Origin of the sequence: Companilactobacillus kimchiensis (assembly GCF_001438805.1) — a bacterium.
GTDB lineage: Bacteria > Bacillota > Bacilli > Lactobacillales > Lactobacillaceae > Companilactobacillus > Companilactobacillus kimchiensis.
Genome location: NZ_JQCF01000019.1, coordinates 1 through 43,459, shown reverse-complemented (window position 1 = coordinate 43,459; position 43,459 = coordinate 1). Strand labels below are relative to the sequence as shown.

Below are 43,459 nucleotides of genomic sequence, written 5' to 3'. Positions count from 1 at the left end.
CTTTGTTCAGTTTTCAAAGGTCTACTTGTTGCTAACAAACGTTAACAGCTTAATTAGTTTATCAAAGCAACAATATTTTGTCAAGGCTTTATTTAAAATAATTATTTCAACATTTCAACAATATTCTTGCTAATCCGTTGAAGCAGCTGATGTCTCGTTGACAACAGGTAATATCTTACCGTTAATAGTAAACCAATGCAAGTACTTTTTCATATTTTTTTGAAAACTACTAATTTTCTTTTATCTTTTCAATATCCAAGACCTTATCGATCCAGTCACTACTATAGAAATCTTCCTCATGAGTAACTAAAATCATTGATCCATCATAGTTTTTAAGCCCTTTGCGTAAGGCTGCCTTACTTTCGTCATCCAAATGGTTAGTTGGTTCATCCATAAATAGAAAGTTGGTGTTATCAAACATTAGATCAGCAATTTTAACTTTAGTCTGTTCCCCACCGGATAATGATTTCATTGGTGACATGATCTGCTGGTTAGTTAGTCCAGTTCTAGCTAGGACGCGTCTAACCTCCTTACCATCCTTATCGGAATGTTCATCACTAATGTACTGGAAGGGAGTTTCCATGTTATTCTTCCATACTAGATCCTGCTTAAAGTAACCAATCTTAACTGTCTCAGAAAAATCAAAATTACCTTCAATAGGCTCAATAATACCTAGTAATGTTTTGATCAATGTAGACTTACCGATACCATTGAATCCCTTAATAACCATCTTCTCACCACTAACGATTGAGAAGTTTAAGGCTTTATCAAAGAGAGCTTTTCCCTCATAACCAACCTTTAAATCATTAACTTCCAATAGCATACGTGAACTTGGTACTTCAACATATGGGAAGCCAAAACTAGCAGCTGTCTTGCTCCCTGGGGGTGTTAGGACTTCCATATGTGATAATTGTTTCTCTCTACTCTTGGCACTCTTAGATCTAGAACCAGCCTTAAACTTTCTAATATAGGCTTTAGTCTTAGAAATTTGGCCTTGTTGTTTAACATAAGCCTTCATATAGGTCTCTTGATTAGCAGCTTTTTGCTTCAGAGCTTGCTTTAAGGCACCCGTATATTTAGTAATCTTGCCAAATTCAAAATCGGCTACACAATTAATAATGCGGTCTAGGAAGGTGTAATCATGGGAAATAACAATGAAGGCACCTTCAAAGTTATTCAAATAATCGGCTAACCAATCAATATGATTAGTATCCAAGTAGTTAGTTGGTTCATCTAGGAGAATCATGTCAGGTTGTTCTAGCAAAATTTTAGCTAGGATAATCTTTGATCTTTGACCCCCACTAAGTTTGGAAACGTCGTGGTCATATCCAATTGCATCGAGCCCTAGCCCAGTTGCAACTTGTTGAATCTTAGTATCCAATTCATAGAAATCATTGGCATCCAAGATTTCTTGAAGCTTTCCAGCCTTTTCAAGGTCTTCATCTGAAGGATTATTCATGTAAATCTCGTTTAACTTATCACTTGTTTCATATAAGTTTGAAAATGCTGTTTTAAGATACTCATAAATTGTCAATCCGGGAGCTAATTTAGCCTGTTGATCCAAATATCCAACTGTTAAATGCTTCTTCCATGAGATTTTACCCTCATCCGGTTCAATTTGACCAGTTAGAATCTTAATAAAGGTTGATTTACCAACCCCATTTTGACCGATTATTCCTAAATGATCTTCCTTATTGACCTGTAGTTCTGCGTCATCATACAATTTTTTATCCAAAAATTGTTGTGTTAATCCGTGTACTTCTAAAACACTCATATTTATCTCCTTTTATACATAAGAAAAGACTGAAACAAGTTCGTCCCAGTCTTTATTATTCAAATTCTTATTCAGACGTTTGATTTCTGGTAAAGATTGTATAGATTTGATTGGAATCTCCCGATTTAAATGAGAAACCTCTATCTTCATTCAATGTATTCAATCTTGTTTCTTCATTATCCAATTCTTCTTCAGACAAGCCCAATTGTTTCCGAAGTTTGTTTGAGGCACGTTGCAACTCTTTAGTTGGAACTACTTCATAAGATGAACCATCGATCATCGAACCATATCCCTGGACATGATCAGAATCAATATTCTTGGCAGCACCACGGTAATTAAAGAAGACCGACTGCATATCGCCAAAACTCAGGTTAGTTGTCATCGAACTAGAGATACTATCCAAGACTTTTTGGTAATGAGTAAAGGTCTTAGCGCTAGCTGCACTCTTAATGATGGCTGTGATAACCTGTCTTTGACGCAATTGGCGACCATAATCACCCTTTGGATCTTCATAACGCATTCTTGAATAATCCAAAGCTTGTTGACCATTCAAGTGCATTTTACCTTTAGTGAATTTAGATGGTGTTGTTCCAGTATCCCCATAAGAGAAACTAAATGGCACATCAACGTTAACTCCACCAACAGCATTAACAATTTGTTTCAATGAATTAAAATCAACTTTTACATAATAATCAATTGGTATATTCAAGAATTTCTCCGTTGTTGCAACAGAACTCTCTTCATTACCGATATTATATGCTGAATTAATTTTTTGAATCTTTCTCGTGTTATTGGTACTGCTCTTCCAGATCTGAGTCATAGAATCACGCGGTACAGACACCATCGTCGTCTTATTAGTCTTGGGATTGACTGTTACAACAATCATTGTATCTGAATTACCCCGATAATCCTTCTCCATATCTCTGACACCATCATCAGTTGTATCAACACCTAATAAGAGAATTGAAATGGGTTTCTTATTGTTGATTCTGGTCGAAACCTTTTTACCATCCAAAGCCTTATAAGTTTTGCCTAACGAATTCTGTGCTTGAGCATACAATCTAAATCCATATGCACCAGTCACAAAGATCATCACCAAGAATACTAAACCAATGATTTTAAGAAATGGACGCTTGATCTTACCACCATTGTTAGAGGCCAAGGCACTGTTACGTGATCTTTGTCGGCGCTCTCTAGACATATTGTTTTTATTGTTGTTATCCATAAATAAACTCCAATTAATTTGCTATCTACGTTTTAAAACAAATCTCTCTATATTATATAGTAGATAGAATGCAATTATACAGCTTAATACTAACGATTTAAAATTTTCTTTTATAAACTACATTCTTAAATTATAAATTTTTGAGACAATCTGTCAATTTTATCAAAGAAAATTTACATAAATATAACATCGGATATATTAAAAAAACTATCTCATTATTTAGAAGTTTTAATTATATATTTCATGTATAATCACTTTCGTAGGAGGATTTGAATATGTCAGATGCAAACAATGCGAAGACATTCAGATGGTGGAATATTGCTTTATTAGGGTTTACTACTGTTTGGGGTCTAAACAACGTTATTAATAACTTTGCCAACCAAGGTTTAGCTGTTGTAACATCATGGATTTTAATTATGGTTCTATACTTTGTTCCTTACACTTTAATGGTAGGACAATTAGGATCAGCTTTTCAAGAGGCCGGTGGGGGTGTAAGTTCCTGGGTTAAGATGCTTTCCAATAACAAACTAGCCTATTTTGCGGCTTGGACTTATTGGGTAGTTCACGTTCCATATTTAGCTCAAAAACCACAGGTCATTATGATCAGTCTTAGTTGGTTATTTAAGGGGAACGGTTCTTTCATTAAAACTGCTTCACCACTTGTTGTTCAGGGTGCTAGTTTGGTAATCTTTTTAGCTTTCGTTTGGTTAGCTAGTAAAGGTACAAAACTTTTAAATAATTTAGGTAGTATTGCTGGTATCGCAATGTTTACTATGTCAATGCTGTTTATTATCTTAGGAGTTAGCGCTCCATTTATCACTCATGTGCAAATTGCTACACCAAACATGACCGATATTCACACATATATACCGAAATTTGATTTTCAATATTTCACAACAATTTCAATGTTAGTCTTTGCTGTTGGTGGTTCCGAAAAGATCTCACCCTATGTTAATAAGACTAAAAATGCTTCAAAGGAATTTCCACTAGGTATGATTATCTTAGCCGTAATGGTAGCTGTTTCAGCCATTTTAGGGTCATTCGCTATTGGTATGATTGTTAATTCTAACCATATACCAGCCGATTTGATGGCTAATGGTGCTTATCAAGCTTTCCAATTCCTTGGTAACAGTTTCCATGTTGGTAATTTCTTCGTTTGGGCTTTTGCAATTACTAATACAATCGCTTCGGCTGCTGCTCTTGCCATTTCAATTGATGCTCCATTACGTATGCTTTTGGGCGATGCTGATAAAAAGTACATCCCTAAGGCACTTTCAAAGAAGAACAAACGTGGTGTTGCCATCAATGGTTACAAAATGACTGCTGCATTGGTCTCAGTTTTGATTGTGGTACCTGCTCTTGGTATCAATGGAATGAATGACCTCTATAACTGGTTATTGAATCTTAATTCAATCGTTATGCCAATGCGTTACCTCTGGGTATTCTTCGCATATATGCTATTAACGAAACACTTAGATGAATTTAAATCAGATTATATGTTTGTTAAAAACCGTTATGTTGGTTTTGGTTTTGGACTCTGGACTTTCTTCTTAACAGCCTTCGCATGTATCATGGGAATGGTTCCTAAGATGGATATGGCCAAAGATCCTTCATCATGGTGGTTCCAATTAGCTCTTAACATTATCACACCATTAGCTCTACTTGCTCTTGGTTTGATCTTGCCAGCTATTGCCAAACGTACTAATGATCCTGAATTAGATTAATTTTAAACTTACCTACTGCACAGGCAAGAATCGAGCAAATATTAATATAAAATGCCCCCAATTTCGCATTGCGAATTGGGGGCATTTTGCTATTAAATAGAAAAAATCATATTTGTTTCCGTCTTTATTCTGTCAATTTAAGATTAAAACAGCTATATCAAAAGCTAATTTCTAAGTTTAATTATTATCGGTTGAACTTGATGAATTACTTCCATTGGATGAGTTCGATGAATTATCAGAGTTAGTATCAGAGCCGGAATTTGTTCCAGAACTAGAATTGGAACCTGAATTAGAAGAACTAGAATTTGAACTCGAACTTGTTCCAGAGCTTGAATTAGAGCTATTCGAACTAGCTGTGCTAGATCCAGAACTGGAATTGCTTCCACTCGAACCGGTACTGCTATTAGAACTAGAACCACTCCCAGTAGCAATCTTCACATCAGGTACATTTCCACCATAACTTCTAATTTCATTCATGATGTCGACCAACTTTTGTTTTTGATCGGCTTTATCAGAATCATTATTCTTATAGGCATCCTTAACCTTCTGTAACTGTGAATTGTATTGTGGCATCAATTTATCAACCATTGACTGACGTTTTTGTGCCCGTTGAGTTTCAATGGCCTCTTTTTCAGCCTCATACTTAGCTACTTTCTTATTATCCTTCGCAGCCTGGAACATCGCCTGACTCATATTGAGATCCTTTTGTAATTGTAAAATCTGACGGTTAAAACGTGCTTTGGCACTTTGACGCTTCACATTTGCATTCAAATAACGTATCTTCTGCAACTCACTAAGTTTTTTATCGTATTGCGATTCTTTAGTAATCGGTGATTCATTATACTTATCAATTGCCTTTTGAACCTTATCTTCTCGTCTAAACTCTTCTTTCTTAGTCAAATGATAGATAATTCGGTAATCAAGATTATAAAGTCGATTAGTGTTCTTATTTTCTTGAGTAGTATTGTACTTCGAGAAATCAGTATCGATAATATCTTGGATACTTGGTTTGTTATTGCTAGTATTAACAGACAAATTACTACCGCTAACAGTCACCGTACTTGGTTTTTTGAAGTCCTTTTCCTTTTGCTTCATTTGGCCGACCATATACTCACCTTCAGCTTTGAAAGCTTGCATTGATAAAGTCTGCTCATTAGCCGTCAAACTACCTTCTTTTTTATCATCACCGGTCCAATTGGCAATCGTAAAATCAGGTGTCATCCCAACAAAATAAGCATCATAGTTATCATCGGTCGATCCAGTTTTACCAGCAGTGTACTTATAGTTATCTAAAGCTGCGGCTTTTCCTAAACCATCACTAATAACTGATTGCATAGTATTGATCATCATATAACTGGCGTTTTTGGTATAAACGTCTTTTTTCATATGAGTATTCTGATAAATATAACGATCGTTATCATTATCATAAATACTTGTCAGATTGCTGGGATGAATAAATTTCCCTCCACGTGAAAACGAACTATACGCTGAAGCCATTTCCGTCGTTGTTGCTCCATAGGTAAAGGAACCAATCGCTAAACGAGGATCGTCTCTTTGTGTATAATCAAGGCGCGCAAATTCCATTTTAACCAAATCATCATAGTATGTATGTTTGGTATCCTGAGCGGCCAATTTATAAGCCACTGTATTAATTGAGTTTTCCAAAGCATGACGAACCGTTGTACTACCTGTATAGCCGCTGTACCAGTTATGAATGATGGGATTACCAACTGCCGAATCAATCACACTACTTTGTGGTAAATATCCACGTTCAAAAGCAGGTGCATAGGCAACAATTGGCTTAGCTGTTGAACCTGGTTGGTGATAACCATTGATGGTTCGGTTGACTTGATCGTCCTGAGTTGTCCGCCCACCAATTACCGCAATCACATCGCCAGTTTTATTATCAATAACCGTACTTGACACCTGAGGTGTTAACTTGCCATTTTCAGTTCGACTTGTATAAGACTTGTACGTATTATTAACTAATTCTTCGATCTTATTTTGGACATCCATATCAATAGTGGTATGGATTGTATAACCACCGTCCATCAACTCACCATGAGCACGTTCAAACTCCTGTTGATAATGGGTATTGTAACTTTGACGCTCAGCATCACTTGTAAAATCATATTTCATCGTAAAGCCAGATGACTTCATCAATTCCTCAGTTGCATTATAAATGGCATAACTGAGAGCATAGTTATTAGAAACATCGTTATCATATTTCTTTTCGTTGATTTTCAAACCAAGTGGTCGCTCCCGAGCAGCCAAATATGTCCGTTTGGAAATTAAACCACGTTGATGAAAGATATATAAAATCATATTTCTTCGTTTTACTGCTCGTGCTGGATTAGCTACAGGATCATAGTAGGTAGGGTTATTAGGCAGTCCCACTAGCATTGCTAATTTATCGATTGACAGATCCTTTTGATTTTGAGAAAAGAAATAGTCCGCCGCCGCACTGAAACCATAGGAACCATGACCCATATAAACATTGTTGATATAAAATTCAAGAATTTGATGTTTAGTAAATTTTTTCTCTAACTGTTGGGCAATCACCATTTCCTTGAGTTTCCGATTCATATTCTGTGATTGATCTTGCAGAATAACGTTCTTAACCAGTTGTTGAGTCAAAGTTGATCCACCTTCGGTACGTCGATGCATTAATTTGGAGCCAATAGAACGTAAAATTCCATACATATCGACACCGTGATGAATGTAAAAACGTTGATCTTCAACTGCCACTAATCCCTTACTTATTTGAGGATTGATATTATCAAAAGTTGTATAATCTGAACTCGATTGGGCCAACTTCTTAATTTCTTTGCCATTACGATCATAAACCACGGTTGAGTTTCGGGGATGAAAGTCTGATTTCTTCAAACCCTCACTGTATGAATAGCCATCAGCTACTGTATTTTTAATATCATAACCATACTTCCACCAAAAAGCTCCTACGCTAAGGACGATTAATAAGACTAGGGTCAACAAGACCCAGGGCCATTTTTTTCTTTTTTTAATTAACTTATGTTCCAATTTTTTCTTACGCATATTAGCCCCTAATTAACATAGAATGTTATTCCGGAAGAGATTTGTGACATCAAATTAGACAAGTCTGACGAACTAATTTGCATACCATTGTTATAACTAGTTCCGCCTGCATAGATAAAGCCAAGGCTTGAACCATCATTAAAGTAAATTGATCTAGTTAAAGCTGAATTATTTTTAAACCAGAAAACTGGCGTTGCTGAATTAAAATTAGCCGTTGAATTATCTGGGCTAGAAACATTTAAGGAACTGAGTTCACTAGTACTGGCGTTGGAAACATATTGTCCAAAGTTACTATTACTACTGTCAGTAATAATAGCATCTGAACTCCCTGCATTAACGATCTTCTTAATCGTGTACTTACCGGAACTTACTTGTGAACTGCTGACACTGATATAACCATCTTCGGCGACATAACTACCACCACTTCTAGTCATCAGAGCCAAATTGTTTTTACTAGAATCATAGTAAAGTACATATTTACCTGTAACACCTGCTTGACTGAGTACATCTGAGGTATCACCCGAGAAATTTAAACTTGAAACAATATCAACATTTGCGGGTGTATATTTTTGTGTTAATGGCGAATTGCGCAGAGTTGCTAATTCTTCTTTAACTGCAGCGACCCGCGAGCTTTCCCCTTTGTTATTGGCAAAATATTGGTCCATTTTAGAAACAGCTTCACTCCACCGTTTTTTAACCGTTTTATTTTTAATCAATTTATAATAGGTATTAACCATTGAAATCTTTTTAAAACTCAAACTAGCATTATCATCATTAAACCCGTTCCAAGTTTTATCCAAATATTTATCCGCATCTTGAGTCTGCTCATACCATATTTGAATCGTATCCAACTGATTACGTTGTTTCTGATACACATCCTGATTTTTTTCTTTCAGCAGTGTCTTATCAAGCTCATTGATCTTATCACTGGTAACGTCGTCTCGATAATTATTCTTGCCATCATAAAGTTCACTGACCCCTTTGGTCCGATTCTTCCGGGCCTGAATATAATCTTCCAATTGTCGATATTTTTTAACATTACTTGAAGTGATCACATAACCATCACTTACTTTGATAACACCACCAATAAAATCGAGTGATTTGTAGTTCAAATCTGTCTTAAGAACTTCCAATTCCTTATCTTGATACTGACTAGATATTTTCGAAGTTACGACTGCATTGACAACACCACGGGAAAGCATCAGAAAAAAGATGATGGCGGTGATTATTCCGACAACACCTGCACCTAATAACAAATAGTGCTCTGATTTCGTACTACTCTTTAAATCTTTCTTATCTTTCATTATTTTCCCCAAATATCTAGTTCATCTTGTTATTATATATAGTAAATTATCCTGCAAATAAAGGGTGGAAATTTTGAAAAAATTAAACAAAAAATATATTAAATGGATCGTCATTCTACTCTTATTAATAATGATTATTCTCGCCTATGCTTTTAATCTAGGAAAAATTAAAGATAAAACTATCAATGGGATTTCCCAAATCACGATTCCTTTTTCTTTAATTGTTAATCCCAAAAATATTGATGAAGATATTGCTCCTAAAGCCGTCGACATCAATGATGGCGATATGACTAAAGAAAAGCAGCAAGCTATCAATTTGGTTAGTACGATTAATGATGACTATGATAATACGAAGGAACTGTCCTTTTTGTCCAATGACCAAGAGAAATCTTTACTGAATAAGGTCAACAAAGAACCACATCGTTATATCGCCAAAATGACCCTACTTAATTTCGGAAAAGATATCCATGGCAAGTACATCACGGTTAGTTGTAATCGTTACGATGATACCAAAACTATCGTTAGTTATCGCTATCGTCTCTATTACAAGGGAGACTCAATCCGCTCAGCTAAATATCTCAATACCAAGTCGAATAAGTATCCACCTCGATTTGTCATTGATGGAATTGTCATGGGTAATGCAGGTAACGACCAAGCAAAGGCTTTTATGCAACGTTTAAAAACCGCTATTATCAATTCTAATTTGACCGCTACCAATGCCAATCTCCCCGGAAACTTTAACCAAATTTCAATTAACCTGGGGCTTAACCCTGACAAGAGTAATATCGGTCTTTACAATTTAGCTAAAAACTCAAATTCTCGAGTCAGTAATTCTAGTATCATCGGTTATCAGATATCGGACGTGCCACGTTATACCCGAGTTTATGTTAAACAATTGAGTAAAGATAATACCTATTACTACACTTTAACTTATAGTCGTAACAGTGGTCGATTTATTAACTTTCAAAAAGGTATCGTCGCTACAGATAATAAGAATTAACAGTATTTTTACTATAAAAAGAGTCCTGAAATTTAATTTTCAGGACTCTTTTCGTTGTTAAATTTAATTTTTGCTTTTATTATTTACCAAAATATCATCAATAATATTCTGCAATGACTCTTGGGCCATACTCTCTTCAGCATCAGCTTGGATTTTTTGATAAACCTTAGTCAATGTCTGTTGAATATTGCCACCAACAATACATTGAGGATTAGTTTTTTCATCAACATGTAATAAGTTTTGATTGTCTTCCATTGCTTGATAAACGTCCAATAGACTAATTTCACTTGCTGGACGGCTTAATCCTGGTGCGACAACTCCTGGTTGACTGACCAATAACCCAGCTTTCTTTAAACGTGACATCATTCGTCTGACTAAACTAGGATTTGATTCAATACTACTAGCAATGGCAGCGCTAGAAAGATCGCCGTCTTTACAAATATCAACATAGGCTAAGATATGCACGCCATCACTTAATTTATTGGAAAATTTCATAGTCTAACCTCCTCCTAATGAACATCATCTATTATAGCAAATGGTGGCAATTACTCGGCAATCTTTTGAATAGCCTGTGAAAGGTCTGTTAATTGGTGTCCTAAGACATCTGGTAGATCAGATGTTTCTTCACTAAGTTGACCTTGGCGAATCAAATCCTGAATACCTACTATAATACCAACAGTTGCTTCATCCATGCCGGCGGCCTCTAAGGCTTTACCATAATCAGCTTCACTTAATGATACTTCTTTAAAATCGTCCTTAATTGCCGTAGCTAAATCATGATAAGTTCTACTATTACCGGCAAATTCGTAAACATCTTTCGGATCAGTAGTTGCTAAAACTTTCGCAGCTGCTTCTGAATATTCACTTTCCAAAGCCCAGCCAGCTTTACCCTCACCTGCTGCATAAACAAAGTCTTGACCATTAACGGCGGCCCTTAAAGATGCTGCTTCATTTTCAAGATACCAATTATTTCGTAAGAATGAGTGCTTCAAATCGGATTCAATAATGAATTTCTCAGTTGCTTTGTGATCTGATGCCAATGGAGCTGTGGCAATATCAGCATGTGGAAAACTTGTATAAGCAATATATTCTATGCCAGCATTCTTAGCTGCTGTGACTAGATTCTCATGTTGTGTCAAGCGAGCTACTGGACCACCTGGTTGTGATGAAACGAATAATAACTTATCCACACCTTTTAGTGATTCTGTCAATTGTTCAACATTGGTATAATCTCCAGAACGGACTGTAACACCCGTTGGCACCATCTTTTCAGCCTTAGCAGTATTACGTGCCAATCCGGTCACATCAGTTGCCGGTACCAATTTAACTAATTCTTTAAGTGCATTACTACCAAAATGTCCTGTTATACCTGTTACCGCATATTTTGTCATTATAAATATCCCTCTTTCAATTAGATGTTACTTTATTATTAACTTGTTACAAATATAATAACACCATTTATTTTAAAAACAAGTATTTAGTTTAGAGACAAAAAAAGCCACTAAGGATTTTTCCCTAGTGGCTGTAAATTTCTTATTTAATTGTGTTCTAAGCTTTCCAAACATCATTAACTTCAATAGTTTGTTCTCTATCAGGACCAACTGAAACTGTAGCATATTCAACGCCAAGTTGTGCCTTGATAAAGTCCAAGTAATCTCTAGCTTGTTGTGGAAGGTCATTCAAGCTCTTAGCTTGAGTCATATCTTCATTCCAACCAGCAAAAGTTTTGTAAACTGGTTTACATTTAGCTAATACATTCAAGTTAGCTGGATATTCATCGATGATCTTACCGTTCAAATCATAGCCTGTGCAGACTTTGATTTCTTTAAGACCAGTTAGAACATCTAAACAGTTAAGTGACAAGTGAGTAACACCTGAGACGTTACATGAATGTTTTAGTACAACTAGATCTAACCAACCAACACGACGAGGACGGTGAGTAACTGTTCCATATTCATGACCAGCCTCACGTAAGAAGTCACCAATATCGTTTAATTGCTCAGTTGGGAATGGACCAGCACCAACACGGGATGTATAAGCTTTAACAACTCCGATAACGTGGTCGATCAATGGAGCACCAACACCGGCACCAGTTGTTACACCACCAGCAGGATTTGATGAAGTTACATAAGGATAAGTACCATGGTCAATATCGAGCATGATTCCTTGAGCACCTTCAAATAGAACATTTTTACCATTCTTTAATTCACGGTTCAAATATGCAGATGTATCAATAACACGGTTCTTTAAGTCTTGACCCAATTGATAGTATTTTTCAAAAATATCATCAAAGTTCATTGGTTCAACACCGTAGATCTTGGTAAATAATTCATTCTTTTGCTTAAGGTTTTCTGTCAAAAGTTCTTTGAACAAATCTTTATCAAGAATATCAGCCATTCTGATACCAACACGTGAAGCTTTGTCAGTATAAGCTGGTCCAATACCACGGTTAGTTGTACCAACTTTAGCATCACCTTTAGCGGCTTCTTGAAGTTTATCTAATTCGATATGGTATGGAAGAATCAACTGTGCACGGTTAGAAATCTTCAAGTTAGTTGTATCAACGCCTTGATCATGCAAACGTCCCAATTCTTCTTGAAGAGATTCGAGGTTTAAAACAACCCCATTACCAATAACACTAGTTTTATCTGAATACAAAATTCCTGATGGGACTGATCTCAATTTGTAAACGTGATTATCAATGTTTAGAGTGTGTCCAGCATTATCTCCACCTTGGTAACGTGCAATAATGTTAGCTTCACCACTGAAATAATCGGTAATCTTACCTTTACCTTCATCGCCCCATTGGGTACCTACTACAACAACTGTTGTCATATTTCTTCTACACCTACACTATTTAATTTTCTGGAATATTCGCTATCGATGAAAACTTATTATAAGATTTCACGAACAATAACTTGGCCGTCCCACGAGGACCTGAACGGTTTTTACTGATGATGACTTCTACCTCACCAACATCCTGATCTTCTGGCTCTCCTTGGTCGTTGTTATCGCCATCACCATCTTCATCACGATAATAATCATCACGATAAAGGAAAGCTACGATATCCGCATCCTGTTCAATTGAACCAGATTCACGGATATCTGACAACATTGGTCGTTTATCTTGACGTGCCTCAACACCACGGGAAAGCTGTGATAACGCGATTATCGGACAATGAAGTTCTTTCGCTAATTTTTTCAAATTACGAGAAATAACTGAAACTTCTTGTTGTCTATTTTCTTGACCAGTACCTTCGATCAATTGAAGATAATCGATGATAACTAGATCCAAATGTCCGCTCTCTTTTAATAGACGACGACATTTTGATCTGATTTCAGCCATTTTAATACCAGGGGTATCGTCGATATAGACGTTTGTTCTAGACAAGCTACCCATGGCAACGACTAAACTATTCCACTGATTCTCATCTAACTTACCAGTTCTAAGTGAATTGGCATCAATACTACCTTCTGAACAAAGCATCCGGTTAACCAATGATTCAGCACCCATTTCCAAAGAGAAAATGGCTACGGTCGCATTAGATTTAGTCGCAGCGTTCTGAGCTAAGTTCAAAGCAAAGGCAGTTTTACCAACACCAGGACGAGCAGCCAAAATAACTAATTCATCTTTGTGCAAACCAGTCGTCATATCATCAAGATCTTTGTAGCCAGTTGAAAGCCCAGTAACATCACTATCCTGATCATAAAGTTTATCGATTTCTTCAAAAGACGACTTAACAACATCAGATATCCGTCTGAATCCCTTATGATTTCGGTTTTCAGAGACATCCATAATCTCTTTCTCAGACATATCGATAATGCTATCAACATCATCATCTTCTTCAAAACTCCGTGTTACGATCCCAGTTGCAGCATTGATCAAACGTCTCAAAGTTGACTTATTCTTAACAATTTTAGCGTAATAAGTGGTATTAGCAGCCGTTGGAACAGCACTAGCCAATTCGGCTAAATAACTAACTCCACCAATATCTTCAATTTGATTAGCTCGATCAAGTTCATTTTGAACTGTCACGACATCAACTGGTTCTTCTTCATCGTTCAAATTCATCATTGCTTGGAAAACTAATTGATTGGCATGTTGATAAAAATCATCAGCATCAACGTATTCCATTGCTTCAATTAAAGCATCTTGACTAAGAAAAACCGCTCCTAATACGGCTTGCTCAGCATCCTTATCATTGGGCGGTATTCTTGAAGTTATATCGTTATTCATTTATATCCTACTTCTTTTCAGCAACGTGGACCCGAATGGTAGCCTCTACACCTTCGAATAACTTAACAGGAACGTTAATATATCCAAGTGCTTTAACACCATCAGAAAGCACCATTTTATGCTTATCGACTTTGATTTCATATTGCTTGTTAAGTTCTTCAGCAATCTTTTTAGTAGTAACTGAACCGAAAAGACGACCGTCAGTTCCAGCTTTAGCAGAAATTTCAACAACTGTTTTGTCATCTTCAATTTCTGTCTTTAAAACCTTAGCTTCTTCTTTTTCAGCTTCATAATCTTTAGCTTCACGATTTTGTTCAGCGTTAAGCTTAGCAATATTAGCTTTAGTTGCCTCAATAGCTTGCTTATTCTTAATTAAAAAGTTTTGAGCAAATCCGGCAGCAACGTTCTTAACCTCACCTTTTTTACCTTTACCTCTTACATCTTCTAGGAAAATAACTTTCATAATCTAATGATCCTCCTCTTAGCTCTTCTTATTAGAATCCGTCAAAACACCAACTAATTGATTTTTGACATCCTCAACCGTTGAATCAGAAATTTGAGTTGCAGCGTCAGACAAATGTCCACCACCACCAAGTTTCTCCATAATGACTTGAACATTAACATTCCCCAAACTACGTGCCGAAATTCCCACACGACCATCTGGACGTTTGCTAATAACAAATGATGCTTCAACATTATCTAATGATAACAATGTATCGGCTGCTTGAGCAACAATAACTGGATCGTATGTCTTATCTTCTTCACCAAAACAAACGGCCATGTCGCTGTGAACCATAGTAATCGTTTCAATCAAATGACTCTTTTGAATAAATGAATCAATATTTTCTTTCAAGACATTTTGGATAACCGCCTCGTCAGCACCTACTGAACGTAAATAACTAGCTGCATCAAAGGTTCTTGTACCAGTTCTAAGTGAGAATGACTTCGTATCGACTGTAATACCGGCTAATAAAGCCGTAGCTTCGATCTTCTCGATAGCCTTCTTGTTCTTAGGTTGATACTCTAACATTTCTGTGATCAATTCACTAGTAGACGATGCATATGGCTCAATATAAATCAGCATTGGATTTTCTGGGAATTCCTCGCCACGTCTATGGTGATCAATCACAACCACTTTATTATTATCACCCTTAAATAAATCAGGATTGATAGAAATACTTTGTTTTGAATGATCAACCATCACAATTAAAGTTCTCGGTGTCTTGATTGCTTCAGATACTTCGGGTGAAATAATATCCTTTTTAATATCTGGATCTTCATCGATCATACCCAACAAACGACTAACATCAGAATGTAAAGTACTAGGATTGATCACGATCTTACATGGAGTATTATTCATCATAGCAATACGTCTAATACCTAAAGATGATCCTAGAACATCCATATCAGGATGTGAATGGCCCATAACGATTACTTGATCACTATCTTTCAATAATTCCTGGAGAGCCTCACTGATCATTCTGGCACGAACCCGAGTCCGCTTCTCCATCGGATCAGTATTACCGCCGTAGAAACGAGCTTTTTCACCAATTTCTTTAACGACAACTTGATCACCACCACGACCTAACGCCAAGTTAAGGTTTTTCTGTGCTTCATCATTTAACTTATGCAAGTCATCAATTCCGTAAGAAAAGCCCATACTCAAAGTCAACGGAACATTTTGTTGGGAAGTATATTCACGAATGACATCCAAAATTTTAAAGCCATTCTTTTCCATATCAAAAATTCGTCCCGTATAAGCCATGATGAAGAAATGATCATCATCAGTTCGCTTCAAGAACATTTGTTGCTCTGAAGCCCAATTGGACAATTCATTGGTTATATAATTGTCCAAATTAGAAATATCTCGATCACTCATTGATTGAGTAATTTCGGCATAATTGTCCAAATATACTTGTCCAATGACCGAACGATTATCTTCATACCTTTTTTCAATTTTAGAATAATGTGTAATGTCCAATAGATAGATAACCTTTAATTCTGTTTGTACTTGAACTAAGTAATATTTATTATCTATTTGAATTGTTTGGTTACCAGCATGTTTTTCATCATCAATTAAACTAGAAAGTTCAGATGAGATGTCTCCGACATTCATACTATTAGATGGATTAAATCCCGTTTCTTCAACAAAATAAGGATTTACCCATTGGATATGTTTCTCAGTATCATACAAAAGTATTCCTAATGGATACTCAACGAAACTGTTGTCCGTTCCCCGATCAATTCGATATTGTAAATTATTAGTATATTTCCCGGCTTTCTCGCCCAATAGCAAGAATAGATATACAAATAAAATCAATGAAATTATTATTAGTATTGCTTGAATGTATCCGGCTACGGAGCCATGAATCAAGCCTACTATCAATATCGATAATAACATTACAATCAAAGAGACCGCCGTTAGTTGAGTTGAATGATCAACTCGTGAAAGGAAGAATTTCAGATTTGATTTTATCTTTTTCATATTAGTCCCCTCTTAGATATACCCCTTAATTTTATCACAGCCGACTTCTTCTTTCTTCATATATATAATATTGAAATTTTCAGAAAAAGGAACTTTTGACAGCGGTAACAAAAATATAACTCTAACGATTAAAAAACACCAATATTATTCACTTAGAATTGAATTAAAAATCAGAATCAAAAACCTAGAACAAAAATATACCCACATCAACTGTCCTAAAAGTAGTCTAACCAGTTGATGTGGATATTTAAATCTTTAGAATTAGATGGTTGGTACAAAAATTTTATTTTCAGTAATTTTTTAATCGATTAAACATCATTTTGTACTACCTTAATATTGCCTTTTTCATAAAAATACATTACTGGACAAAAAATTATCATAAAGATAAATGATCCAATCATCGTTTTTAAATCCATTATTTTTGAAAAGAAATTAGCCCCTTCTAAGGTAAATAGTGTTCCCAAAATCCAATATAGAATAAAGATAATTGGAGCAATTCTTAGCCATTTATGCTTTAATCGTTTTTCCACAATCCTTTTATCATCAGCTACTACTTCCTGCGTAGTTACTCCTCTTTTTTTCAAAACTATTGTTGTAAATCCACCCATTATTAGCAAAATCGCAATAAATTGAATCATCGTGACTAGATACAGAAGGGTTTCAAAATCAGTAATTGTAACTAGGGATGTGTACAAATATAAACTACCGTTAAATACCAGTTCAAAAATAAACGTTATAATCAATGCTTTAACTGATACTTCTCCTATTTCAGCTTTTACATGTTCATCAATCGTTCCAGGTACGCCAAAAAACCATTTTATGATTCGATCACTCATTTTCATCTTTTTTCCTCCAGAATAACGTATTTAAATCCGTTTCTAAACTCCAAGCAATCTTCAAACAAAGATCTAGGGATGGATTATACTTATTATTTTCAATTAAATTGATTGTCTGTCGTGCAACACCTACCTGATTAGCCAGTGCCATTTGTGATAATTTTTTTTTGCGACGATACTCACAGACTTGATTCATGATTGATCTATCATCCCTTTAATGTCATATATATATTACACATTAACTTTAATTCTATTCGTATTTAATGTCAAATATATATGACATTTTAAACGTTTTTAGAAAGCGGTACCATTCATAAGCATTTTTAATATTAAAACATATGGAAAAGCTGTTTCTTACTTTAACCTATCTAAATGGGCATACTAAAAATATCCGTTTCAACTGACCCATAATACTCAGTCAAAACAGATATTTAATATTTCCTAGTATCCGAATAATGCACTCTAAACGGCAAAGCCATTTAGAGTGCATAAAAAAAAGACCACCTGAATGTGATCTTTTTAAATTACAAAATTAGTCTTCTGCAACGAATGGTAATAGAGCCATGATTCTTGAACGCTTGATAGCAATAGTTAGCTTACGTTGGTTCTTAGCACTTGTACCTGTAACACGTCTAGGAAGGATCTTACCACGTTCTGAGATAAATCTCTTTAGTAGTTCTGTATCCTTGTAGTCGATGTATTCGATATGATTAGCAGCGATGAAGTCAACTTTACGTCTTCTACGTCCGCCTCTTCTTTGTTGGGCCATTATATTAATTGCTCCCTTCTATATTAAAATGGTAAATCATCATCAGATATGTCAATCGGTTTACTGTTATCAGCAAAAGGATCTGTCATATTGTTGTTAGAATTGTTAGATTGATTGTTGTTATTATTATTGTTGTTACTGTTAGAACTAGTACTTGAACTGTTATTACTGTTGTTGTAATTACTACTGTTACCACTACCAGCATTGCTGCTGTTATTGTAACTGTTGTTATTACTATTATTGTTTCCGTAAGAAGACGGACTTGATTGGTTTGAATTATTATAGCTAGGTGCTTGATTAGAGTTGTTACTACCTTCAGAACCTCTTCTTTCACTTTCAGCACGAGATTCAAGCAGTGAGAAATTCTCAACAACTACATCTGTTCTGTAGACTCTTTGACCTTGTTGGTTATCATATGAACTTGTCTGAATACGTCCATCGATTCCTACAAGAGAACCTTTTTTAGTGAAATTAGCAAAGTTCTCGGCAGCTTTTCTCCAAATAGTACAACCGATAAAATCGGCATCACGATCTCCTTGAGAATTAGTGAATTGTCTGTTTACAGCAACTGTAAAACTGGCAACCGCTGCTCCGTTAGAAGTATATCTCAATTCAGGATCACGTGTCAGGCGTCCAACTAGAACTACTCGATTAATCATTTATCTGCCTCCTTAAATTGTTTCACGTGAAACAAAACTAGTTTTCGCGTCTAATGATCATGTGACGAAGAATGTTATCGTCGATCTTTGAAAGACGGTCAAATTCGTTAATTGCATCATCGTTATCAGATTCAGCATTTACAATATGGTAAATACCTTCTTTGTAATTAGCGATTTCATATGCTAAACGTTTCTTTTCCCAGTCTTTTGAGTCGATTACTTTGGCGCCGTTGTCAGTAAGAATCTTATCGTAACGATCGATCAATACCTTCTTTGCGTCTTCTTCCATATCAGGTTTAATGATATATGTGATTTCGTAATGTGCTTCAGCCATGGACTGTACACCTCCTTATGGTCTAATGGTTCCAATTGAGGAACAAGGAGCATAAATTAACTACATTTTTATACTCACGGCTTATTAGTTTATCATAATTTCCTACCAATTACTAGAACTATCCAAAATAAAAATCGTTTCTGCCTGACACGCATCCCTTTTGGGGTACATATCAAAATACGCAGAAACGATTATTTTTTAATTATTATCTGTTTTATTTGCTTCAGAATCTGAATCTGGTGTTGATTCAGTTGAATTTTCATCAGTTGAATCTTCGGTTTCATCTTCAGCAATTTTAGTCATTGTCGAAACGATTGATTTATCATCAACCTTGATTAATCTAACACCCAGAGTAGCACGACCAGTTTGCGATACACTTTCGACATCGAAACGAATCATGACACCCTTATTGGTAATTAACATGATATCTTCTTTACCATCAACAACTGTTAATCCGGCAATAGGTCCGTTCTTTTCAGTAACGTTGGCAGTTTTGATACCTTTACCACCACGACCCTTAACTGGATATTCGCTGACTGAAGTTCTCTTACCATAACCATTTTCGGAAATAGTTAGAATTTCTTGATCAGCTTTGGCAATTGATGAACCAATAACGTAATCTTCCTCACGGAGTTTGATACCACGAACACCAGAAGCAGTTCTACCCATTGGACGAACATCACTTTCTTTAAATGTTACGGCATAACCTTTATGAGTACCGATTATAATAACTTTTTCACCGTCAGTTAAGAAGACATTATTAAGTTCGTCTTCATCCTTCAAAGTAATGGCACGCAAACCAGAATGTCTGATATTAGCAAAGTCATTTACCGGTGTACGCTTAACAGTTCCGTACTTAGTTACAAAGAATAAGAATGAATTGTCACGGTCAACATCACGATCGACATTGATGACTGTTTCAATCTTTTCACCCTTCTCAATGTTTAGAAGGTTGATAACAGGGATTCCTTTGGCTGTACGGCCATATTCAGGGACCTCGTACCCTTTGATACGATAAACCTTACCCGCGTTGGTAAAGAACAAGAGGCGGTCATGTGTCGATGTATAAATCATTTGTTCAATGAAATCATCATCATGAATCCCCATTCCTTGAACACCACGGCCACCACGATTTTGAACACGGAATTCATCAGCAGATAAACGTTTGATATAACCATTATGTGTCAAAACAATCAAGATATTCTCTTCTTCAATTAGATCTTCATCTTCGATGTTAGCAACTTCACTAGCACGAATTTCAGTTCTTCTTGGATCACCGAATTTTTCTTGAATTTCTAGCAATTCATCATAAATAATTTTGTCGACACGTTCAGGTTTAGCCAAGATATCTTCAAAGTCAGCAATTTTTACTAATAGATCTTGATATTCAGCTTCAACCTTATCACGTTCCAAACCAGTCAAACGAACCAAACGCATATCAAGGATAGCTTGTGATTGTTTGTCAGATAGTTTATAGCTATCCATCAAAGTTTGTTTAGCAATCGCTGAAGTTTGTGATCCACGGATGATCTTGATAATCTCATCAATATGATCCAAGGCAATTCTCAATCCTTCAAGGATATGTGCCCGAGCCTTAGCACGTTTTAATTCAAATTCAGTTCTTCGTCTGATAACAACTTCTTGATGCTTCAAGTATTCCACTAAGACGCCTTTAAGAGTAAAGACCTTTGGTGTTTTACCAACGATAGCAACCATGTTGATACCATATGAAATTTGTAATTGAGTTAATTTGTAAAGGTTATTTAAGAGAACAGAAGCACTCATATCACGACGAAGATCAATTACGATCCGCATACCTTCACGGTCAGATTCATCGTTCAAATCAGTAATACCTTCAAGCTTCTTTTCACGAGCCAATTCAGCAATTCTTTCAACAAGACGAGCTTTATTGACCATGTATGGAAGTTCCGTCACGATAATCTGTTCGGCTCCACTCTTCTTAGTAACAACATCTACTTTGGCACGAAGAATGATAGTTCCTTTACCAGTTTCATATGCCTTTCTGATACCAGAACGGCCCATGATAATTCCGCCAGTTGGGAAATCAGGTCCAGGAATAACCTTCATCAAATCAGCCACAGTTGCTTCCTTATTTCTCATCAAAATATGGAGTGCATCAATAACTTCTTTTAGATTATGTGATGGAATATTGGTTGTCATACCAACGGCAATACCAGTTGCTCCATTAACCAAAAGGTTAGGGAATCTAGCTGGCAAAACCATTGGTTCTTTTTCTTCACCATCGTAGTTAGGAACAAGGTCAACAGTATCTTTGTTGATATCTCGCAACATTTCAACTGCCATCTTACTCATTCTAGCTTCGGTATAACGCATCGCAGCAGGTGGATCACCATCGATTGAACCAAAGTTACCATGTCCATCAACTAACGGATAACGATAACTGAAGTCCTGCGCCATTCTAACCATTGATTCATAAATAGCCGAATCCCCATGGGGGTGATATTTACCCATGATATCCCCAACAAAACGGGCACTCTTCTTGTATGGCTTGTCAGGTGTAACACCCAACTCATTCATACCATAAAGAATACGGCGATGAACTGGTTTGAGACCATCACGAACATCAGGTAACGCACGTGACACGATAACACTAGCAGCGTAGTCTACGAAGGAATTCTTCATGACTTCTGTCAAATTAACATTTTCTATTCTATGATCTGCCATTAAATTGCCATCCTCCCTAGTAATCTACTTCTGCATAACGTGCATTTGCTTCAATGAATTCACGTCTAGGTTCAACTTTGTCACCCATTAACATCGAGAAAACATCATTTGCTTCAATAGCATCATCGAGATGAACCCGATCCAATCTTCTCTTTTCAGGATCCATTGTTGTTTCCCATAATTGATCTGCATCCATTTCACCAAGACCCTTATAACGTTGAATCTTTGGTTCTGGTTTTGGTGGTAATTGATCAACAAATTCATCTTTTTCCTTATCAGTATCAAAGTACTGCATCATCTTACCTTGGCGAACTTGATACAAAGGTGGCTTAGCAATATATACATAGCCCGCATCAACGATGGGACGCATATATCTGTAAAGCAATGTCAAAAGCAATGTTCGAATATGAGCACCATCGACATCGGCATCGGTCATGATAATAACTTTATGATATCTAGCTTTAGAAATATCAAAGTCCTCACCAAAACCTGTTCCCATAGCTGTAAATAAAGTTCTAATTTCTTCATTAGCTAAAATCTTGTCCATTGAAGCTTTTTCAACGTTCAAAATTTTACCTCTAATAGGCAAAATAGCTTGAGTCAAACGGGAACGACCAGTCTTTGCAGAACCACCGGCTGAATCACCCTCGACGATAAAGATTTCAGAAATTGCAGGATCTTTACTAGCATTATCAGCTAATTTACCTGGTAAATTACTAATTTCCAATCCATTTTGTTTTCTAGTAACTTCACGAGCACGTTTAGCAGCTAATCGTGCCTTAGTTGCTAATGAACCTTTATCAACGATTTTTTTAGCAACGTCAGGATTTTCCATCAAAAATTTATTGAAATGTTCACTAAATAATCGATCAGTTATTGTTCTGGCATCACTGTTACCAAGTTTTGTCTTAGTTTGACCTTCAAATTGTGGATCAGGATGTTTGATAGAAACAACAGCTGTCATTCCTTCACGAACATCTTCACCTGATAATTTTTCAGTATCTTTTAATAGTTTGTTTTTATGAGCATAATCATTAATAACACGTGTCAAAGCCGTCTTGAAACCAACTTCGTGAGTACCACCTTCATAGGTGTGAATGTTATTAGCAAAAGTCATCAAATTAGTATGATATTCGTCAGTATATTGTAGAGAAACTTCAACGGTAATACCGTCTTGGAAACCTTCAAGATAAATTGGTTCTGCAAATAGAACTTCTTTATTCTTATCCAAATACTCAACATAACTCTTAATTCCACCTTCATAGTGGAACACTAATTTTTCAGCTGTTTCAGCTCTTTTATCAGTAAATGTAAGTTTTAAACCTTTATTTAGGAAAGCTAGTTCACGAATTCTAGTAGTTAAAACTTTGTCATCGTAAACCGTCGTTTCAGTAAAGATATCTGGATCTGGAACAAAATGAACTCGAGTTCCATGTTCATATTCACCAGCTTCACCGATCACGTGCATAGCAGTGTTAACCTTGCCACGTTTAAAATCGATGCCATATCTCTTACCACTACGAACAACTTCAACATCTAGTTCGCTACTCAAGGCGTTAACAACTGAAGCACCAACACCATGGAGTCCACCAGATACCTTATATCCGCCACCACCGAATTTACCTCCGGCGTGCAAAATTGTATAAACTGTTTCAAGCGCAGGTTTACCAGTCTTCTTTTGAATATCGACCGGAATACCACGTCCATCATCAGTAACAGTAATGGAGTTATCTGGTTCAACAGTAACTTCGATCTTTGTAGCGAAACCAGCCAAAGCTTCATCAATACCATTATCAATAATTTCCCAAACAAGGTGATGTAAACCTTGTTTACTAGTAGAACCGATATACATACCGGGACGTTTACGAACAGCCTCTAGTCCTTCAAGAACTTGAATTTGACTAGCGTCGTATTCTTCGACTTGCTCTTCTCTTTTATCTAGCTCAGCTTTTCTGTCTTCAGCCATTAAATCTCCTCCTGTTGAACTTTGCCATTATTTATAATTAAGATATTAGGATTTTTAACTAATTCAGGATCTACATCGTCAATTGACGTTGTCGTAATAAAAGTTTGAATACCGCCCTTGATCGATGACAATAAATGGGTCTGTCTTTTATGGTCAAGCTCTGATAGAACATCGTCCAATAGTAAAATAGGATAATCTCCAACCTGATCTTTAATTAATTCAACTTCTGCCAGTTTTAAACTCAAAGCAACCGACCGTTGCTGCCCTTGTGATCCAAAATCTTGAACATTCTTATCATTAACCAAAAATTTAATATCATCACGATGTGGTCCAAAGAGGGTCACACCACGCTGAATTTCTTTTTGAGTATTCTTGGTGAAATTTTCTTTGAAAATATCATAGATGTTTTCAAGTGTTTTTCCTTCGGTCTTGAAAAATGTATTGTAAACAATTTCCAGTTTTTCATTACCTTCTGTAATGTTTTCATGAATACTTTCAATATGGTTTTGCAGTTTTTTTAGAAACTGTAAGCGCGAAAAAACAACTTCCGCACAAAACGCTGAAAACTGATCTGATAGAACATCCAAATAAATCATATCGGTAGCTTGGCGGTGCTGAAGTTTTTTTAAGTATGCATTGCGTTGTTTTAATACTGATCGAAACTGACTCATTGTCTTCAAATATTGAGAAGACATTTGACCAAATTCCATATCAATGAACTTGCGACGAATCCCAGGATTTCCTTTCACGATTGAAAGATCCTCTGGCGAAAAAAGAACAACATTTAAATTACCAATATAACTGGATAATTTACGTTGTTCTAAATTATTCAATTTAGCCTTTTTACCAGATTTACTGATTATCAAATCTAACTTCAAATGACTGGAATTATCTTTGATCACAGTGCCGGAGATTCTTGCAAAATCACTACCCCATCTAATTAGATCCTTGTCATTTGATGTTCGATGACTTCTCGTTAAAGCTAAAAAATACATAGCTTCTAATAAATTAGTCTTGCCTTGAGCATTCTCACCCAAAAAGACGTTAATATTCGGTGAAAAATCGACTTGTAAGGATTCATAGTTGCGGTAATTCTTAAGGTTAAGTTCTTTTACAAACATTTATTCGATTTCAAACGTTTGATCACCAACGGCAACTACATCACCAGAACGAAGTTTCTTACCACGACGATCTTCAGGACTGCCATTAAGTAGCACTGAATTTTCTCGTAAGAACCATTTAGCTTGGCCACCAGTTGCGATGACACCTTCGTCTTTTAGAAGTTGACCTAACGTAATAAATTCAGTTTCAAGCTTAATTTTTTCAGACATATTAACACCCTATTTATTAGATTTATCCATTTAATGACATATCAATATTATAGTTGTTTTCACAATAAAAAACAACTCAGAACGAAATATCAGGCGATTTGAGCGGTTTTCGTGATTATTAGTATCCACCCACTAAAATCACCTTTGAAAAGTCCCTACGCTAAATTAGGGCGTTTAAATAAATATGACAAAAAAAAATAGACCGAACCGAAATTCAGTCTATTTTTGCTATTTCACATTAAAATGTTCGTACTGGAGTAATAAGTTGCACGAAATTATCACGATCTTCAACCGGTCTTAAAGTAAATGGGTGAAGTGGAGATGTAAAACTCATTTCAATAGTAGTGTTACTTCCGAATGATCTTAAAGCATCTTTCAAATAATCAGGGTTGAAAGAAATCTCTAAATCATCACCTTCAAGTTTGTCGAAATCTAGTACTTCTTCAACGGTACCAACTTCAGGTGAATTTCCATAAAGAGTGGCTTTTTTATCAACAGCTTTAATTTCAAGTTTGATAACATTATTTCTACTTTCATGTGAAAGAAGTGAAGCACGTTCAACTGAGGCTAAAAGATTTGAAGAGTCAAAAGTTAATAGCGTGTTGGATTCGTCTGGAATCAAACGATTTGTTTCTGGATATCTACCATCAAGCAGTCTTGAATAAAACATGATGTTGTCAAAACTGAATAATACTTGGTTTTCAGAAATTGACATTGAGATTTCCTTAACAGAGTCGCTGATAGTTCTAACCAATTCAGTCAAACTCTTACCCGGAATAATTAAGTTGTAGTCTTCATCACTTGTAATATTGATCCTTCTTTGTGAAAGACGGTGACTATCAGTGGCAACCGCAGTCAGACCCTCACTTGTGATCAAGAAGTTAACACCGGTTAATACTGGACGACTTTCTTGAGTAGAAACAGCAATAACAGTTTGATTAACAACTTCTTTAAAAACATCTGTGGGTAAAACTAATTGATTGTCAGTTTCAACATCAGGCAGATGTGGATAATTGACGGCATCTAAACCATTAATAGTAAATTCTGAAACGCCTGAAGTAATTAAAGTTTGATTATTGTTCAAAACTTCAAGTTCAAAATTATCACCAGGAAGTTTTTTAATAATTTCATTGAAAAATCTAGCTGGTAAAACAATTGAGCCAACACTTTCGATTTTTAAATCGTTATCTGAATTTTCCTTGGAAATAAAAGATGTAATTGAAATGTCTGAATTACTTCCGGTAATTGTTAGACTATTTTCTGAAAGGTCTAATTTCATTCCTGTCAATATAGGAATAGTAGTCTTTGTTGAAATTGCTCTCTGAACGTTACTTGTTTGATTTATGAATCTTGATCGGTCAATAGAAAATTTCATAGGTAACTCCCTTTTTAATTAATTAATATAAAGATAGAAGTAGTAGTAGGTACTGTTAATTCTGTGGATAACTATTCTAAGTCCTGACACTCTTTGAAAAAATGCTGTTATTAACAGCTGTGGATAACTTTGGGAAAACTCGAAAGTTTTGAACATGTTAATTTCTGAGGTCATCTTTTAGTTCATTGATGGATCGTTTTAAATCACTATTTTTAATAACTAACTCGGATATTTTATCACATGAATGCATTACAGTCGTGTGATCTTTCCCGCCGAATTCCATACCAATTTGTGGAAGTGAACGGTCAGTCATTTCACGAGCCAAGTACATAGCAATCTGTCTTGGGACAACAATCGTTTTTACTCGTTTCTTACCTTTAAGATCCTGAACGGAAACGTGGTAATATTTAGCAACTTTAGTTTGAATCTTAGCAATTGAGAGGCCCTTTTTGTCATTAGATAGTTTAAAGACTTTCAAAGCATCTGCGGCAACTGATTTAGTGATATCAGTATTTTTAGTCGTTGAATAAGCCTGAACCCGAATCAAAGCACCTTCAAGTTCCCGGACATTAGTATCAATTTGGGCGGCAATATAAGATAAAGTATCATTGGGAATTTCCAAATGTTCTGCTTTAGCTTTATTTCGCAAAATGGCAATTCTAGTTTCAAGATCCGGTGCGGTTATATCAGCTGACAAACCACTGGTAAATCTAGAAACTAATCTAGCCTGTAATTTAGGGATTTCGTTTGGTAACCGATCTGACGTCATTACGATCTGCTTACCATTTTCATAAAGTTCATTAAAAGTATGGAAAAATTCTTCCTGGGTTCCCTCTTTTTCGGCAAAGAATTGAATATCATCTATTAATAGTAGATCGACGTTTCGATATTCGTCTCGGAAAGTATCTTGAGTCCTCATTTGAATAGCGTTAATGAAGTCATTAGTAAAAGTTTCACTCGTAACATATTTAACTTTGGCGAGTGGATCTAGCTTGATCATTTGGTGACCAATGGCTTGCATCAAGTGTGTTTTACCAAGACCAACGCCACCATAAATAAAGAGTGGATTGTAGACGCCACCTGGATCTTCAGCGGCGGCCAAAGCTGCTGCGTGGGCCATTTGGTTCCCGCTACCAACAATAAATGATGAAAAAGTGTATTTCGGATTTAAATGAGAATTATGGAAGATATGTTTTGGTTGGCTATTTTCAGTGATTTTGTCAACTTGAGGAGCAATTGTTTGTTCCTCTTTTTTTGTGCTATCTTCATCATTCTCAATGATTGGGTTCAGTTCAATTCCGTTTAGTTCATATGAGTAAATAGCAATTTTTTCTGTGTAATTTCGTTCCCAATAATCTTTGTGAAGTTTTGTTGGGACAGAAATATAAATGTTATTTCCATCAATGTATAAGGGATTTGCACTTTCAACCCAAGTGGAATAGCTGACAGAAGTTAATTGAGATCTGAGTTTATTTGTAAAATAATCCCAAAATTCAGTTAGCTTTGGATCAGTTGAGTTATTTATATTTGGCATTAGTTCCCCCCAATCTGTAGTTGTGGATAATTTTTTCCCTAAAATGACAGTCTATAGTTTATCATTCTATTAAAGAGTTTTCCACAGAACACATGTTTATTTTTGGAGGAAATAACAACTGGTATTTACAAAATACACAGGCTTGTGGATAATAATAGGCATAAAAACTTGTCAACATAGTTATACACAATTAACAAGCTAAAAAACACCTATATAACGGTTGTTACATACAAAAAACAAGAATTCCACCATTCCTGTGGAAAACTAAAACACAGTTAAAAACCATGTTGGAAAAGTTTGTTTATACTCCTGTGGAAAAAATGGGTTATAAAATAACTCCACAAATTATCCACAATAGAAGTTGCGAAAAACTTTCTGGAATAAACTTGCATTAATAGGAAATTAGTTATTTAAAAATTTGGTAGAACATGATACTATAGTTAAGCAATTGTCTGAAGAAGTGTATATTTCAAATATAAAAAATAAGAGTCAGGAGGTTTATTGATGACTACAAAGAGAACATACCAACCTAAGAAACGCCATCGTGAACGCGTCCATGGTTTCATGAAGAGAATGAGTACTAGTAGTGGTCGCAAGGTTCTAGCAAGACGCCGTAGAAAAGGTAGAAAAGTATTATCAGCTTAGTTTTGAAGGATCACTGAACATTTTGGTGGTCTTTTTTTATTACAAAACAAGGGTAGTCTGGTGACATATGAGAAAAAGTTATCGCATAAAAAAAGAAAATGAGTTTCAATATGTTTATTCCAACGGAAATTCGGTTGCAAATCGCAACTTTGTTCTATATAAGATGCCAAAAGAGGGTCAAAAGCATTTTCGAGTAGGACTTTCAGTTGGAAAGAAAGTTTCACATACCGCAGTGGGGCGTAATCGTGTTAAAAGATACGTTCGTCAATCACTCTTGGAATTAAAACCCGAGATACCAGCAGAATTGGATTTCTTGATTATTGCAAGAAAACCAGCTGTTGATTTGGATATGTTTGGAACTAAGAAAAATATTGTACATTTATTGAAATTGGGTAATATTTTAGAGTAGGTTCAAAAAAATATTAATAGACTAATAGGTGTAAAAGTGAATAAAAAAAGCTTAAAGAAGTACATTGGAGTAGCAATGCTACTGAGTGTTGTCTTGGTTTTAGCTGGATGTTCTAACCTAAATGTTCCGATTACTAGTCACAGTACGGGATTCTGGGATCACTATGTAATTTATAGTTTCTCAAGATTCATTCTTTGGATAGCTTCATTAGTTGGCAACAGTTATGGTTGGGCCATCGTAATTTTCACATTGCTTGTGAGAATTATTCTATTACCACTTAACTGGTATCAAATCCGTAGTACGAATAAACAAATGAAGATCCAGCCTCAAATGAAGGAACTTCAGGATAAATATTCGGCTAAAGATACGGATACGCAACAAAAATTGCGGGAAGAAACACAGAAATTATATAGTGAAGCTGGAGTAAACCCAGTAGCTGGATGTTTACCATTGGTAATTCAATTGCCAGTTATGTTTGGTTTGTATCAAGCAATCTATAAGACTACACAATTGCGTGATGGTAGTTTCTTATGGATGCAACTTGGTAAGGCTGATCCATATTACATTATGGCGATTTTAGCCGCTGTATTTACGTTCTTAAGTACATACATGTCAAGTTACTCACAACCAACACAAAATGCGACAACAAAGATTATGACTTGGGTTATGCCAATCTTTATCTTTGTACCAGCATTAACATTCCCATCAGCTATTACCATTTACTGGGTAGTAACTAACGCGTTCCAAGTTCTTCAGACATTGGCTTTCCAAAATCCGTTCAAGTATCGTCGTGAACAAAAAGAGGCTGAGGAAGCAGAACGTGATAAACAACGTCGTCTTAGAAAAGCTAAGAAACGTGTTTATAAAAATCATAAATAATTGACAATTAGTAGAAATCTAGTTAAGATGTTTTAGAAATTAATTGTTTTAATATTTAATATATAGAAAAGTAGTCAAGGTGCTTTTCCGTCGAGAAATTGGCGGATTATGCACTTTTTTTATGCTTAAAATTAGAGAAGGGAGCTTATTATGCCAAGTTCAGTTACTGAATACGACACAATAGCAGCCATTTCAACTCCTCCTGGGGAAGGTGCTATCTCCATTGTTCGTTTGTCAGGAGATCAAGCTGTAGCGGTTGCTAAAAAGATTTTTAAAGGACGTGACTTAGAGAAAGTAGCTAGTCATACAATAAATTATGGACACATCACAGATCCTGCTGATGGTTCATTAGTTGATGAGGTCATGGTTTCCGTAATGCGGGCACCAAAGACGTTTACTCGTGAGGATGTTGTTGAAATAAATACCCACGGGGGTATAGTTGCGACTAACAAAGTTCTCCAATTATTACTAGGCTATGGTGCTAGAATGGCCGAACCAGGGGAATTTACCAAACGTGCCTTTTTAAATGGTCGAATTGATTTAACTCAAGCAGAGTCTGTTATGGATTTGATCCGTGCCAAGACTGATAAAGCTATGCAAGTAGCAGTTAATCAATTGGATGGTAATTTACATCATTTGATTTCAAACTTACGTCAAGAAATTTTGGATTCATTAGCACAAGTAGAAGTAAATATTGATTATCCTGAATATGATACTGATCAGATGACGACGAATTTATTGTTAGAGAAAGCCCGCATGGTCAGTAAAAAAATTGACGGTCTTTTAAAAACTGCTGACAGTGGAGAAATTTTACAACACGGATTGGGCACAGCTATCGTTGGGAAACCTAATGTTGGAAAATCTAGTCTGTTAAATCGTCTTTTGGATGAAGAAAAAGCTATTGTCACTGATGTCGCTGGAACAACTCGTGATGTTGTTGAACAATATGTCAATATCGATGGTGTACCTTTGAAGTTGATCGATACTGCTGGTATTCGTAAAACTGATGATAAAGTTGAAAAAATTGGTGTTGAACGTTCTAAAACAGCTTTACAGGGTGCTGATTTGGTAATTGTTGTCTTGGATTCGAGTCGGGAATTAGTTGACGATGATATCGAATTACTCAATGCAACCAATGATAAGCGAAGAATTATTATTTTTAATAAAAACGATTTGATGCCCGTTATAACGCCTGAAACTGTTGAGCAGATTAAGTCTGACGATGTTATTCTCAAAACTTCAGCGATTAAAAATGATGGGATTGAAACAATTAAACAAACAATTAGTAAGATTTTTAATGCGGGACTCGAAGATAATAGCAATAACGTCATCATAACTAGTGCTCGTCAAGCTGGTTTGCTCCGTAAGGCTAAAAATAGCCTTAATGACGTTATTTCTGGAATTGAAGCAGGAATGCCTATCGACCTCGTACAAATCGATATGACAGCTTGCTGGGACACTCTAGGCGAAATTACTGGAGAAAGTTATCAAGATGAATTGATTACACAATTATTCTCGCAATTCTGCTTAGGAAAATAGGTATAGGTGAAAAAATGGAAATTAAGGAATTTGATTCAGAGACTTATGATGTTATTGTCGTAGGTGCCGGCCATGCGGGGTCAGAGGCTGCCTTAGCTGCTGCTCGTATGGGCCAAAAAACACTATTAGTAACGATCAATTTGGATATGGTAGCCTTTATGCCTTGTAATCCTTCTCTTGGTGGTCCTGCTAAAGGGATCGTAGTTCGTGAAATCGATGCTTTGGGTGGTGAAATGGGTCGCAATATTGATAAGACTTACATTCAAATGAGAATGCTCAATACTGGTAAAGGCCCTGCTGTCCGTGCTCTTCGTGCCCAGGCAGATAAGAGTATGTATCATCGTATGATGAAAGATGTCTTAGAAAACGAACCAAACTTAACTCTTCGTCAAGGAATGGCTGAAAAATTAATCGTCGAAGATGGTGTCTGCAAAGGTATTGAAACCGCAACTGGTGCTAGATACCATGCTAAGTCAGTGGTTCTTACAGCTGGTACATCTTCACGAGGTAAGATTATTATTGGTGAATTGATGTATTCATCAGGTCCCAATAACAGCATTCCTTCAATCAAATTGTCTGAAGATTTGGAAAAGCATGGTTTCAAACTAACTCGTTTCAAAACCGGAACACCACCACGTGTTAATAAGAACACAATTGATTTTGATCAAACAATCGAACAACCAGGTGACAAGGAACCTAATCATTTCTCATTTGAAACACCTGATTCAAGTTATCTCCAACATCAAGTTTCTTGTTGGATGACTTATACCAATGCTGATACCCACAGAATTATTCGAGAGAATCTTGATCGTGCACCAATGTTTTCTGGTGTTATCAAGGGTGTCGGTCCAAGATATTGTCCCTCAATCGAAGATAAAGTCGTGCGTTTTGCTGATAAGCCAAGACATCAGATCTTCCTTGAACCAGAAGGAAGAGATACTCAAGAATATTATGTTGGTGATTTTTCAACGTCAATGCCTGAAGAAATCCAATTAAAGATGCTTCATTCTGTTGAGGGTCTTCAAAATGCTAAATTGATGCGTCCTGGTTATGCGATTGAATATGACGTCATTGAACCATGGCAATTGAAGTCTAACCTTGAAACTAAGGTTGTTAAGAATCTCTTTACAGCTGGTCAAATGAACGGAACTTCTGGCTATGAAGAGGCTGCCGGTCAAGGTATTATGGCTGGAATCAATGCAGCCCTTCGTGCTCAAGATAAGGATCCATTTGTTCTTGGACGTGATGAAGCGTACATTGGTGTTTTGATCGATGATCTTGTTACTAAGGGAACCAACGAACCTTATCGTTTGTTAACTAGTCGAGCTGAGTATCGTTTGATTTTACGTCACGATAATGCTGATTTACGTTTAACAGACAAAGGTTATAAATTAGGCCTAATTAGTCAAGAACGTTATGACGGTTTTAAAGAAAAACGTCAGACTATCAAAATGGAATTGGATCGTCTTTCTCGTAAAATGATCACTCCTAAACAAGCTTTACCATTCATGAAGGCTCATGATTTAAAGCCATTAAAAGATGGTATCTTGGCTGATCATTTATTGAGAAGACCAGAAGTTCATTACTCTGATATTATTGATATGATAGGTGAAGCTGATTTTCCAGTTGATAATCGTGTATCTGAGCAAGTTGAAATTGCGACTAAATACGATGGTTATATTAAGAAAGAAAAGATGCGTATTGAGAAATTGAAGAAGATGGAAGCTAAGAAGATTCCTGATCGTATCGATTACACTAAGATTGAAAGTTTAGCTACTGAAGCAGTTCAGAAGTTAACTAAGATCAATCCTTCGACTATCGCTCAAGCCAGTCGTATCAGTGGTGTTAACCCAGCTGATTTGGGTATTTTGAGTGTTTATATTGAACGAGGTAAGATTGCTAAATTACCTGAAGCTAATTAAGATACTTGAGTTGTTTTGTTTAAAACTATATTTTAAATCTGAGGTGATCTGTCCTAACTGATGCAATATTAAGTCAGGACGGATCACCTTTTTTAGTAGGATGATGATAAGATATCTGTGGGATTAACTTAAAGTTGATAGGAGAGTATTATGGCCAATAAAATAAGAATTTTTACCACCGTTATAACGCTGCTATCTTTTGGAATTATTCTGACAGGGTGTCATAAGGAATCTAAAGCGACACTCACAATTAGAACATCAGATAAGAACACTGAATTAATGTCTAAAGAAATTATCAAACCATATTCTAAGAAGTACAAAGTATCTGTAAATCAACAAACCGACAGCACTTCATCGTTACATCAAAGGATTGACAAAAAAGATTTAAATGCTGATGTAATTGAACTTAATCAATCAGACACCGTTGCAGCAAATGATAAGCAGCTATTTAAAAAAATTGATTTCAAGAAATTAAAGAATTTTAAATATTTATCAAGTGATAATCAAAAACTAGCTAAGAAAACTAATAGCATTCCATATTCAGTAGAAACGACCAATATTGTCTACAATAAGGGGAATAATTTAGAAAATGGTGATTTTACTAGATTATGGGATCAGCAAAATGATGGTAAGATTGCGTTACCTGATACTGAGAATTCATTGTGGCCAGCAATTATTTATATGGGAATTGATTATTCTCGCTTTAGAAGTACCAGTTCATATGTAGGGCATGATTTTGCTGATGAGGGACCGGCTTTGGCGGCTTTGAAAGAATTACAACCAAAGGTAATGATATATGATAATGTGGCTGAATTAAGTAAGCTGTTTAAGGACGGAAGGGTAAATTTGGCTGTGGTTGATTCAGATACCGCTATAACGCTGAAAAAGAACATTTCCTCATTAAATAGCACGACGCTGGGATTAAATGTGTACGCTAATTATCAAATGGCGGCGATCCCTAAAAACTGCCAAAATATTAAAGCAGCTTACCAATACCTTGATTATCGTCTAAGTCAGTCGGTTCAAAGTCGAGCTTCCAAGAAAATGCAGGCACTACCAGTTAATCAGAGTGTTCAAAAGATTGATTCAAATTATGCAACCTATGGTTCAGGTTCAGATTATTTAGTAACGATGGATTATGAATATATCAATGCTCAAAGAAATAAACTTATTAAAGAATGGAATCAAATTTTTAAATAAAATCGNAAGGAGCGTGTCGCTAGCGACACGCTCCTTCCTTAATCCTAACTAATATGTTTAAAAACAATTGTTCCGCCTCCGTTTATCTACCGATAAATAAGTGAGTGGTGCAATAATGAAAACGTTGATATCAATGATATAATCGACCCATCAAGAGAAGGGAGAAATCATGACAATTAGACACAAAAATTATATTCCCGATAATATTGAGGTGATTGGCGCCAATGCTAATAATCTAAAAAATATCGATGTAGAGATACCGTTAAACTCATTTGTAGCGATAACTGGTGTTTCCGGATCAGGAAAATCATCACTGGCAATGGATACGATTTACGCTGAGGGAGCTAGAAAATATCTGAATGCATTATCCACTTATACCAGAAGAAGAATTACTCAGATGGGTCGTTCGGATGTCAAAAATATCAAGAATCTACCTTCGACAATAGCGCTTCGTCAACGACCAACTGTTCCTAGTGTGCGTTCGACAGTAGGAACTATGACCGAAAGTTTGAATATCCTACGTTTGATGTATTCACGTTTGGCTTCAGTTGTTTGTCTCAACGGACATCGTCTGGATTCAACCTTAAAAATATCAGAAGTAATGGATTTGCCTTCTTCTGATGAAACGATGGGGGAAATGACTTGTCCAATTTGTGGGGTTAAGTTCATGGCTTTCAGTGCTGAGGATTTTGCTTTTAATTCTGAGGGAGCATGTCCGACTTGTCAGGGAACAGGATTTTTGAAAGAAATTGAATTGGATAAGATTATTCCTGATAAAAATTTAAGTATTGATGAAGGTGCCATTCGTTCGTGGAATTTGCCTGGTCGAACTTTGCAAAAAGATATTATCAAGGAACTAGGTGTCAGGACTGATGTTCCATTTAAAGACCTGACCGCTGAAGAAAAAGAAATTGTCACTAACGGACCAGAACAAAAGAAAGAAATTCTCGTTCCAACCAAAACAGGCCGTTCATTTAGATTGAATGCTTTATACGAAAATGCCGTTACGGCAGTTAAAAATAGTTTAAAGAGTACTAAGAATGAAAATACTTTAACTCGCTTGGAAAGATTCTATTCTGAACAAGTTTGTCCCGCTTGCCATGGTAGTCGCTTCAATCCCAAATTATTTAGCAATGAATTAGTGGGAAAGAATATCGCTGAGGTATCCCAATTTACTATTTCAGAGCTTCAAGACTTTTGTAAAAAAATTATGGCTTGGTTGCCAGCAGATATGCAAGCTTTAGGTAAAAATTTAACTAATGAATTATTGGATCTTTTAGCTCCAATTGTTGATTTAGGATTAAATTATTTATCAATTTCTCGAGCCGGAAATACACTATCAACTGGTGAATTACAACGAATTCAATTAGCTAGAACGATTCGTAATCAGATGACAGGAGTTCTGTATGTCTTGGATGAACCTAGTGTGGGATTACATGCAGCCAATGTAGCTGGTCTAATCAAAATTTTGCGTGAGTTAGTCAAACTTGGTAATTCTTTGGTCGTAGTTGATCACGATACTAGTATCATTGCAGCCGCTGATTACGTTATTGAAATTGGGCCAGATTCTGGTAAAGATGGCGGACGTGTTATCAGTCATGGAACGGTCCCAGAAATCGAACAGGATCATGAATCAGTGATCCAGCCTTACTTAACTGGTGAAACAGATATCATTAAACATCAGCAGACCCAACCCTTCAGAAAGGGCACGATAAGCATTGATATTGGCGACCGTTATAACATTCATGATATGACGGCTAAGTTCAGTAAAGAGTCATTAAATGTCGTTTCAGGGATGTCAGGTTCCGGAAAAACCACTTTGATTTTTGAAAGTTTATTACCAGCTTTAACTGACAAAATTGCTGGTGAGAAATTACCTAAGTTTGTCAAATCCGTTGATAATGCGGATATTAAAAATATCGTTAAAGTCAATTCGGTGCCGATAGGAAAAAATGTTCGTTCAACGGTTGGTACCTATACCAAAATTTTGGATCATTTACGTAAATTGTTCGCAGAGTTACCAGCAGCGAAGGCCAAGAAATTTACGCCTACTTACTTTTCATACAATAATAAACAAGGCGCTTGTCCAAATTGCGGTGGAACTGGCGTTATCACGTTGGATATACAATATCTGCCTGATATGGTTCAAGTCTGCCCGGTTTGTCATGGTAACCGTTATAAGAAGGAAATCCTTGATATTACTTGGCATGAAAAGAATCTAGCTGAAATCTTAGATATGTCAGTCAAGGAAGCTGCTGAATTTTTCGCGGACGTTCCCCAAATCAAAAATATCTTAGACGTTTTAATTAATATCGGTTTGAGTTATCTAAAACTAGGTGAGAGTACGCCGACATTATCTGGTGGTGAAGCTCAAAGAATGAAACTGGTAACTTATATGAAACGTAGTCAAAAGAACCAGCTCTTCATTTTTGATGAACCCAGCGTGGGATTACACCCGAAGGATGTTGGAGTGTTGCTAGAGGTCTTCAATAAACTACTGAAGAAGCATGCAACAATTATTGTGATTGAACATGATTTGGATATTATTGCCAATGCGGATTATATTAATGACCTTGGACCCGAAGGTGGGATCAATGGTGGTAGAATAATTGCAACAGGTAATCCGAAAGCGATTGCAAATAACGTCGATAGTTTGACCGGAAAATACCTTAAAGAGCATTTACAATTGTTCAATCAATATTAACCTGAGGTGATAATATGGAAAAAATTGGTGTAATTGGATTAGGAAATATTGCACAAAAAGCTTATTTGCCAGTTATGGCAACTTTACAAGATAAGTATGAATGGCACCTAACAACTAGAAATGAAGCTAAAGGTGAGATGTTAGAAAAGAAGTATGGTTTTAAACACTTTCATCAAACCTTAGATGAATTGATAGCCGAGAAACCATTAGCAGTTTTTGTACATACACCAACGCCAACTCATTTTGAAATTATTAAACAACTTTTAAACGCGGGGATTAATGTTTATGTCGATAAACCAATTTCAGAGGAATTATCTGAAGTTGAAGCGTTATATAAATTAGCAGCTGAAAAGAACTTGATGCTCACTTGCGGCTTTAATCGTCGTTTTGCACCGTTTAATCAGGAATTAAAACAGATACCTGATAAACGAACAATCGTAGCGGAGAAGATTCGTGAGGATGCTGTGCAACCAACTAAATTTGCTATCTTTGATTTGATGATCCATTCCGTTGATACTGCTGTGTATTTGATGGATGAAAATATTAAAAAAGTAGATGATTTTTTAGTAACGAATGATGGTAATTTGGAACAAGGCTATATTACTTTGACCGGTTCTAAAAGTCGGGCACAGATCATAACTAATATGATCGGTGGTAGTAATTTGGAGTTAGCAATAGTTCAAAGTAGTCAAACTAGAAAAGTAGTAACGAACTTGAGTGCAATGCAGACTTATCAAACTGGAACTATTACTCAAAATAGTCGACCTGATTGGGAAAACACTTTGATAACTCGAGGCTTTGAGCCAATCATTAAAGCCTTTCTTCAAGCTGTATCGGAAGGTTCAGAAAATCCAGTTAGTCCTGATTCAGCGATTTTAAGCCATAAATTATGTGTAGATCTTGTAAATACTTTATAAAAATATACAATATCTTGGGGCAAACATATATCCTGATACAAGATGTTCCATGTGAAACAAACATCAGAAAAAAGGCTGAAACTACAATGGTTTCAACCTTTTTTCTTGTAAATGGAAATGCTAGTTTGATTTATATATTAAGGTGTTTATAATATTCAGTTATTGCTATCAAGATGAATGAGGATAAAAGAATGAATAAAAAAATCTTATTAGTCGGTACAAAATAATTTCATTAGTACAGGACTATTTTCTCTGTATTAATTCATGAGGAAAATCAAAAATGAGTTTAGGGGAGAAACATGAAACAAACAAATATTAGAAATTTTTCCATCATCGCTCACATTGATCACGGTAAATCTACTTTGGCTGATCGTATCATGGAACAGACAGATACAATCGATAAAAGGGATGAACAAGACCAATTATTAGATGATATGAGTGTTGAAAAACAACATGGTGTTACCGTTAAATCAAGAACTGTGCGAAACATCTATCACGCTGACAATGGTCAAGATTATGAATTTAACTTTATTGATACTCCAGGACATGTCGACTTTAGTTATGAAGTTTCAAAAAGTTTAGCGGCGACCGATGGAGTTTTACTATTAGTGGATGCAACCCAAGGTGTTCAAGCTCAAACGGTGGCTAACTTCCGCTTGGCACAAGAAAACGAATTACAGGTTTTGCCAATTATCAATAAAATTGACAGTCCAAATGCTCAAGTTGAACAAACTGAAGAACAGATTCGTCAATTGGCTCCTGAATTAAAAGAGGCTGATATTTTATATATCTCAGCCAAAACAGGACTAGGTGTCCATGAAGTTTTGGAGGCTATTACTAAAGAGTTACCAGCCCCTCAAGGTGATGAAAAGTTACCATTGAAGGCGTTGATCTTTGATTCTTTATATGACAGTTTTAAGGGCGTTATTGCCTATATTCGGGTAATGGATGGAAAAATCAATACAACTAAAAAGTTGAAGCTGATGGCCGAGTCAGAAGCAATGACTACTGCTGAGATTGGGATTTTAACTCCTAATCAATTGCCAGTGAAGGAAATGAAAGCTGGGGATGTTGGTTACGTTGTAACGGGAATTAAAGATCCTGAAAAAGTCCGAATCGGTGATACGATCACTGATTTTGATAATCCAACATCTCAAGCATTACCTGGCTATAAACCGGCTAAATCAATGGTTTTCGCAGGTATTTATCCAGTTGGTGAGTATAAAGAATTAAAGGATGCTATCTACAAACTAAAATTGAATGATTCATCACTTCAAATTACGCCAGAAGTTTCTGATGCTTTAGGCGCTGGTTTTCGTGGAGGTTTCTTAGGAATTTTCCATCTGCAAATCATTAAGGAACGGCTACATGATGAATTTGGAGTTGATGTTTTAACGACTGCTCCGAATGTACCTTATCGAATTCATCTGAAAAAAGATGATCAAGTGATCGAGGTCAATAATCCGGTTCAGGTTCCTGAATTTAAAGAAATCGATTATATTGAAGAACCAATGTTTGAAGTTAAAATTGATACTCCCAATGATTCTATTAGTGACGTGATGAAAATTGCTGACCGTTTTAAGGGTGAATTTATCAATATGGATAATGGAAGTGACTTTGTCAAACTGACTTATAAAATGCCATTATCAGAAATTGCCTATAATTTCTTTAACCAATTGAAATCAGTTTCGCATGGTTATGCCAGTATGACGAGTGAATTTATTGACTATGAAATGGCTGATGTAGTTAAAGCGGAAATTTTGATCAACTACACTCACGTTGATGCTTTGACCTTTGTAGCTCATCGTCAAGATGTTCAAGCATTATCACAAAAATTAGTTGAAAAGCTGAAGTATACAATTCCTCGTAGATTAAATCCGATGCCAGCCCAAATTATGGTTGAGGGTAAGGTTGTTGCGAGAGTTGATATACCACCATTGCGCAAGAATGCTGCCGTAAATGGTAAAAAATACAGTGCTTCCAAGAAACAGGCGTTATTACGTAGTCAAAAGAATAACAAGAAAAATGCGGCTCGTAATGAGATTCAATTGCCACAGAAGGTCTTCAACTCGATCTTGGAATTAGATGATTAAATAGGATTGACTTGTGGTGGGTGACGTGCGATACTATCTAACGGTGCCAAACCGAGGTAAGGGCAAGAGGTCGGCGCGCAAGCGTTTGGAAGATCACACTACTCCTTACCACCTAGAGTTCTGCAGACATGCAGGACTCTTTTTTTGTACAAAGAATAAATATTAAAACAAACAAGCGGTAGTAATCTGAAAAAAGATTACTACCGCTTGTTTGTTTTAAGTGGAAAAGGCTATGTTATATCTCAGAATTTACTGCCAATACTTAATGTCTTAAATGTTTATCAATCTTACCAGCTTTTTCAGATCTGGCACACATGATTTTCATATATAATTCTTCCCTTCAAATCTGTTTGTGTATCAGAACAAGGCTTGGTATATTGGCTCGACCTAACTCTAGGTCAAGCAGTTTTTAAAATTAATTTTTAGCATGTTATAATTTCCTTAATTTGAAAGAGAGGGTGGTAACAATCAAAGATATAATTTTAATTGTTTATGGTCTATTTTTAAGTGCAGTGATTGGCTTGATAGCAGCTGCTTTTTTAATTACCGAAGGATTTTTTTCAGATATAGTCTGGGTCAGCAATAATCAAATACTTCAGATTATTCTAATTATTATCGGTAGTGGCATATTATATTATCTGCTAAAGCGATGGCCCAGTTTACCCAAGACAGCGCATGATTCAATAACTGAATTAAAGCAGAATCAAACTATCAATTATCAGGATGTATTTTTAAATTTACTGATTACCTTAGTTATCTTAACTTTCGGAGCGGGAGTTGGTCCTGAAGCTGCATTATTGAGTGCGATTATTTCTTTGTCGATCTGGCAGGCTGATAATTTACGTTATTTGTATTTCCAATATGATGTATTAAAACAGTTACCTTTTCATAAAGCACTCGGTCGTTTGCTGAACCCCTTCCGTTATCGTCAGAAATATGATGATAGTATTGCACCAAAAATGCCTCAGATATTACGTAAGAAGATTCTCTATGCGGTTTTTACAATTAATGGGATTTGGGCCTTTGCTTTATTGCTTAGACAAACAGATCAGCCCTCATTTATTTTAAAATTGGGTCAATCACATTGGCAATTAACACAATTATGGTTGCTACCAGTATTGATGATTGCCGGATATATTTTTGCTATCCTTTGTAAGGTTTGTTATAACTTTTTTTACAGAATATTTCATCGTTGGCAACTCTCTTTATTACAAAAAGTTATATTAGGTGCCGTAGGAATAATATTAGTAAGCTATCTTGCACCAGATTTACTTTTCTCCGGGCAACATAGTTTGCACCTATTGATTGGCAGTTGGTCTCATAAATCAGCTGGATTTTTAACCGTTATGGCGCTGTTAAAATTAGTCTTTTTAGCTTGGTGCTTGAATTTAAATTGGCGTGGAGGGGATATTTTTCCAATTACCTTTGCTGCAATGACAGAAGGTTTTGCTGCTGCTAGTCTGCTGCCAAATTATGATGCCTTGTTTGTAACGGCTATTATTGCGACAACCATCATGAGTGAATTAGCTTCACCAATTGTGGCTGGGATATTTCTTTTATTCTTTTTCCCAATAATATTAAGTCCGGTTATCATAGTTATAGCAGTTTTGATGTTCTTGAAGAACAAATATTTACCAAAATTAAATGTAAAATTAGATTAATTTGAACAGTGGGGACTTTAATGATTAAACCAAATAAATTGGAACAGGGTGATCAGGTTGCCGTAGTAAGTTTATCAGCGGGAACTCTTGGTGAACCATTTGCGAGACATGAATTAAAGCTCGGGTTACAAAGACTTCGTGAATTGGGACTTGAACCGATTTGTATGCCTAATAGTCTTAAAGGAATTGATTATTTGAGTAAACACCCTGAAGCCAGAGCTCAAGATCTTAAACAAGCTTTCTTAGATGATAAAATTAAAGGAATTTTTTGTGCAATTGGTGGCGAAGATACTTATCGTTTGGTTCCATATCTTTTAAATGATACAGAGTTTATTAATGCAGTGCGGAATAATCCGAAATTATTCACCGGATTTTCAGATACGACGGTTGACCATTTAATGTTATATCGCCTTGGGTTAACGACATATTATGGACCCAACGTTTTAAATGATTTAGCTGAATTTGCTCCAGAATTACTGCCTTATACTAAACAAACCTTGTTGCATTACTTTATTAATCCTGAAACTACTAAGGTTACAAGTAGTCCCGTTTGGTATGAAGAACGAACAGATTTTTCTGTCAAGGCAGTGGGAACACCTAGAGTTAGCCACAAAGAAACTCATGGCTATCAGGTCTTGCGGGGCTCTGGGGTCGTTATGGGCCAATTACTTGGTGGTTGTATTGATAGTTTGAATAGTCTAATAATAGATCGACGGTTGATTGATGAACCGATTATCAACCAGAGGTACCAGCTTTTACCAACTGCTCAAGAGTTTCAAGGGAAAATTTTATTTTTAGAAACTAGTGAGGAACGACCAACCCCTGACGTTTATCGAGAAATGTTAGAGAATCTCAAGGCTCAGGGAATACTACCAGCTGTTTCAGCAATAATTACTGGTAAACCACAAAATGAAATTTATTATGACGAGTATTGTCAGGTTTTAAAAGAAGTAACCAGTGATTTGAAAGTGCCATTAATGACGAATTTAAATATTGGACATTCATATCCAAGAACCGCTTTGCCCTATGGATTGAAAGCAAAGTTGGATTTAGATGCGGCCACATTGGAAATAATGGAACCATTTTTTGCCAAATAAGTAAATGTAAGTAAAAAAAGTCTGAAAATCATTACGATTTTCAGACTTTTTCATGTGCGCCCGGCATGGGCGCTAACTTG

General features: G+C 36.0%; 34 protein-coding genes. 13 read left to right on the top strand and 21 right to left on the bottom strand.

Annotation, left to right across the window (positions count from 1 at the left end; translation table 11 throughout):
• Window positions 1–229 precede the first annotated feature (229 nt).
• Window positions 230–1,774 (bottom strand): ABC-F family ATP-binding cassette domain-containing protein, encoded by a 1,545-nt coding sequence (locus IV57_RS09225; protein WP_057881238.1) that lies wholly within the window; start codon window positions 1,772–1,774, stop codon window positions 230–232.
• 67 nt (window positions 1,775–1,841) lie between these two features.
• Complete coding sequence (locus IV57_RS09220; protein WP_057881237.1) at window positions 1,842–2,999, bottom strand: LCP family glycopolymer transferase; 1,158 nt, start codon at window positions 2,997–2,999, stop codon at window positions 1,842–1,844.
• Window positions 3,000–3,274: 275 nt separating this feature from the next.
• Here IV57_RS09220 and IV57_RS09215 point away from each other — a divergent pair, with 275 nt between their 5' ends.
• Window positions 3,275–4,723, top strand: a complete 1,449-nt coding sequence (locus tag IV57_RS09215) for an APC family permease (RefSeq protein WP_057881236.1) — start codon at window positions 3,275–3,277, stop codon at window positions 4,721–4,723.
• 177 nt (window positions 4,724–4,900) lie between these two features.
• Here the strand turns inward: IV57_RS09215 and IV57_RS09210 are convergent, their stop codons facing one another.
• Both IV57_RS09210 and IV57_RS09205 read right to left on the bottom strand, forming a co-directional pair.
• A complete protein-coding gene (locus tag IV57_RS09210) occupies window positions 4,901–7,777 on the bottom strand; it encodes a transglycosylase domain-containing protein (protein ID WP_236704354.1) in 2,877 nt (958 codons plus the stop codon).
• Between the two features lie 8 nt (window positions 7,778–7,785).
• Complete coding sequence (locus tag IV57_RS09205; RefSeq protein WP_057881235.1) at window positions 7,786–9,081, bottom strand: hypothetical protein; 1,296 nt, start codon at window positions 9,079–9,081, stop codon at window positions 7,786–7,788.
• 73 nt (window positions 9,082–9,154) lie between these two features.
• On the opposite strand from IV57_RS09205, the gene IV57_RS09200 reads away from it, so the two are divergent.
• Complete coding sequence (locus IV57_RS09200) at window positions 9,155–10,081, top strand: hypothetical protein (protein ID WP_057881234.1); 927 nt, start codon at window positions 9,155–9,157, stop codon at window positions 10,079–10,081.
• 63 nt (window positions 10,082–10,144) lie between these two features.
• Here IV57_RS09200 and IV57_RS09195 read toward each other — a convergent pair whose 3' ends face one another.
• The 17 genes from IV57_RS09195 to dnaA all read right to left on the bottom strand — a co-directional run bounded on the left by IV57_RS09195 (window position 10,145) and on the right by dnaA (window position 28,313).
• On the bottom strand, window positions 10,145–10,576 hold the full coding sequence (locus IV57_RS09195; RefSeq protein WP_057881233.1) for an Rrf2 family transcriptional regulator: 432 nt from the start codon (window positions 10,574–10,576) through the stop codon (window positions 10,145–10,147).
• 50 nt (window positions 10,577–10,626) lie between these two features.
• On the bottom strand, window positions 10,627–11,472 hold the full coding sequence (locus IV57_RS09190) for an NAD(P)H-binding protein (protein ID WP_057881232.1): 846 nt from the start codon (window positions 11,470–11,472) through the stop codon (window positions 10,627–10,629).
• A gap of 157 nt (window positions 11,473–11,629) precedes the next feature.
• The gene (locus IV57_RS09185) at window positions 11,630–12,916 is read right to left on the bottom strand and encodes an adenylosuccinate synthase (protein WP_057881231.1); all 1,287 of its coding nucleotides are present in this window, start codon (window positions 12,914–12,916) and stop codon (window positions 11,630–11,632) included.
• Between the two features lie 22 nt (window positions 12,917–12,938).
• Window positions 12,939–14,318 carry a replicative DNA helicase gene (gene dnaB, locus IV57_RS09180; protein ID WP_057881230.1) on the bottom strand — a complete coding sequence of 460 codons (1,380 nt, stop codon included), beginning with the start codon at window positions 14,316–14,318 and terminating at the stop codon, window positions 12,939–12,941.
• 7 nt (window positions 14,319–14,325) lie between these two features.
• On the bottom strand, window positions 14,326–14,781 hold the full coding sequence (gene rplI, locus IV57_RS09175) for a 50S ribosomal protein L9 (protein WP_057881229.1): 456 nt from the start codon (window positions 14,779–14,781) through the stop codon (window positions 14,326–14,328).
• Window positions 14,782–14,799: 18 nt separating this feature from the next.
• Window positions 14,800–16,803 carry a DHH family phosphoesterase gene (locus tag IV57_RS09170; protein WP_057881228.1) on the bottom strand — a complete coding sequence of 668 codons (2,004 nt, stop codon included), beginning with the start codon at window positions 16,801–16,803 and terminating at the stop codon, window positions 14,800–14,802.
• A 308-nt stretch (window positions 16,804–17,111) separates the two neighbouring features.
• The gene (locus IV57_RS09165; RefSeq protein WP_057881227.1) at window positions 17,112–17,645 is read right to left on the bottom strand and encodes a DUF3278 domain-containing protein; all 534 of its coding nucleotides are present in this window, start codon (window positions 17,643–17,645) and stop codon (window positions 17,112–17,114) included.
• Window positions 17,632–17,835, bottom strand: a complete 204-nt coding sequence (locus tag IV57_RS09160; RefSeq protein ID WP_057881226.1) for a helix-turn-helix transcriptional regulator — start codon at window positions 17,833–17,835, stop codon at window positions 17,632–17,634. Before IV57_RS09160 ends, IV57_RS09165 begins: the two co-directional genes overlap by 14 nt.
• Window positions 17,836–18,171: 336 nt before the next feature.
• On the bottom strand, window positions 18,172–18,408 hold the full coding sequence (gene rpsR / locus IV57_RS09155) for a 30S ribosomal protein S18 (RefSeq protein ID WP_057881225.1): 237 nt from the start codon (window positions 18,406–18,408) through the stop codon (window positions 18,172–18,174).
• 23 nt (window positions 18,409–18,431) lie between these two features.
• Window positions 18,432–19,067: a single-stranded DNA-binding protein gene (gene ssb, locus IV57_RS09150; protein WP_057881224.1), complete on the bottom strand. Its 636-nt coding sequence runs from the start codon at window positions 19,065–19,067 to the stop codon at window positions 18,432–18,434.
• Window positions 19,068–19,104: 37 nt separating this feature from the next.
• Window positions 19,105–19,401: a 30S ribosomal protein S6 gene (gene rpsF, locus IV57_RS09145; RefSeq protein ID WP_057881223.1), complete on the bottom strand. Its 297-nt coding sequence runs from the start codon at window positions 19,399–19,401 to the stop codon at window positions 19,105–19,107.
• Window positions 19,402–19,599: 198 nt separating this feature from the next.
• Window positions 19,600–22,107 carry a DNA gyrase subunit A gene (gene gyrA / locus IV57_RS09140; protein WP_057881222.1) on the bottom strand — a complete coding sequence of 836 codons (2,508 nt, stop codon included), beginning with the start codon at window positions 22,105–22,107 and terminating at the stop codon, window positions 19,600–19,602.
• A 16-nt stretch (window positions 22,108–22,123) separates the two neighbouring features.
• On the bottom strand, window positions 22,124–24,073 hold the full coding sequence (gene gyrB / locus IV57_RS09135) for a DNA topoisomerase (ATP-hydrolyzing) subunit B (protein WP_057881221.1): 1,950 nt from the start codon (window positions 24,071–24,073) through the stop codon (window positions 22,124–22,126).
• Window positions 24,073–25,194: a DNA replication/repair protein RecF gene (gene recF, locus IV57_RS09130; protein ID WP_057881220.1), complete on the bottom strand. Its 1,122-nt coding sequence runs from the start codon at window positions 25,192–25,194 to the stop codon at window positions 24,073–24,075. Before recF ends, gyrB begins: the two co-directional genes overlap by 1 nt.
• Window positions 25,195–25,404, bottom strand: a complete 210-nt coding sequence (yaaA, locus tag IV57_RS09125) for a S4 domain-containing protein YaaA (protein WP_057881219.1) — start codon at window positions 25,402–25,404, stop codon at window positions 25,195–25,197.
• 238 nt (window positions 25,405–25,642) lie between these two features.
• Window positions 25,643–26,779, bottom strand: coding sequence for a DNA polymerase III subunit beta (dnaN, locus tag IV57_RS09120; protein ID WP_057881218.1), 1,137 nt, complete (start codon window positions 26,777–26,779; stop codon window positions 25,643–25,645).
• Window positions 26,780–26,936: 157 nt separating this feature from the next.
• Entirely contained in the window at window positions 26,937–28,313 is a 1,377-nt protein-coding gene (gene dnaA, locus IV57_RS09115) for a chromosomal replication initiator protein DnaA (protein WP_057881217.1), read from the bottom strand.
• A gap of 504 nt (window positions 28,314–28,817) precedes the next feature.
• On the opposite strand from dnaA, the gene rpmH reads away from it, so the two are divergent.
• From rpmH to IV57_RS09060, 11 genes are all read left to right on the top strand, one after another.
• The gene (gene rpmH / locus IV57_RS09110) at window positions 28,818–28,958 is read left to right on the top strand and encodes a 50S ribosomal protein L34 (RefSeq protein WP_057881216.1); all 141 of its coding nucleotides are present in this window, start codon (window positions 28,818–28,820) and stop codon (window positions 28,956–28,958) included.
• 67 nt (window positions 28,959–29,025) lie between these two features.
• The gene (gene rnpA, locus IV57_RS09105; RefSeq protein ID WP_057881215.1) at window positions 29,026–29,367 is read left to right on the top strand and encodes a ribonuclease P protein component; all 342 of its coding nucleotides are present in this window, start codon (window positions 29,026–29,028) and stop codon (window positions 29,365–29,367) included.
• A 36-nt stretch (window positions 29,368–29,403) separates the two neighbouring features.
• Window positions 29,404–30,246: a membrane protein insertase YidC gene (gene yidC / locus IV57_RS09100; RefSeq protein WP_236704353.1), complete on the top strand. Its 843-nt coding sequence runs from the start codon at window positions 29,404–29,406 to the stop codon at window positions 30,244–30,246.
• A 150-nt stretch (window positions 30,247–30,396) separates the two neighbouring features.
• Window positions 30,397–31,785: a tRNA uridine-5-carboxymethylaminomethyl(34) synthesis GTPase MnmE gene (gene mnmE / locus IV57_RS09095; protein WP_057881213.1), complete on the top strand. Its 1,389-nt coding sequence runs from the start codon at window positions 30,397–30,399 to the stop codon at window positions 31,783–31,785.
• A 14-nt stretch (window positions 31,786–31,799) separates the two neighbouring features.
• Complete coding sequence (gene mnmG, locus IV57_RS09090) at window positions 31,800–33,707, top strand: tRNA uridine-5-carboxymethylaminomethyl(34) synthesis enzyme MnmG (protein WP_057881212.1); 1,908 nt, start codon at window positions 31,800–31,802, stop codon at window positions 33,705–33,707.
• A 150-nt stretch (window positions 33,708–33,857) separates the two neighbouring features.
• The gene (locus IV57_RS09085; protein WP_057881211.1) at window positions 33,858–34,907 is read left to right on the top strand and encodes an ABC transporter substrate-binding protein; all 1,050 of its coding nucleotides are present in this window, start codon (window positions 33,858–33,860) and stop codon (window positions 34,905–34,907) included.
• Window positions 34,908–35,076: 169 nt separating this feature from the next.
• Window positions 35,077–37,611: an excinuclease ABC subunit UvrA gene (locus IV57_RS09080; protein WP_057881210.1), complete on the top strand. Its 2,535-nt coding sequence runs from the start codon at window positions 35,077–35,079 to the stop codon at window positions 37,609–37,611.
• Between the two features lie 14 nt (window positions 37,612–37,625).
• Window positions 37,626–38,528: a Gfo/Idh/MocA family protein gene (locus IV57_RS09075; protein ID WP_057881209.1), complete on the top strand. Its 903-nt coding sequence runs from the start codon at window positions 37,626–37,628 to the stop codon at window positions 38,526–38,528.
• A gap of 299 nt (window positions 38,529–38,827) precedes the next feature.
• Window positions 38,828–40,621: a translation elongation factor 4 gene (gene lepA / locus IV57_RS09070; protein WP_057881208.1), complete on the top strand. Its 1,794-nt coding sequence runs from the start codon at window positions 38,828–38,830 to the stop codon at window positions 40,619–40,621.
• 458 nt (window positions 40,622–41,079) lie between these two features.
• On the top strand, window positions 41,080–42,282 hold the full coding sequence (locus IV57_RS09065; RefSeq protein ID WP_057881207.1) for a chloride channel protein: 1,203 nt from the start codon (window positions 41,080–41,082) through the stop codon (window positions 42,280–42,282).
• 20 nt (window positions 42,283–42,302) lie between these two features.
• Window positions 42,303–43,379 (top strand): S66 family peptidase, encoded by a 1,077-nt coding sequence (locus tag IV57_RS09060; protein ID WP_057881206.1) that lies wholly within the window; start codon window positions 42,303–42,305, stop codon window positions 43,377–43,379.
• Window positions 43,380–43,459: the final 80 nt, after the last annotated feature.

Bases quoted from the DNA above. Each gene is read 5' to 3' on its own strand.
- yaaA (WP_057881219.1), bottom strand. From the start codon at position 25,404: ATGTCTGAAAAAATTAAGCTTGAAACTGAATTTATTACGTTAGGTCAA.
- IV57_RS09060 (WP_057881206.1), top strand. From the start codon at position 42,303: ATGATTAAACCAAATAAATTGGAACAGGGTGATCAGGTTGCCGTAGTA.
- IV57_RS09195 (WP_057881233.1), bottom strand. From the start codon at position 10,576: ATGAAATTTTCCAATAAATTAAGTGATGGCGTGCATATCTTAGCCTAT.
- rpmH (WP_057881216.1), top strand. From the start codon at position 28,818: ATGACTACAAAGAGAACATACCAACCTAAGAAACGCCATCGTGAACGC.
- lepA (WP_057881208.1), top strand. From the start codon at position 38,828: ATGAAACAAACAAATATTAGAAATTTTTCCATCATCGCTCACATTGAT.
- gyrB (WP_057881221.1), bottom strand. From the start codon at position 24,073: ATGGCTGAAGACAGAAAAGCTGAGCTAGATAAAAGAGAAGAGCAAGTC.
- recF (WP_057881220.1), bottom strand. From the start codon at position 25,194: ATGTTTGTAAAAGAACTTAACCTTAAGAATTACCGCAACTATGAATCC.
- rpsF (WP_057881223.1), bottom strand. From the start codon at position 19,401: ATGGCTGAAGCACATTACGAAATCACATATATCATTAAACCTGATATG.
- gyrA (WP_057881222.1), bottom strand. From the start codon at position 22,107: ATGGCAGATCATAGAATAGAAAATGTTAATTTGACAGAAGTCATGAAG.
- IV57_RS09075 (WP_057881209.1), top strand. From the start codon at position 37,626: ATGGAAAAAATTGGTGTAATTGGATTAGGAAATATTGCACAAAAAGCT.
- IV57_RS09170 (WP_057881228.1), bottom strand. From the start codon at position 16,803: ATGAAAAAGATAAAATCAAATCTGAAATTCTTCCTTTCACGAGTTGAT.
- IV57_RS09085 (WP_057881211.1), top strand. From the start codon at position 33,858: ATGGCCAATAAAATAAGAATTTTTACCACCGTTATAACGCTGCTATCT.
- IV57_RS09215 (WP_057881236.1), top strand. From the start codon at position 3,275: ATGTCAGATGCAAACAATGCGAAGACATTCAGATGGTGGAATATTGCT.
- mnmE (WP_057881213.1), top strand. From the start codon at position 30,397: ATGCCAAGTTCAGTTACTGAATACGACACAATAGCAGCCATTTCAACT.
- IV57_RS09190 (WP_057881232.1), bottom strand. From the start codon at position 11,472: ATGACAAAATATGCGGTAACAGGTATAACAGGACATTTTGGTAGTAAT.
- ssb (WP_057881224.1), bottom strand. From the start codon at position 19,067: ATGATTAATCGAGTAGTTCTAGTTGGACGCCTGACACGTGATCCTGAA.
- IV57_RS09080 (WP_057881210.1), top strand. From the start codon at position 35,077: ATGACAATTAGACACAAAAATTATATTCCCGATAATATTGAGGTGATT.
- rnpA (WP_057881215.1), top strand. From the start codon at position 29,026: ATGAGAAAAAGTTATCGCATAAAAAAAGAAAATGAGTTTCAATATGTT.
- IV57_RS09220 (WP_057881237.1), bottom strand. From the start codon at position 2,999: ATGGATAACAACAATAAAAACAATATGTCTAGAGAGCGCCGACAAAGA.
- dnaN (WP_057881218.1), bottom strand. From the start codon at position 26,779: ATGAAATTTTCTATTGACCGATCAAGATTCATAAATCAAACAAGTAAC.
- dnaA (WP_057881217.1), bottom strand. From the start codon at position 28,313: ATGCCAAATATAAATAACTCAACTGATCCAAAGCTAACTGAATTTTGG.
- dnaB (WP_057881230.1), bottom strand. From the start codon at position 14,318: ATGAATAACGATATAACTTCAAGAATACCGCCCAATGATAAGGATGCT.
- IV57_RS09185 (WP_057881231.1), bottom strand. From the start codon at position 12,916: ATGACAACAGTTGTTGTAGTAGGTACCCAATGGGGCGATGAAGGTAAA.
- IV57_RS09160 (WP_057881226.1), bottom strand. From the start codon at position 17,835: ATGAATCAAGTCTGTGAGTATCGTCGCAAAAAAAAATTATCACAAATG.
- IV57_RS09165 (WP_057881227.1), bottom strand. From the start codon at position 17,645: ATGAAAATGAGTGATCGAATCATAAAATGGTTTTTTGGCGTACCTGGA.
- mnmG (WP_057881212.1), top strand. From the start codon at position 31,800: ATGGAAATTAAGGAATTTGATTCAGAGACTTATGATGTTATTGTCGTA.
- IV57_RS09210 (WP_236704354.1), bottom strand. From the start codon at position 7,777: ATGCGTAAGAAAAAATTGGAACATAAGTTAATTAAAAAAAGAAAAAAA.
- rplI (WP_057881229.1), bottom strand. From the start codon at position 14,781: ATGAAAGTTATTTTCCTAGAAGATGTAAGAGGTAAAGGTAAAAAAGGT.
- IV57_RS09205 (WP_057881235.1), bottom strand. From the start codon at position 9,081: ATGAAAGATAAGAAAGATTTAAAGAGTAGTACGAAATCAGAGCACTAT.
- rpsR (WP_057881225.1), bottom strand. From the start codon at position 18,408: ATGGCCCAACAAAGAAGAGGCGGACGTAGAAGACGTAAAGTTGACTTC.
- IV57_RS09225 (WP_057881238.1), bottom strand. From the start codon at position 1,774: ATGAGTGTTTTAGAAGTACACGGATTAACACAACAATTTTTGGATAAA.